This window comes from Methylobacterium isbiliense (assembly GCF_022179325.1).
GTDB classification, from domain to species: Bacteria; Pseudomonadota; Alphaproteobacteria; order Rhizobiales; family Beijerinckiaceae; genus Methylobacterium; species Methylobacterium isbiliense.
This window is the reverse complement of sequence record NZ_BPQQ01000001.1, coordinates 1-55944: the sequence shown is the minus strand read 5'-3', so window position 1 is coordinate 55944 and position 55944 is coordinate 1. Positions and strand designations below refer to the sequence as shown.

At 70.3% G+C, this 55944-nt stretch carries 51 protein-coding genes and 2 tRNA genes (1 of these 53 only partly in view); 19 read left to right on the top strand and 34 right to left on the bottom strand.

Annotated elements, in window-relative coordinates:
- Both MFF61_RS00265 and MFF61_RS00260 read right to left on the bottom strand, forming a co-directional pair.
- Nucleotides 1-344, bottom strand: partial view of a YciE/YciF ferroxidase family protein gene (locus tag MFF61_RS00265; protein ID WP_238233097.1) — the 5' portion only. It extends 160 nt beyond the left edge of the window; only the first 344 of its 504 coding nucleotides appear in the window; it begins with the start codon at nucleotides 342-344; the stop codon falls past the left edge of the window.
- Between the two features lie 105 nt (nucleotides 345-449).
- The gene (locus MFF61_RS00260) at nucleotides 450-887 is read right to left on the bottom strand and encodes a YcgN family cysteine cluster protein (protein WP_238233129.1); all 438 of its coding nucleotides are present in this window, start codon (nucleotides 885-887) and stop codon (nucleotides 450-452) included.
- Nucleotides 888-1334: 447 nt separating this feature from the next.
- Between MFF61_RS00260 and MFF61_RS00255 the strand changes: the two genes are divergently transcribed.
- Complete coding sequence (locus tag MFF61_RS00255) at nucleotides 1335-3572, top strand: transglycosylase domain-containing protein (protein WP_238233096.1); 2238 nt, start codon at nucleotides 1335-1337, stop codon at nucleotides 3570-3572.
- 63 nt (nucleotides 3573-3635) lie between these two features.
- On the opposite strand, the gene MFF61_RS00250 is transcribed toward MFF61_RS00255, so the two are convergent.
- Genes MFF61_RS00250 through kaiC form a run of 4 tightly spaced genes read right to left on the bottom strand, consistent with a single transcriptional unit; the run spans nucleotide 3636 to nucleotide 7774 of the window.
- Nucleotides 3636-5438, bottom strand: coding sequence for an ATP-binding protein (locus MFF61_RS00250; protein WP_238233095.1), 1803 nt, complete (start codon nucleotides 5436-5438; stop codon nucleotides 3636-3638).
- Entirely contained in the window at nucleotides 5428-5754 is a 327-nt protein-coding gene (locus MFF61_RS00245) for a circadian clock KaiB family protein (protein WP_238233094.1), read from the bottom strand. Before MFF61_RS00245 ends, MFF61_RS00250 begins: the two co-directional genes overlap by 11 nt.
- Nucleotides 5751-6092, bottom strand: coding sequence for a circadian clock KaiB family protein (locus tag MFF61_RS00240; protein WP_238233093.1), 342 nt, complete (start codon nucleotides 6090-6092; stop codon nucleotides 5751-5753). The genes MFF61_RS00245 and MFF61_RS00240 overlap by 4 nt, the downstream gene beginning before the upstream one ends.
- A complete protein-coding gene (kaiC, locus tag MFF61_RS00235; protein WP_238233092.1) occupies nucleotides 6089-7774 on the bottom strand; it encodes a circadian clock protein KaiC in 1686 nt (561 codons plus the stop codon). Before kaiC ends, MFF61_RS00240 begins: the two co-directional genes overlap by 4 nt.
- A 563-nt stretch (nucleotides 7775-8337) precedes the next feature.
- Here kaiC and MFF61_RS00230 point away from each other — a divergent pair.
- From MFF61_RS00230 to mnhG, 6 genes are read left to right on the top strand one after another with little or no spacing between them, the layout of a single operon-like run.
- The gene (locus MFF61_RS00230) at nucleotides 8338-11262 is read left to right on the top strand and encodes a monovalent cation/H+ antiporter subunit A (protein ID WP_238233091.1); all 2925 of its coding nucleotides are present in this window, start codon (nucleotides 8338-8340) and stop codon (nucleotides 11260-11262) included.
- Nucleotides 11262-11606 (top strand): Na+/H+ antiporter subunit C, encoded by a 345-nt coding sequence (locus MFF61_RS00225; RefSeq protein ID WP_238233090.1) that lies wholly within the window; start codon nucleotides 11262-11264, stop codon nucleotides 11604-11606. Before MFF61_RS00230 ends, MFF61_RS00225 begins: the two co-directional genes overlap by 1 nt.
- Entirely contained in the window at nucleotides 11603-13195 is a 1593-nt protein-coding gene (locus MFF61_RS00220; protein ID WP_238233089.1) for a monovalent cation/H+ antiporter subunit D, read from the top strand. The genes MFF61_RS00225 and MFF61_RS00220 overlap by 4 nt, the downstream gene beginning before the upstream one ends.
- 53 nt (nucleotides 13196-13248) lie before the next feature.
- A complete protein-coding gene (locus tag MFF61_RS00215) occupies nucleotides 13249-13686 on the top strand; it encodes a Na+/H+ antiporter subunit E (RefSeq protein WP_238233128.1) in 438 nt (145 codons plus the stop codon).
- A gap of 11 nt (nucleotides 13687-13697) precedes the next feature.
- Nucleotides 13698-13979: a K+/H+ antiporter subunit F gene (locus MFF61_RS00210; protein WP_283205949.1), complete on the top strand. Its 282-nt coding sequence runs from the start codon at nucleotides 13698-13700 to the stop codon at nucleotides 13977-13979.
- Nucleotides 13976-14314, top strand: a complete 339-nt coding sequence (gene mnhG, locus MFF61_RS00205) for a monovalent cation/H(+) antiporter subunit G (RefSeq protein ID WP_238233088.1) — start codon at nucleotides 13976-13978, stop codon at nucleotides 14312-14314. Before MFF61_RS00210 ends, mnhG begins: the two co-directional genes overlap by 4 nt.
- Here mnhG and MFF61_RS00200 read toward each other — a convergent pair.
- The 3 genes from MFF61_RS00200 to hemE are packed head-to-tail and all read right to left on the bottom strand — an operon-like array spanning nucleotide 14311 to nucleotide 16714.
- The gene (locus MFF61_RS00200; protein ID WP_238233126.1) at nucleotides 14311-15186 is read right to left on the bottom strand and encodes an alpha/beta fold hydrolase; all 876 of its coding nucleotides are present in this window, start codon (nucleotides 15184-15186) and stop codon (nucleotides 14311-14313) included. The two genes, mnhG and MFF61_RS00200, sit on opposite strands and share 4 nt — an antisense overlap.
- Before the next feature lie 20 nt (nucleotides 15187-15206).
- Nucleotides 15207-15632 (bottom strand): protoporphyrinogen oxidase HemJ, encoded by a 426-nt coding sequence (hemJ, locus tag MFF61_RS00195; protein ID WP_238233087.1) that lies wholly within the window; start codon nucleotides 15630-15632, stop codon nucleotides 15207-15209.
- Nucleotides 15632-16714, bottom strand: a complete 1083-nt coding sequence (gene hemE / locus MFF61_RS00190; protein ID WP_238233125.1) for a uroporphyrinogen decarboxylase — start codon at nucleotides 16712-16714, stop codon at nucleotides 15632-15634. The genes hemJ and hemE overlap by 1 nt, the downstream gene beginning before the upstream one ends.
- A gap of 178 nt (nucleotides 16715-16892) precedes the next feature.
- Between hemE and MFF61_RS00185 the strand changes: the two genes are divergently transcribed.
- Nucleotides 16893-17702 (top strand): S1 family peptidase, encoded by an 810-nt coding sequence (locus MFF61_RS00185; protein ID WP_238233086.1) that lies wholly within the window; start codon nucleotides 16893-16895, stop codon nucleotides 17700-17702.
- Here MFF61_RS00185 and MFF61_RS00180 read toward each other — a convergent pair.
- On the bottom strand, nucleotides 17683-19116 hold the full coding sequence (locus MFF61_RS00180; RefSeq protein WP_238233085.1) for an NAD-dependent succinate-semialdehyde dehydrogenase: 1434 nt from the start codon (nucleotides 19114-19116) through the stop codon (nucleotides 17683-17685). The two genes, MFF61_RS00185 and MFF61_RS00180, sit on opposite strands and share 20 nt — an antisense overlap.
- A gap of 161 nt (nucleotides 19117-19277) precedes the next feature.
- Here MFF61_RS00180 and MFF61_RS00175 point away from each other — a divergent pair, with 161 nt between their 5' ends.
- A complete protein-coding gene (locus MFF61_RS00175) occupies nucleotides 19278-19763 on the top strand; it encodes a hypothetical protein (RefSeq protein ID WP_238233084.1) in 486 nt (161 codons plus the stop codon).
- Between the two features lie 33 nt (nucleotides 19764-19796).
- Here the strand turns inward: MFF61_RS00175 and MFF61_RS00170 are convergent, their stop codons facing one another.
- Nucleotides 19797-20720: a 50S ribosomal protein L11 methyltransferase gene (locus tag MFF61_RS00170; protein ID WP_238233083.1), complete on the bottom strand. Its 924-nt coding sequence runs from the start codon at nucleotides 20718-20720 to the stop codon at nucleotides 19797-19799.
- Nucleotides 20721-20915: 195 nt separating this feature from the next.
- Here MFF61_RS00170 and MFF61_RS00165 point away from each other — a divergent pair, with 195 nt between their 5' ends.
- The 4 genes from MFF61_RS00165 to MFF61_RS00150 all read left to right on the top strand — a co-directional run bounded on the left by MFF61_RS00165 (nucleotide 20916) and on the right by MFF61_RS00150 (nucleotide 22805).
- On the top strand, nucleotides 20916-21107 hold the full coding sequence (locus MFF61_RS00165; protein WP_238233082.1) for a hypothetical protein: 192 nt from the start codon (nucleotides 20916-20918) through the stop codon (nucleotides 21105-21107).
- Between the two features lie 70 nt (nucleotides 21108-21177).
- Nucleotides 21178-22017: a universal stress protein gene (locus tag MFF61_RS00160; RefSeq protein WP_238233081.1), complete on the top strand. Its 840-nt coding sequence runs from the start codon at nucleotides 21178-21180 to the stop codon at nucleotides 22015-22017.
- A 129-nt stretch (nucleotides 22018-22146) separates the two neighbouring features.
- Nucleotides 22147-22449 (top strand): hypothetical protein, encoded by a 303-nt coding sequence (locus MFF61_RS00155; protein WP_238233080.1) that lies wholly within the window; start codon nucleotides 22147-22149, stop codon nucleotides 22447-22449.
- A 110-nt stretch (nucleotides 22450-22559) separates the two neighbouring features.
- Complete coding sequence (locus tag MFF61_RS00150) at nucleotides 22560-22805, top strand: PsiF family protein (RefSeq protein WP_238233079.1); 246 nt, start codon at nucleotides 22560-22562, stop codon at nucleotides 22803-22805.
- Between the two features lie 9 nt (nucleotides 22806-22814).
- Here MFF61_RS00150 and MFF61_RS00145 read toward each other — a convergent pair whose 3' ends face one another.
- The 4 genes from MFF61_RS00145 to MFF61_RS00130 form a co-directional block, all read right to left on the bottom strand.
- Nucleotides 22815-24056, bottom strand: coding sequence for a cytochrome P450 (locus MFF61_RS00145; protein WP_238233078.1), 1242 nt, complete (start codon nucleotides 24054-24056; stop codon nucleotides 22815-22817).
- 5 nt (nucleotides 24057-24061) lie between these two features.
- Nucleotides 24062-25351, bottom strand: coding sequence for an NAD(P)/FAD-dependent oxidoreductase (locus MFF61_RS00140; RefSeq protein ID WP_238233077.1), 1290 nt, complete (start codon nucleotides 25349-25351; stop codon nucleotides 24062-24064).
- Nucleotides 25344-25574, bottom strand: coding sequence for a ferredoxin (locus tag MFF61_RS00135; protein ID WP_238233076.1), 231 nt, complete (start codon nucleotides 25572-25574; stop codon nucleotides 25344-25346). Before MFF61_RS00135 ends, MFF61_RS00140 begins: the two co-directional genes overlap by 8 nt.
- A 123-nt stretch (nucleotides 25575-25697) precedes the next feature.
- Complete coding sequence (locus MFF61_RS00130; RefSeq protein WP_238233075.1) at nucleotides 25698-25919, bottom strand: hypothetical protein; 222 nt, start codon at nucleotides 25917-25919, stop codon at nucleotides 25698-25700.
- 140 nt (nucleotides 25920-26059) lie between these two features.
- Here MFF61_RS00130 and MFF61_RS00125 point away from each other — a divergent pair, with 140 nt between their 5' ends.
- Both MFF61_RS00125 and MFF61_RS00120 read left to right on the top strand, forming a co-directional pair.
- Nucleotides 26060-27163 (top strand): CgeB family protein, encoded by a 1104-nt coding sequence (locus tag MFF61_RS00125; RefSeq protein ID WP_238233124.1) that lies wholly within the window; start codon nucleotides 26060-26062, stop codon nucleotides 27161-27163.
- A complete protein-coding gene (locus MFF61_RS00120; protein WP_238233074.1) occupies nucleotides 27164-27967 on the top strand; it encodes a sugar phosphate nucleotidyltransferase in 804 nt (267 codons plus the stop codon).
- Between the two features lie 258 nt (nucleotides 27968-28225).
- Here MFF61_RS00120 and MFF61_RS00115 read toward each other — a convergent pair whose 3' ends face one another.
- From MFF61_RS00115 to MFF61_RS00095, 5 genes are all read right to left on the bottom strand, one after another.
- Complete coding sequence (locus MFF61_RS00115) at nucleotides 28226-29836, bottom strand: M15 family metallopeptidase (protein ID WP_238233073.1); 1611 nt, start codon at nucleotides 29834-29836, stop codon at nucleotides 28226-28228.
- Between the two features lie 308 nt (nucleotides 29837-30144).
- A complete protein-coding gene (locus MFF61_RS00110; protein ID WP_238233072.1) occupies nucleotides 30145-31116 on the bottom strand; it encodes a D-2-hydroxyacid dehydrogenase in 972 nt (323 codons plus the stop codon).
- Between the two features lie 76 nt (nucleotides 31117-31192).
- Complete coding sequence (locus MFF61_RS00105) at nucleotides 31193-31909, bottom strand: ribonuclease activity regulator RraA (protein ID WP_238233071.1); 717 nt, start codon at nucleotides 31907-31909, stop codon at nucleotides 31193-31195.
- Between the two features lie 9 nt (nucleotides 31910-31918).
- Complete coding sequence (araD, locus tag MFF61_RS00100) at nucleotides 31919-33652, bottom strand: L-arabinonate dehydratase (RefSeq protein WP_238233070.1); 1734 nt, start codon at nucleotides 33650-33652, stop codon at nucleotides 31919-31921.
- An 88-nt stretch (nucleotides 33653-33740) separates the two neighbouring features.
- Nucleotides 33741-34751, bottom strand: coding sequence for an ABC transporter substrate-binding protein (locus MFF61_RS00095; protein WP_238233069.1), 1011 nt, complete (start codon nucleotides 34749-34751; stop codon nucleotides 33741-33743).
- A 271-nt stretch (nucleotides 34752-35022) separates the two neighbouring features.
- Here MFF61_RS00095 and MFF61_RS00090 point away from each other — a divergent pair, with 271 nt between their 5' ends.
- From MFF61_RS00090 to MFF61_RS00080, 3 genes are all read left to right on the top strand, one after another.
- Nucleotides 35023-35709, top strand: coding sequence for a GntR family transcriptional regulator (locus tag MFF61_RS00090; RefSeq protein ID WP_238233068.1), 687 nt, complete (start codon nucleotides 35023-35025; stop codon nucleotides 35707-35709).
- 95 nt (nucleotides 35710-35804) lie between these two features.
- Nucleotides 35805-35881, top strand: a tRNA-Arg gene (locus MFF61_RS00085).
- A gap of 721 nt (nucleotides 35882-36602) precedes the next feature.
- On the top strand, nucleotides 36603-37166 hold the full coding sequence (locus MFF61_RS00080; protein WP_238233067.1) for a hypothetical protein: 564 nt from the start codon (nucleotides 36603-36605) through the stop codon (nucleotides 37164-37166).
- Nucleotides 37167-37588: 422 nt separating this feature from the next.
- Here the strand turns inward: MFF61_RS00080 and MFF61_RS00075 are convergent, their stop codons facing one another.
- From MFF61_RS00075 to MFF61_RS00040, 8 genes are all read right to left on the bottom strand, one after another.
- Complete coding sequence (locus MFF61_RS00075) at nucleotides 37589-38350, bottom strand: hypothetical protein (RefSeq protein ID WP_238233066.1); 762 nt, start codon at nucleotides 38348-38350, stop codon at nucleotides 37589-37591.
- A 5-nt stretch (nucleotides 38351-38355) separates the two neighbouring features.
- Nucleotides 38356-38643, bottom strand: coding sequence for a hypothetical protein (locus tag MFF61_RS00070; RefSeq protein ID WP_238233065.1), 288 nt, complete (start codon nucleotides 38641-38643; stop codon nucleotides 38356-38358).
- Nucleotides 38644-38830: 187 nt separating this feature from the next.
- A complete protein-coding gene (locus MFF61_RS00065) occupies nucleotides 38831-39925 on the bottom strand; it encodes a S49 family peptidase (protein WP_238233064.1) in 1095 nt (364 codons plus the stop codon).
- A complete protein-coding gene (locus MFF61_RS00060) occupies nucleotides 39922-40323 on the bottom strand; it encodes a hypothetical protein (protein WP_238233063.1) in 402 nt (133 codons plus the stop codon). The genes MFF61_RS00065 and MFF61_RS00060 overlap by 4 nt, the downstream gene beginning before the upstream one ends.
- A gap of 424 nt (nucleotides 40324-40747) precedes the next feature.
- Nucleotides 40748-43894 (bottom strand): bifunctional DNA primase/polymerase, encoded by a 3147-nt coding sequence (locus MFF61_RS00055; protein ID WP_238233062.1) that lies wholly within the window; start codon nucleotides 43892-43894, stop codon nucleotides 40748-40750.
- A 95-nt stretch (nucleotides 43895-43989) separates the two neighbouring features.
- A complete protein-coding gene (locus MFF61_RS00050; protein ID WP_238233061.1) occupies nucleotides 43990-44379 on the bottom strand; it encodes a hypothetical protein in 390 nt (129 codons plus the stop codon).
- Nucleotides 44333-44524, bottom strand: a complete 192-nt coding sequence (locus MFF61_RS00045; protein WP_238233060.1) for a hypothetical protein — start codon at nucleotides 44522-44524, stop codon at nucleotides 44333-44335. The genes MFF61_RS00050 and MFF61_RS00045 overlap by 47 nt, the downstream gene beginning before the upstream one ends.
- 1341 nt (nucleotides 44525-45865) lie before the next feature.
- A complete protein-coding gene (locus MFF61_RS00040) occupies nucleotides 45866-47182 on the bottom strand; it encodes a tyrosine-type recombinase/integrase (protein ID WP_238233059.1) in 1317 nt (438 codons plus the stop codon).
- 934 nt (nucleotides 47183-48116) lie between these two features.
- Between MFF61_RS00040 and MFF61_RS00035 the strand changes: the two genes are divergently transcribed.
- A complete protein-coding gene (locus MFF61_RS00035; protein WP_238233058.1) occupies nucleotides 48117-50816 on the top strand; it encodes an AMP-binding protein in 2700 nt (899 codons plus the stop codon).
- Here MFF61_RS00035 and MFF61_RS00030 read toward each other — a convergent pair.
- The 6 genes from MFF61_RS00030 to MFF61_RS00005 all read right to left on the bottom strand — a co-directional run bounded on the left by MFF61_RS00030 (nucleotide 50724) and on the right by MFF61_RS00005 (nucleotide 55883).
- Entirely contained in the window at nucleotides 50724-51206 is a 483-nt protein-coding gene (locus tag MFF61_RS00030; protein ID WP_238233057.1) for a VOC family protein, read from the bottom strand. The two genes, MFF61_RS00035 and MFF61_RS00030, sit on opposite strands and share 93 nt — an antisense overlap.
- Nucleotides 51207-51445: 239 nt before the next feature.
- Entirely contained in the window at nucleotides 51446-51736 is a 291-nt protein-coding gene (locus MFF61_RS00025) for a DUF1330 domain-containing protein (protein WP_238233056.1), read from the bottom strand.
- 102 nt (nucleotides 51737-51838) lie between these two features.
- Complete coding sequence (locus tag MFF61_RS00020; RefSeq protein WP_238233055.1) at nucleotides 51839-53179, bottom strand: glycosyltransferase family 61 protein; 1341 nt, start codon at nucleotides 53177-53179, stop codon at nucleotides 51839-51841.
- Nucleotides 53169-54359 (bottom strand): dTDP-4-amino-4,6-dideoxygalactose transaminase, encoded by a 1191-nt coding sequence (rffA, locus tag MFF61_RS00015; protein WP_238233123.1) that lies wholly within the window; start codon nucleotides 54357-54359, stop codon nucleotides 53169-53171. The genes MFF61_RS00020 and rffA overlap by 11 nt, the downstream gene beginning before the upstream one ends.
- 23 nt (nucleotides 54360-54382) lie before the next feature.
- Nucleotides 54383-55186 carry a methyltransferase domain-containing protein gene (locus tag MFF61_RS00010; protein WP_238233054.1) on the bottom strand — a complete coding sequence of 268 codons (804 nt, stop codon included), beginning with the start codon at nucleotides 55184-55186 and terminating at the stop codon, nucleotides 54383-54385.
- 620 nt (nucleotides 55187-55806) lie between these two features.
- Nucleotides 55807-55883: transfer RNA gene (locus MFF61_RS00005), tRNA-Met, on the bottom strand.
- Nucleotides 55884-55944: the final 61 nt, after the last annotated feature.

Here is a 55944-nt window from a genome sequence, read left to right as displayed (position 1 = left end):
TGCTCCACGGCCTGCGCGGCGGCCAGCATGGCGGCGTCGCGCACATCGGCATCGTCGGTATCGCCGATGATCTCCTCGGCCTCCTCGATGATCCCGTCCATCGCGGCGCAGCGCACGCCCTTGGCCGGCTGGCCGAGATCCTGGAACACCTGCTCGAGCCGCTTGATCTGCCCCTCCGTCTCGCGGAGGTGGGTCTCGAAGCCCTGCTTGAGCTGGGGATCGCTCGCCTTGGCGATCATCTTCGGCAGGGCCTTGGTGATCTGCTGCTCTGCGTAATAGATGTCCTGCAGCGTGTGATGGAACAGATCGTCCATCGTCTTGATCGGCTTGGAGAACAAGCCCATGACGGTCTCCTCCTGAGGCATCCGGGCCGTGCCGCCGCCCGGATCGGTCTGCCGGGGCAACGCCACCCCGCTCGCGCGGGTTCCTGCGGAACCCTCCCGGGAGTATCACTTCCGGGAGGATCGGTCCCCGGCCGGGTCCTGTCCGGGCCAGTCGACGATGCGGTCGAGGAGTTCCTCGGTCTCGAACTCCTCCTCGGTGCCGCTCACCCGCCCGCGCACCGAGATGCCGGCCTCGTGGACGGTGCGACGGCTGCCGGAGACCAGGGGGTGCCACCAGGGCAGGTCCTTCCCCTCGGCCAGGAGACGGTAGGCGCAGGTGGGCGGCAGCCAGGGCAGCGTGCGCACGGCCGCCGGCGTCAGGCGGACGCAGTCGGGCACCCGCGTCTGGCGCCTGGCGTAGTCGCGGCAGCGGCAGGCGCCGGCATCGAACAGCGTGCAGGCGACATCCGTATGGTGGATCTCGCCGGTGTCCTCGTCCTCCAGCTTCAGGAGGCAGCAGCGTCCGCAGCCGTCGCAGAGGCTCTCCCACTCCGCCGGGCTCATCGTGTCGAGCGTCTTCTCGCGCCAGAACGGCGTGCCGGGCGCCGCGGGGGCAGGCTCTGACCTGGTGGTCTCGGACTGGGTGACCTCGGATTCGGCGGCCTTGAGCGTGGCGGCCGAGGAACCGGCCAATGGAACGGCCAAGGAAACATCCTCAGGAAGGCGGGGGGTCGTCCCCTCCCCTCTGCCGCAGGCGCCGGCGCGGCACAAGCGCGGCGGGACCGCGACGAAGGCGCCCGCCGCGGGGCCTCGGTACTCCTGCGACCTCGCGCCCCGGTGATCGGCGCGTCATATCGGGCAAGGGACGAACCACGCGGTCCCGCGCGCGTTACCGTCAGGCCAAGCGCGGCCGTTCCGGGGCCGCCCCGGTCTCGCGGTCCGCCGCGAGACTTGGTAGGATCATCGCTCGTCGCCCCTCGTCCGGTCGCGGGCCGCCAAGGAACCTCCGTCGTGCCGCTGAACCGGCCCTCCTCGCTCTGGACACGCCTCGGCCAAGCCGCGCTCGGATTCGACGCGTGGGTCAACGCGAGCCTCTATGGCGGCGGCCGTTCGTTCGGCGATGCCTACGAGCGCTTCTCGGAGGTGATGCGCCGCCGGTTCACCGTGCGGGGCGTCAAGCGCGCCGTGCTCGACCTCGCGAGCGAGGGCGTGACGCTCGGGTTCGCGGGCGGCCTGGTGGTGCTCACCCTGGCGCAGCCGGCCTTCAACCAGACAAGCGAGAACTGGCTCAAGACCCAGGATCTCGCCGTGACCTTCCTCGACCGCTACGGCGTCGAGGTCGGGCGGCGCGGCATCAAGCACGACGATTCCCTGCGCATCGACGAATTTCCCGACGTTCTGGTCAAGGCCCTGATCTCGACCGAGGACCGGCGCTTCTACGAGCATTGGGGCATCGACCCGATCGGCACCGCGCGCGCGCTCACGGTCAACGCCCGCGGCGGCGGCCACGTGCAGGGCGGCTCCTCGCTGACCCAGCAGCTCGCCAAGAACCTGTTCCTGACCAACGAGCGCTCGCTCCAGCGCAAGATCAACGAGGCCTTCCTCGCCCTCTGGCTGGAATTCCACCTCTCGAAGAACGAGATCCTCAAGCTCTACCTCGACCGCGCCTACATGGGCGGCGGCACATTCGGGGCGGTGGCGGCGGCGGACTACTATTTCGGCAAGAACCTCAAGGACATCACCCTGGCGGAAGCCGCCATGCTGGCGGGCCTGTTCAAGGCGCCGACCAAGTACGCGCCGCACGTGAACCTGCCGGCCGCGCGGGCGCGGGCCGCGGACGTGCTGCACAACATGGTGGAGGCCGGCTTCCTCACCGAAGGCCAGATCCAGTCGGCCCTGCGCAACCCGGCGACCCCGGTCACGCGCTCGCGCGACGTCAGCGCCGACTACTACCTCGACTGGGCCTTCAACGAGGTGAAAAGGCTGGCCGACGACGGCAAGCTCAAGAAGGAGCGGGTGCTCGTCGTCAAGACGCCGCTCGATCTCTCGATCCAGAAGCGGGCCGACCAGACGGTCGAATCGGTCCTGCGCAAGTACGGCGACGCGTTCGAGGTCGAGCAGGGCGCGATGGTGGTGATGGACCCGGACGGGGCGGTGCGCGCGATGGTGGGCGGGGCCGATTACGGCCAGAGCCAGTTCAACCGCGCCACCGACGCCCTGCGCCAGCCCGGCTCCTCGTTCAAGCCCTTCGTGTACGCCGCCGCCCTCTCCACCGGCCAGTGGCGACCCGACAGCAAGGTGGTGGATTCCCCCGTCTGCATCGGCAATTGGTGCCCGGCGAATTACGGCCGCTCCTTTGCCGGCTCGATGCCGCTGTGGATCGCGGTGGCGAAGTCGATCAACACCATCCCGGTCAAGTTCTCGATCCAGATGGGCAAGGCCCTGGGCGAGACGCACGACGCCCGCGCCGCCAAGCTCGGCCGGGCCAAGATCATCGACACCAGCCGCCGGATGGGCCTGACCACCACCCTCACCGACTCGGTCTCGCTGCCGATCGGCTCGGCCGAGGTGACGGTGATCGACCAGGCGGCCGGCTACGCGGTCTTCGCCAATGGCGGGCGGCGCGCCAAGCCCTACGCGGCGGTGGAGATCCGCACCTCGGCCGGCGAGGTCATCTACCGCCACGACACCAGCGAGCCGGCGCCCGAGCAGGTGCTCTCCACCCGCGTCGTCGCCGACATGAACTACATGCTCAACAAGGTGGTGGACGAGGGCACCGGCCGGAAGGCGGCGATCGAGGGCTCGCGCACCGCGGGCAAGACCGGCACCACGAACGCCTACAAGGATGCGTGGTTCGTCGGCTACACCGGCAACTACGTGGCGGCGGTCTGGTACGGCAACGACGACCATTCCTCGACCAAGAACATGACCGGCGGCTCGCTTCCGGCGCTGACCTTCCACGAGGTGCTCCAGCCCGCCCACCAGGGCATCGAGCTGAAGCCGCTGCCGGGCTTCGAGGGCGACAAGCCGGGGGCCCAGGCCGCCAACAAGGCGCCCAGCGCCCCCGCCCCCGCCCCCGCCGCCCTGCCCGGCACCCTGTCGCGGCGCTCCTTCGAGGTGCTCGGCGGCATCGGCACGCTGTTCCGCACCGTCGAGCCGGCGCCGGGCCGGGCGGCGATGCGCGAGGTCGGCACTACCGGCACCTTCGCGGAGGGGACCGCCCCGACGAAGCGGATCGCGACGCCCTGAGACACCTGCCCCGGCCGGGGTTCGACGGCGCTGCGGGACGAGGACCGGCCGCGGCCGGCCGGCTCAGCCGGCGATCCCGGCCGATTCGCCGGAGGCCCGCCGCCCGGTCACCGCCTTGCGCAGCACGCGCGAGAGCTGCTCGACCGAGTAGGGCTTTTGGACGAGATCGAATCCGTGCGCGCCTTCCTGGGCCAGCACGTGGCTGTAGCCCGAGGTCAGCACCACCGGCAGCTCGGGATGGAGCGTGCCGACCTGATGGGCGAGCGCGATCCCGCCCATGCCCGGCATCACCACATCCGAGAAGACGATGTCGAAGCGGCGCGGATCCTTCCCGAGTTCCGCCAGCGCATCCTCGGCATTCGTCGCCCAGACGGTGGTGTGACCGAGATCCTCGAGGATCTGGGTGGCGAAGCGCCCGACCTCGACGTTGTCCTCCACCACCAGCACGCACAGGCCGCACTCGTCGGGGCCGCGCTCCTCGGGCAAGAGGCCGTGCCCCGCGTGGGGACCGGCCTCCACCTGCGGCAGGTAGAGGGTGAAGGTGGTGCCCTGGCCGACCACGCTTGCCACGTCGACGTCGCCGCCCGACTGCTTGGCGAAGCCGAACACCTGGGAGAGGCCGAGGCCCGTGCCCTTGCCCACCTCCTTGGTGGTGAAGAACGGCTCGAAGATGCGCAGCAGCACGTCGGGCGGGATGCCGGCCCCCGTGTCGGTCAGCGACACCGCCGCGAAGCCGCTGCTGCGCGAGCCGGCATGGCCGCGGATCGGCGGCATCGGCCGGCGGCCGTCGAGCCGCAGGGTGAGCGTGCCCTCGCCCGCCATCGCGTCGCGGGCGTTCACCGCCATGTTGATCAGCGCCGTCTCGAACTGGCTCAGATCCGCCCGGATGTAGCAGGGCTCGTCCGGGACCTTGGCGATGACGGCGATGCGGGCGCCCGTCACCGTGTCGAGCATGTCCGCCACCGCGTGCAGGGCGGCCCCGACCTCGAACACCTCGGGCTTGAGGGCTTGACGGCGGGCGAAGGCGAGGAGCTGCCCGGTGAGCTTGGCGGCCCGGTCCACCGTGTCGGAGATCGCCTCGACGTAGCGGGTGCGCCGCGCCTCGGCGAGGTCGGGCCGCTTCAGGAGGTCGGTGGAGGACTTGATGACGGTGAGCAGGTTGTTGAAGTCGTGGGCGACGCCGCCCGTGAGCTGGCCCACCGCCTCGAGCTTCTGCGACTGGCGCAGCGCCTCCTCGATGCGCTCGCGCTCGCGGCTCTCCGCGAGCAGGCGGGCATTGGCCTCGGCGAGCGCCTGGATGTGCTGCTTCTGCTCGGTGAGGTCGGTGAGGATGCCGCACAGGAGCGGCCGGTCGTCCCGCCGCTCCAGCCGGCTCAAGGAGAGGTAGACCGGCCGGTCCGCCCCGTCCGCGGACGCGAACGCCACCTCCTCGCGCACCGGGCTGTCCTTCGCCTCCTCGAGGAGGCGGGCGAGCGTCTCCGCGTGCACCGGGAGCACGAACCGGCCGAGCGGCTGGCCGGCCAGCCGCTCCTGGGGAAGCGCCAGCATCTCGGCGAGCCGCCGGTTGCAGTAGAGCACCACGCCGTCGGGGCCGAGGGTGACGGCGCCCTCCTGGATCTGCTCGATCAGCACCCGATAGGGGCGGTCCGCGTTCTCCAGCGTGTAGACGAGCCGCTCCTGGTTCGGCCCCTCGACCACCACCGCGTCGAAATCCCCCTGGCGGATCGCCGCGAGGGTGTCCTCGCTCTCCTCCAGGCGCGCCTCGGCGTCGCGCAGGCGCGCTTCGAGATCCTGGGCGCGGGCGCGCCAGACCTGTGCGGAGGTGTCCTGTGCGGAGGTGTCCGGCCCGGCCTCGTCAGCGCCCATCGGCGCCTCCCGGGGAGGCGGTCAGGCCGAGGCCGCGCAGGACGCGTTCCTCGTCCGAGAGGTCGCCGGTGATCCGGCGCGCGGGCGGGGGGGCGATCCGCAGCAGCGTCGGCGCCGCCAGGACGCCATCCCGCTGCGCGAGATCGGGCTGCTGGTAGATGTCGACGACTTCGAGCGCGTAGCGGTCCCGCAGATGGGTCCCGCACAGCCCGTGCAGGGTCTCCACCGTGCGCAGGGAGCGCGCCGATGTGCCGGCGACGAACAGGCGCAGCAGGTAGGGCCCGGACGCGTCCGGCTGCGGCTCGTCGGCGCTCACGGGCGATCGTCCTTCGCGCGGATGTCGAGGCCGACCAGCACCTTCTCGGTGTTCGAGAGGTCGCCGATGATGCGCTTGAGCGGCGACGGCAGCCGGCGCACGAGGGTCGGGATCGCCAGGATCTGGTCGCCGGCGGCGAGCTGCGGGTTCTTCATCAGGTCGATCACCTCGATGTCGTAGCGGCCCGCGAGGTGCTCCTCGCAGAACCGCCGCAGGTTCGCCATCGCGGCCACCGACTTCGCGGTCTGGCCGGCCACGTAGAGACGCAGGTGGTAATGCCCCGGATCCGCGTCGGGATCGGGGAGCGCGCCCCCCGCCGGCTTGGTCTGGTCGCTCATTCCGCCGCACTCCGCCGTGCCGCCAAGTCCCGGCGCCCCTCTGCCAGCGCCGCCTCGCGCAGCTCGTCCTCCTGGCGCAGGACGGCCTCCTCGTCGTCGGCGGCCTCCAGGCTGGCGCGCAGCTCGGCCACCTGGCGCTCGATCGCCTCGCGCCGCCGCGCCACCTCGCGCAGCCGCCGCTGGCGCTCCTGCCGCTCCCGCAGAAGGGCGGCCTTCTCCTGCGCCTCCTGCACGAGGCGCGCGGTTCCGGTGAGGACCCCGGCCGGCCCGATATAGGCATCCACCAGAGCGATGCCGGCATGCGACATCAGGAACTCGCGGACCTGATGGGAATGGCTCATGCCGCGGGCCTTGATGACGTAGAGCGTTCGCGTGCGCTCTCCGTTCGCCTCGACGTTGAGGAGCTTGACCCAGGCATCCATCAGCGAGGAGACGCCGAGATCGTCCCCCAGCTCGCTGCCCTCGACGCGCAGGCTGGTGAACACCGCGGTGACGCCGCGGCTCTTGAGCAGGTCGATCATGCGCAGGAGCGTCGCCTGCAATTCGGTCATGGGACCGCGCAGGGCCGAGACCGGATCGACCACCACGACGCTCGGCGCGAACCGGTCGATGTCGCGGTGCATGCGCGCGAGATGCATCTCCAGCCCGAACAGGCTCGGCCGCGCCGCCTCGAAGCGCAGGAGACCGCTCTCGACGTGCCGGCCGAGGTCGAGGCCGATCGACCCGGCGTTGCGGCAGATCTGCGCGCCGCTCTCCTCGAACACGAAGGCCATGCAGCGCTCGCCCCGCGCGCAGGCCGCATCCATCAGGGAGGCGCTGATCATGGTCTTGCCGGTGCCGGCCTCGCCCGAGATCAGGATGCTGGAGCCTCGATGGAAGCCGCCCGGCCCCAGCATGGCGTCGAGGCCCGCGATCCCGCTCGAGATCACCCCGCTCGACACGCCGTATTCGAGGTCGGTCGAGGTCACCGGCAGGACGCTGATGCCCTCGTCGTCGATGAGGAACGGGTACTCGTTGGTGCCGTGGGCCGAGCCGCGGTACTTCACCACCCGCAGGCGGCGGGTGGTGATCTGGTCCTCCACGCGGTTGTCGAGCAGGACCACGCAGTCGGAGACGTACTCCTCCAGCCCCTGGCGGGTGAGCTGCCCGTCGCCGCGCTCGCCCGTGATGACCGCGGTGAGCCCGCGCTCCTTGATCCAGCCGAACAGGCGGCGGAGTTCCGCGCGCAGGATCGACTGGTCGGGGAAGCCGGAGAACAGGGTCTCGATCGTGTCGAGCACCACCCGCTTGGCGCCGATGCTGTCCACCGCGAAGCCGAGCCGGATGAACAGGGCTTCGAGGTCGTACTCGCCCGTCTCCTCGATCTCGCTGCGCTCGACGCGCACGTGGTCGATGGCGAGCTTGCCCGCCGCGATGAGCCCGTCGAGGTCGTAGCCGAGCGAGGCCACGTTCGCCGTGAGATCCTCGGCGCGCTCCTCGAAGCTCATGAACACGCCCGGCTCGTCGAACAGCCGGATTCCGTTCACCAGGAAGGTGGTGGCGAACAGCGTCTTGCCGCAGCCGGCCGCGCCGCAGACGAGCGAGGGCCGGCCCGTCGGCAGCCCGCCCTGCGTGATCTCGTCGAAGCCCGTGATGCCGGTGGGCGCCTTGAGCAGCTTTGGGGCTGCGATGAGCTCAGACACGTCGGCGCGATCCCCTCAGCCCCGATCCGGAGCCCTCTGCTGCGGATCCCCGCCTTCTCCGCGGCGATCTGCCATCGGGCCGGCTCGCCGGGCCTTGCATCGTTCGGCCCCGCACCCGCGATGCAAGGCGTCCGTGCGGCCAAGTCCAGCTAATGCAGCCCCCGGCCGATAGCAATACGAGGGACGGGGCGAGGGCGCACGCGGCCAACGGAAAGCGGCGCGCGGCACCAAGCCGGAGCATGACGGACCGGGCGGCGACGCCGGAACGATGATCGCGCGGCCCTCGCACGTCATCGCCCGGGCCCGGCGTTCCGCGTCCCGGGGGTTGCTTGGCCCCGACCTAGCGCTACCTGAGACCACGAACCCTCAATCCCTCGCGAGCGGCCCCGATTGCGTGAGCATCGTCCCGAACACACCGTCGCGCGCCCGCATCCTCGACGACAGGGCACGCGGCGCCATCTTCGGCACAGGCTCGGCGCAGGCTCGCGAACCGGCCGGCGCACCGGTCCGGGCGCGCTGCGTGGCCCGGTCTGAGGCCCGGCGGCCAGGGATGGTCCGGCCTCATGACGGATGAGCTTCTCGTCGCGGCCGCCGTGCTGCCCTTCGCGGGCGCGCTGGGGGCCGCCCTCCTGCCGCGCCGCGCGCGGGATGCCGCCGCCGGGCTCGCCGGGCTCTCGGCGCTGGTCGGCCTCGGCTGCGTCCTCGCCCTGATCCCGGCGGTGGCCTCGGGCCGCTCGGCCGCCGTGTCCTTCTCCTGGCTGCCCTCCCTCGGCCTCGCCGTCACCCTGCGCATCGACGGGCTGGCGTGGCTGTTCTCGCTCCTCGTCCTCGGCATCGGCGCGCTCGTGGCGCTCTACGCGCGCTACTACATGGCTCCGGGGGACTCGGCCTCGCGCTTCTTCTCGCTCCTGCTCGCCTTCATGGGGGCGATGCAGGGCGTAGTCCTGGCGGGCGACCTGATCCAGCTGGTGGTCTTCTGGGAGCTGACCAGCCTCCTGTCGTTCCTGCTGGTCGGCTACTGGTCCGGCAAGCCGCAGGCCCGCGAGGGGGCGCGCATGGCGCTCACCGTCACGGCGGCAGGCGGCCTGTGCCTGCTCGCCGGCATGATCCTGATCGGGCGCATCGTCGGCAGCACCGATCTCGCCACCGTGCTGGCCTCGGGCGACCGCATCCGGGAGAGCCCGCTCTACCTGCCCGCCCTGGTGCTGGTGCTCGCCGGTGCGCTGACCAAGAGCGCACAGGTGCCGTTCCACTTCTGGCTGCCGCGCGCCATGGCGGCCCCGACCCCGGTGAGCGCCTACCTGCATTCCGCGACCCTGGTGAAGGCCGGCATCTTCCTGATGATCCGGCTCTATCCGGTGCTGGCCGAGACGGATGCGTGGTACATCCTCGTCGGCACGGCGGGCGTCGCCACCATGCTGTTCGGGGCGTGGTGCGCGGTGTTCCAGCACGACCTCAAGGGGCTGCTCGCCTACTCGACCATCAGCCATCTCGGGCTGATCACGCTGCTGCTCGGGCTCGATTCCACCCTCTCGGTGGTGGCGGCGATCTTCCACACGGTCAACCACGCCACCTTCAAGGCGTCGCTGTTCATGGCGGCGGGGATCATCGACCACGAGACCGGCACCCGGGACCTGCGCCGCCTGAGCGGCCTGCGCCGCGCGATGCCGGTCACCGCCACGCTCGCGATGGTGGCGGCGGCCGCGATGGCCGGGGTGCCGCTCCTGAACGGCTTCCTGTCCAAGGAGATGTTCCTGGCCGAGGCGGTGGCGGGCACGCACGACCGGGCGCTCAACGCCGGCCTGCCGCTCGTCGCGGCCGTCGCGAGCGCCCTGTCGGTGCTCTACTCGCTGCGCTTCATCCGCCAGACCTTCTTCGGACCGCCCGCCCTCGACCTGCCGCGGGCGCCGCACGAGCCGCCGCGCTGGATGCGCTTCCCGGTCGAGGCGCTGGTGGTGGCCTGCGTCGCGGTCGGGCTCGCGCCGGGCCTCATCATCGGCACCGCCCTGGAGATCGCCGTGGTGGCGGTGTTCGGCGAGCGCGCACCCGCCTACAGCCTGAGCCTGTGGCACGGGTTCAACCTCCCGCTCGCCCTCAGCCTCGCCGCCCTCGTCGTCGGCGTGGGGCTCTACCGCCTGCTCGGGCCGCGCATCGACACCAATCCGCGCGGCGGTCCCTGGCTGCTCGACCGGCTCGACGCGGCGCGCCTGTTCGACCGGGCGATGGTCGGCCTGGAGCGGGGGGCGCGCTGGCTGGAGGACCGGCTCGGCGCGGCGCGGCTGCAGGACCAGTTGCGGATCCTGCTCCTCGTCGCCCTGGTTCTCGCCCTCACGGCCCTGCTGCACGGCGCCGGGATCGCGCCCGCGACCCTCCGGCTGCCGGAGGCGGGCCTCGATCCTGCCTTCGCGCTGCTGTGGCTGGTGGGCGGGGCCTCAGCGGTCGCGGCGGCGGCGGCGGCGAAGTACCAGCGCCTCGCGGCGATCATCTTCGCGGGCGGGGCCGGTCTCGTCTCCTGCATCACCTTCGCGTGGCTCTCGGCACCGGACCTCGCCGCGACGCAGATCCTGATCGAGGTCGTCACCACCGTGCTGCTGCTGCTCGGCCTGCGCTGGCTGCCGAAGCGCGACCGCTCCATCCCGATCCCGGCCTCCGAGAAGCCGCGGGCGCGCCGCCGCCGGGCGGCGGACCTCGCCCTCGCGGTGGCCTTCGGGGCGTGCCTCGCCGGGCTGTCCTACGCGGTCATGGCGCGGCCGGCCGGCGAGGGCATCGCGCGCTTCTTCGTCGAGAACGTCTATTCCGGCGGCGGCGGGCGCAACGTCGTCAACGTGCTGCTGGTCGATTTCCGGGCCTTCGACACGCTGGGCGAGATCACGGTGCTCGGCATCGTGGGGCTCACCGTGCTGGCCCTGCTGCGGCGCTTCCGCCCGGCCGCCGACAGCCTGGACCGCCCGGCCCCGCAGCGCCGGCTCGCCGCCTGGGAGAGGGCCCAGCCCGACCGCAACCCCGGCGACAGTATGGCCGACGCGATGCGGGTGCCCGCCACCGTGATGACGTGGCTGTTTCCCGTCCTGGTCGTGCTCGCCCTGCACCTCTTCCTGCGCGGCCACGACCTGCCGGGCGGCGGCTTCGCGGCGGGCATCGCGCTCTCGATCGCCTTCGTGCTGCAATACATGGCCCACGGCGCCCGCTGGGTGGACGAGCGGCTGGCGATCCGGCCGGTGACCTGGATCGGCTGCGGCCTCCTTGTGGCGGCGGGCGTCGGGGCGGGCTCCTGGCTGTTCGGGCGGCCCTTCCTCACCACGGCCTTCGCCTACGCGGAGATTCCGGGCCTCGGCAAGATTCCGCTCGCGAGCGCGCTCCTGTTCGATCTCGGCGTCGTCGTGCTGGTGGTGGGCGCCACGGTGCTGATGCTCGTCGCCCTCGCCCGCCAGTCCCTGCGCCGCGCCCGCGCCGAGGCCGCCGGGCTGCCCCAGCGGGAGGAGGCGTGATGGAGGCCGTGCTCGCCGCCGGCATCGGCGGCCTTGCCGCCGCGGGCGTCTGGCTGATCCTGCGCCCGCGCAGCTTCCAGGTGGCGATCGGGCTGACCCTGCTCGGCTACGCGGTCAACCTGTTCGTGTTCGCGATGGGGCGGCTGCGGGTCGGCGCCCCGCCGGTGCTGGCGAGCCCGGAGGCCAACGATCCGACCCTCTACGCCGACCCGCTGCCGCAGGCGCTGGTGCTGACGGCCCTCGTCATCAGCTTCGCGCTGACCGCCCTGTTCCTCGTCGTGCTGCTGGCTGCCCGCGGCATCGCGGGGAGCGACCACGTCGACGGCCGGGAGCCCGACCGATGAGCCTGCCCGCCGACCATCTGATCGTGGCGCCGGTCGTGCTGCCGCTCGCGGTCTCGGGCGCGCTGCTCCTCCTCGACGAGCGGCGCCACGCCCTGAAGGCGGGCGTCAGCGTCGCCACCGCGCTGGCGCTGCTCGCCATCGCGGTCTGGCTCCTGCTCGCCGCCGCGGCGGCCCCCGGCGCCCTCGCCTACCGGCTCGGGGACTGGCCGGCGCCCTACGGCATCGTGCTGGTCGTCGACAGGCTCTCGGCGGGGATGCTGGTGCTCGCGAGTGTGCTCGGCCTCTGCGCCCTCGTCTACGCGCTGTCGCGCTGGAACCGGGCCGGGCCGCGCTTCCACGCCCTATTCCTGCTGCTGCTGATGGGCGTCAACGGCGCCTTCCTCACCGGGGACCTGTTCAACCTGTTCGTGTTCTTCGAGGTGATGCTGGCCGCCTCCTACGGGCTGGTGCTGCACGGCTCGGGCGCCGCGCGCATCCGCGCGGGGCTCGCCTACATCGCCGTGAACCTCGTGGCGTCGCTGTTCTTCCTGATCGGCGTCAGCCTCGTCTACGCCAATACCGGCACCCTCTCGATGGCCGACCTCGCCCGGCGCCTGCCGCTCCTCGGCCCGGCCGAGCGCTCGCTGTTCGAGGTCGGGGCCGCCTTCCTGGGCGTGACCTTCCTGATCAAGTCGAGCCTGTGGCCGCTCGGGTTCTGGCTGCCCCCGGCCTACGCGGCGGCGAGCGCGCCTGCGGCGGCCATCCTGTCGATCCTGAGCAAGGTCGGGGTCTACGTCGTGGTGCGGCTGAGCCTGCTGCTGTTCGGGGCGGAGAGCGGCGCCTCGGCCGGGTTCGGGGCGCAGTGGCTGCTCGCCGGCGGCATCGCCACCCTGGCCTTCGGCACCTTCGGCCTCCTCGCCGCGCGGGACCTCGCAAGGGCTGCGGGCTTCGCCGTGATGATCTCCTCGGGCACGGTGCTGGCGGCGCTCGGGTCCGGCAGCGCCGCGGCGGTGTCGGGCGCGCTGTTCTATCTCGCCGGCTCGACGCTGGCGGCCGCCACCCTCTTCCTCCTCGCCGAGATCCTCCAGCGCGGGCGCGATCCGGCGGCCTCCGCCACCGAGGCGGTGTTCGACGACGAGGACCTCGATCCGTTCGAGGACGACGACACCGTGGTCGCCCTCGACATCCCGGCGATCGTCGCGCTCCTGGGAGCGGCCTACCTCGTCTGCGCGCTGATGCTGGCGGGTCTGCCGCCGCTCGCGGGCTTCATCGGCAAGCTCGCGATCCTCTCCGGGCTGGCCGGGGCCGCGGCCCCCGCAGGCCCGGTCGCGGCCTCGTCCTGGCTCCTCGTCGGCGCGCTGCTGCTGTCGGGGCTCGGCACGCTGATCCCGCTCCTGCGCTTCGGCATCTTCAACTTCTGGGTCCCGTTGGAGGGGCCCTCGCCCGCCCTGCGGACCGCCGAGGCCGCGGCGCTGGCGGGCCTCGTCGCGGGCTGCCTCGCGCTCAGCCTGTGGGGCGGGCCGGCCCTGGCCTATGCCGAGGCGACGGCGCGCTGGCTCGCGAGCCCGGCGGGCTACGTCGATGCGGTGCTGCGGGAGACGGCCCGGTGAGGCGGCTCGCGCGGCTCCTGCCCCATCCCCTGCTGTCCTTCGGCCTCGCGCTGATGTGGCTCCTCCTCAACGCGCCGGTCACCCCGGGGACCGGGCTCCTCGCGCTCGCGGTCGGGCTTCTCGTGCCGCTCAGCCTGCGGGCGCTGCGGCCGGAGCCCCTGCGGGTGCGCGCGCCCCGCGCGCTCCTCGTCCTCGCCGGCCGCGTGGCGGCGGACGTGGTGCAGTCCAACATCGCGGTCGGCCGGGTCATCCTGGGCCTTCGCCCGGGCGAGCGGCGCAGCGGCTTCGTGCACGTGCCGCTCGCCATCACCAGTCGCGCCGGGCTGACGGCGCTTGCCATCATCCTCACCAGTGCCCCCGGGACGCTCTGGGTCCAGCACGATCCGCGGACCGGACGGCTGCTCCTGCACGTGCTCGACCTCGACGAGGCCGACTGGCCGGCCCGGATCAAGGCACGCTACGAGGGCCTGCTGCTGGAGATCTTCCCGTGAGCCCCCTGCCCCTGACCAGCCTGATTCTCTCCTGGGGGCTGGCCCTCGCGGCCGTGCTCCTCGTGCTGGCCATGACCCTCTGCGCGTGGCGGATGCTGCGCGGCCCCCGCGCCCAGGACCGGGTGCTCGCGCTCGATGCCCTCTACGTCAACGGCCTGCTGCTGATCCTGGTGCTGGGCATGCGCCAGGGCAGCGGCCTCGCCTTCGAGGCCGCCCTGATCATCGGTCTCGTCGGCTTCACCGCCACGGTGGCGCTCGCCAAGTTCCTGATGCAGGGCGAGGTGATCCGGTGAGCGCCGACCTGCCGGTCTGGGCGGCCTGCCTCGTGGTCGGCCTCGCGCTCGCGGGAGCGGCGGTCTCCTTCGTCGGGGCGCTCGGCCTCGTGCGCCTGTCGCATTTCTACGAGCGGGTCCACGCGCCGTCCCTGTGCGCGACGCTGGGCCTGTTCCTGGTGGTGGCGGCCTCGTCGCTGTTCTTCTCGGTCGCGGAGGGGCGGGTGGTGCTGCGCGACGGGCTCATCGCCCTGTTCGTGATCGTGACGACGCCCGTGACCCTGCTGCTCCTCGGCCGCGCGGCCGCCTACCGCGACCGGGCCGAAGGCCACCCGGGCGCACCGCCCGAGCCCTAGGACCCTGCCTCGGGGTGCCCCCCCGTCAGGATCGCAGCCGCCACGGCCTCGGCGTGCTCCTCGTGGGCCGCCAGCGCGCCCGGGACCCGGGCGGTCGCGACGCCCGGGGCGGCGGCGAGCGCATCCATCTCGGCGCCGGAGCGGCGGGGGGCCTTGTCCGGGCGCAGCACCAGCACCGGCGGCAGGCCCGGTCCGAACAGGGTGAGGAACTCCGCGCGGGTCTCGACCGGATCGAGGCCGCCGGTGACGAAGGCCGCGGTGCCGAAGCGGGCGCCCGGCTGGCGCGCCACCCGGGCCTTGTCGGCGAGCAGATCGGGCGTGACCCGGGCCGGATCCGCGTAGACGTGGGCGCGCATCATCCGGGCGATGACCGGCGTGCTGAGATTGATCCTGTAGAGGAGGTGGCCGAGGACCGGCGCCTCCACGGCCCGGCGCAGGCGCCCGAAGAGCGGGCGGCGCGCCTCGCCCATCGCGGTCGGCAGCGGCCCGCGCCAGGTCGGCGCGACGAGGACGAGGCGCCCGAATGTCCCCGGATGCCGGCGCGCCGCCGCCAGCAGGTAGCCCGCCGCGTGCCCGGCCCCGATCCCCAGCGCGTAGGGTCCCGGCAGGGCGGCGAGCAGCGCGTCGAGAAAGCTGTGCAGCGCGGCCGGCGAGAGCGGCAGCCGCGCCCGCGGCTCCGCCCCGAAGCCCGGCCAGTCCGGCACATGGCAGCGGAAGCCGGGGAGGGCCTCGGCCAGCGGGCGCATCTCCTCGCGGGTGGCGATGGAGGACAGCGCCGGCAGGAGCAGCGCGTCGGGACCCTCCCCGAACACGTCGCAGCCGATGGTCACCGGGCCGGAGGGCAGTGCGAGGGTCAGGCGGCGGGTCTCGATGGCGGTCATGGCTCGGCGTCTCAGAACGGCTTCACGATCACCAGGATCACGATGGCGATCATCAGGAGCGTCGGCACCTCGTTGACGATGCGGAAGAAACGCGGCGCGCGCGCGTTGCGGTCGGCCGCGAAGTCCTTGACCATGCGCGCGAACCAGCCGTGCAGGCCGCTCATGGCGAGGACCAGCGCGAACTTGGCGTGCATCCAGCCCTGCGTGTAGGCGCCGCTCATCACCACGAGCGCGATCCCGAGCACCCAGGTGGCGATCATCGCGGGGGTCATGATCGCCTTCAGCAGGCGACGCTCCATCACCTTGAAGGTCTCGCCCTGCGGCGACCCGGCCGGCAGGGCGCTGTGATAGACGAACAGGCGCGGCAGGTAGAGCATGGCGGCCATCCAGGCGATGATCGCCACCACGTGGCCGGCCTTGATCCAGAGATAGAGCATCAGGACCTCAGCCGCGCGAGCATGCGCTCGACATGGGGGATGGGCGTCTGCGGGGTGATGCCGTGGCCGAGGTTGAACACGTGCGGGTGCCCGGCGGTGGCGGCCAGGATCGCGTCGACCGCGGCGTCCAGGGCCGCGCCGCCCTCGATCAGGGTCTCGGGCGAGAGGTTGCCCTGCGTCACCGCCGCGGCCGGCAGGCGGGCGCGCACGGATGCGAGGTCGACGTCCCAGTCGACCCCGACCGCGTCGGCGCCCGTCTCGGCGAGCGCGCGGACATGCCCGTCGAGCCCCGAGCCGCGGGGAAACACGATCACCCGGGCGCCCGGGACCCGGGCGCGCAGGCCCGCGACCATCCGGGCGATCGGCCGGAAGCTGAAGCGCGCGAGCGCATCGCCCGTCTCCCCGGCCGGCAGCGCCGGCAGCGCACCCGCGTGGCTCTCGAAGATCTGCACCGCGTCGGCCCCGGCCTCGAGCTGGCGGGCGAGGTACTCGACCGAGACCGTGACCAGCCGGTTGAGCAGCGCGTCGAGGAGGGCGGGGTCGCGCGCCGCGAGGCCACGGGCGGGGGCGAGGTCCGGCGTGCCGCGCCCGCCGATCATGTAGCTCGCCACCGTCCAGGGCGCGCCGCAGAAGCCGAGCAGCGTGGTCTCGCGCGGCAGCGCCGCCCGCACGCGCGACACCGTCTCGAAGACCGGCCCGAGATGGGCCATGATCCGGGCGTCGCCGGGCTCGCGCAGGGCCTCGATCTCCGCCCGGTCCGCGACGGGATCGAGGCGCGGCCCCTCCCCTTCCACGAAGCGCACGCCCTGGCCGAGGGCGTGGGGCACCACGAGGATGTCCGAGAACAGGATCGCCGCCTCGAAGCCGAAGCGGCGGATCGGCTGGAGCGTCACCTCGGCGGCGAAGTCGGGCGTGTAGCACAGGTCGAGGAACGAGCCCGCCTTGGCCCGCAGCTCCCGGTACTCGGGCAGGTAGCGGCCGGCTTGCCGCATCATCCAGGCCGGGGGCGGCGTCAGCGCCTCGCCCCCGAGCACGCGCAGCACGGGCCGCATCGCCCGCGCGCCGGTCTCGGTCTCGCCCATCACGCGCCCTGCGCCTCCTTCACCCGCTTCCCCTGAGCTACCCTATGACCGCAGAGCCGCCGCGACGCCAGCCTGACGGTTCGTCGCCGTGCGGCAGCGCGACCGGTTGAACGGGGCGGCATCCCCGTCGACACAGAGAGCGCGAGATCGACGGTCGGGCAGGCGGGAGCGGCGGCGGATGAAGGGCTGGACGCGAGGATTGCTGGGCGCGGTGCTGCTGGCGGCGGCGGGCCTCCCGGCGCAGGCGATCGAGGGCGGCGCGATGGCGGGCGGGCGCGATGCGCTGACGCGGGCCACGGTGGCGGTGGGCACGCTCGGCCGCTCCGACGAGGACGACGACAAGGTCAACCTCACCCGCTGCTCGGGCGTGCTGATCGCCCCCAGCCTGGTGCTCACGGCCGCGCATTGCGTCGGCGACAACCCGCTCGGGGCGGCGGTGATGTTCTACCGCGGCAGCCGCCCGGTGCGGCCGGCCTATCGGGCAGCCTCGGTCGCCCGCTACGTGGTGGAGCGCGACGACGACATCGGGGTCAACCTGTCGAGCCTCGCCCTCGACATCGCGGTGGTGCGCCTCGCCGCGCCGGTGCGCGACCGCGCCCCCGTGCCGCTGGCGCGCGCCAGCGGCCTGCCGGGGCCGCTGCGGATCGCGGGCGTCGGCCTCTCGGGGGGCGAGCCCGGCACGCTCAAGACCGCGCGCCTCGTGCCGCTCGCGGTCACCGGCAGCGGCCTCACGCTCGCCCGCGCGGTCGGCGCGCGGGTCTGCGTCGGGGATTCGGGCGGGCCGGTGGTCACGGGCGGCGGGCGGCTGTGGGGCGTGGCGAGCGCGGTCATCACCCGCTCGCCCCCCTGCGGCGACCTCGTGGTGATCGCCCCGGCCGGCCAGCGGCTGACCGGGGCGGCCCGGCGCGGGGCGACGGCGGTCGCGGCCCGCGACAGACGCGGGGGGCCTGTCGCCCCCCGCGCCCGGATCAGAACGAGGCCTGCGTGACGAAGCGGGTGTTGAGGTAGCCCTCGATCGCTTCCGAGCCGCCCTCGCTGCCGTAGCCGGAATCCTTCACGCCGCCGAAGGGTGTCTCGGGCAGGGCGATGCCGTGGTGGTTGATCGACATCATGCCGCTCTCGACGCGGGTGGCGAGCTTCGTCGCGGTCTCGGCCGAGCGGGTATAGGCGTAGGCCGCGAGCCCGTAGGGCAGGCGGTTGGCCTCCGCGAAGGCCTCCTCGTCGTCCGAGAAGCGCTGGATCGCGGCGATCGGCCCGAAGGGCTCCTCGTTCATGATGCGCGCGTCGAGCGGCACGTCGGTGAACACGGTCGGCTCGAAGAAGTGGCCGCGGTTGCCGATGCGCTTGCCGCCCGTGCGCAGGGTCGCGCCCTTGTCCTGCGCATCGGCCACGAAGGCCTCCATCGCCTCGATGCGCCGGCCGTGGGCGAGCGGCCCCATCTTCACGCCCTCCTGCAGGCCGTCGCCGACCTTGAGGTCCTGCGCGAAGCCCACGAAGCGGTCGACGAAGCTGTCGAAGACCGAATCGTGCACGAGGAAGCGCGTCGGCGCGACGCAGACCTGGCCGGCGTTGCGGAACTTGTTGGCGCCCAGAACCGAGACCGCCTTGGCGACGTCCGCGTCGCGGAAGACGATCGCCGGGGCGTGGCCGCCGAGTTCCATCGTCGCGCGCTTCATGTGCTGGCCGGCGAGCGCCGCGAGTTGCTTGCCCACCGCCGTCGAGCCCGTGAAGGACATCTTCCGGATCACCGGATGCGGGATCAGGTAGGAGGAGATGGTCGCCGGGTCGCCGTAGACGAGGCCGACGACGTCGCCCGGCACGCCCGCGTCGAGCAGCGCCCGGATCAGTTCCGCGCAGCTCGCCGGCGTGTCCTCCGGCCCCTTCAGGATCACCGAGCAGCCGGTGCAGAGCGCGGCCGCGACCTTGCGCACCGCCTGGTTGATCGGGAAGTTCCAGGGCGTGAAGGCCGCCACCGGCCCCACCGGCTCGCGCAGCACGAACTGCATCACGCCCTCGGCCCGGGGCGGGATCACCCGGCCGTAGGCCCGCCGGCCCTCCTCGGCGAACCAGTCCATCGTGTCGGCGCCGGCCATGACCTCGACGCGGGCCTCGGCCAGCGGCTTGCCCTGTTCCAGGGTCATGATGCGGGCGATCTCGTCGGCGCGCGCACGCAGGAGGTCGGCGGCCTTGCGCAGCACCTTGCTGCGCTCGAAGGCCGAGACCTTGCGCCACGCGGCAAAGCCCCGGTCGGCGGCGGCGAGCGCGGCGTCGAGGTCGGCGCGGCTGGCCACCGCGAGCTGGGCCAGGGTGTCGCCGGTGGCCGGGTTCTGGATCGGCATGGTCTGGCCGGCGGAGCCGCCGCGCCATTGGCCGGCGATGTGGAGCTGAACGTCGGGGAACATCGTTGGGCCGTTTCCTCAATCGGTCGGGGACGATGGCGCCCGATGTAGCGCATCGCCGGACAAAACGCACAGGCCGTCCCGCGGCTGGCCGCGGCCCCGGTCCGGCCTACCTTGCGGACGGGCGCGGGATCGTGCGCCCGGCATCCGGAGGCCTTCCACCCGTGGCATCCTCGCGTTTCCCGGCGCTCGTCCTGCTCGCGGCGGCGGGCGCGCCGGCGCTGGCCCAGCCGGCCGCCCCGCCCGCCCCGGCGGTGCCCGTCCCCCCGCCCTCCGCACCCCGGCCCACCCCCCCGACCGAGTTCCCCGAACTCACGACGACGCCCCTCAACCGCGTGGTGCCCGTCAACGAGGCGCGCACGATCGCCTTCTTCACGGCGCTCTACCCGGATTGCTCGACGCAGGGACCCCTGGTGGCGCGGCTCGTCGCGAAGCCCGAGCACGGCAGCGTGACCTTCGCGCAGGATCAGTCCTTCCCGCGCTACTCGGCTTCCTCGCCGTTCGCACCCTGCAACGCAAAGAAGGCCCCGGGCCTCAAGGTCACCTACGAGGCGGCGGAGGGCTACGAGGGCCTCGACCGCTTCCTGATGCTGCTGATCTATCCGGACGGCACCGCCGGCCAGTACGACGTCAGGGTCTCGATCCGGTAGCCTCCGCCGCAGGACGACGCCGGTGCGGCCGGATCAGGGACGCGTAGGCCGGGGCGCCGCGCCGCCGCGGCGCAGCTCCAGCGTCGCCCAGCCCTCGATCGTGCGGCGGCGGCACAGGCGGAACCCCTGCGCGGCGTAGGCCGAGAGCACGCCCGGCACGTCGCGGGGAATGAGGCCCGAGAGCACCAGCGTGCCGTCCTGCGCCACCACCCGGGCCAGCGAGGGGGCGAGGCGCCGCAGCGGCCGGGCCAGGATGTTGGCGAAGACGAGGTCGAAGCCCCGCGCCCGGTCCGCCAGCGCGTGGCGCACCCCCGGGGCCTCGTAGAGGCTGACGAAGGGCTTGAGTCCGTTCAGCGCCGCGTTGCTGCGCGCGGTGGCCACCGCCTCCGGGTCGAGGTCGCCCGCCACCACCCGCGCGCGCAGCAGGCGCGCGGCCGCGAGCCCGAGGATGCCGGTACCGGTGCCGACATCGAGCACGCGCCGGGGCCGGCGGCGCTTGAGGTCGTCCACCAGGGCCGTGAGGCAGCCGAGCGTGGTGCCGTGGTGGCCGGTGCCGAAGGCGAGCGCGGCCTCGATCTCGATCGGGCGGTCGTTGGGCCGCACCCGGTCGCGATCATGGGCGCCGTGCACGAGGACCCGGCCGGCCCGCACCGGCTTCAGGCCGTCGAGCGAGGCGCGCACCCAGTCCTGCTGGTCGATGGCCGTGAAGCTCGCCCGGTCGGCGGCCTCGCCCACGATCGGCCGGATCAGCTCGCGCACCGCCTCCTCGTCGGGCGGCTCGGCGAAGTAGGCTTCGAGCCGCCACGTCTTGCCGTCCTCGTCCTCGAAGGCCGCCACCGCGGTCTCGGTCGGGTCGAACACCTCGCCGATCAGGTCGGTCATGGCACGGGCGGCGCGCTCGTCGGTGTCGAGGCGCAGCACGTGGGTCGGGCGGTGGGGCGGGAGGCCTTCGAGCATGGCGCGGGGTCTACCACCCGGACCGGAACCCCGCCAGCCGTCGGGCGCGGCGGGCGCCGGGCCGTCGCGTCACCACGGCGTCATGCGGCGACGGCAGAAGGCGGGAACCGGGGCCGGTGATTCGCGTTCACTGGCGCGCCGGCCGCGAAGAAGCCGGGCCTTGAAGGACGTCGCGCGATGCGTATGCGAGTACGTGTGCCCTTTCGGACGGAAGATCCCCCGCAATCCCCGTCGCGCTCCCGGCGCGACCGCCGCCGCGCCCGGACGAACCCGTTCTCCGCCGAGGAGACCGCGCTGCCCGGACACCTCTTGGTGCTGCTGAGCCGGCTGCACCGGGTCGAGGGCGAGGCCGCCTCCCCGTCGCCGCCGGCGTCCGACCTGCGCTGAGCGCGGGATCGTCTCCGTCGTCCCTGGACGGCGGAGCGGGGCCGTGGTGCAATCGGCCGCGGAGGCCGCCATGAAGACCCTGCTCGTTCCGGTCACGCGCCACGCGCTGCTCGATTCCGTGCTGGAGACCGCCCTGCTCGCGGCGCGGCGCTTCGGCAGTTGCGTCGAAGGGTTCGGCCTGCGCCCGGCGCTCGCCGAATACGTGCCCGTCGACATGGTCGGCGGCATGACCTGGGTCCGGGACGAGGAGGCCGACCTCGCCGAGGCCCGCGATTGCGGCGGCCGGTTCCAGGCCTTCATGGAGCAGCACGGCGTGCAGCGCGAGCGCGCCGGGGCCCCCCACGACGAGCCCCGCTACCGCTGGCTGCCCGATGCCCCGCCCGGCGACGGCTTCCTCGCCCAGTACGCCCGGCTTTTCGCCGGGACGGTGGTGGGCCGGCCCGGCGGCGAGGCCGGCCCGCGCATGACCACGCTGGAGGCGGCCCTGTTCGAGAGCGGGCGCCCCCTGCTGATCGCGCCCCCCACCCCGCCGGCGAGCCTCGGCGAGACCGTGATGCTCGCCTGGAACGGGTCGACCGAGACCGCCCGCACGGTGGCCTTCGCGGAGGGCTTCCTGCGCAAGGCCGCCCGCATCGAGGTCGTGGCCGTCGACACCGGCATGGTTCCGGGGCCGAGCGCCGAGCAGATGGCCGCGGCCCTGGTCCGCGAGGGGCTGTCGGCGCGCGGCCGCACCCTCACGGCCGGCCGGCGCAGCGCGGGCGAGATCTACCTCGACGAGGCCGAGGCGCTGGGCTGCGACCTCCTGATCAAGGGCGCCTACACCCAGAGCCGCCTGCGCCAGATGATCTTCGGCGGTCCGACGAGCCACATCCTCGCCCACGCGACCATGCCGGTGCTGATGGCCCACTGAGCCGGGCGGCCGAGGCTCGCGCGCTGCGGCGGGCACCGCCGGCTTAGGCCGCTTGGCCGTCTTGCCGGACGGCATCGAACTGCTACGCGGCGGCAGCAGCGGGCCTACGCCCCGTCACGGCAATCCTCCATGCTTCCGATCCGCCCCGCCGCCCTCGCGCTCGCGAGCCTCCTCCTCGGCTTCGGTCCGGCCGCGGCCGACGACCAGCTGGCGCGCTGGCAGCGCGCCGACGCGCTCTGCGCCCTCCCGCCCTCCCCGCTGTCCGAGCAGGCCTGCCAGGACCGCGAGCGCGCCGCGCGGGCGCTCGTGCGGGCGGGCTGGTGCGAGACCGCGCCCGCGACGCCGTACGAGCATTGGGGCTGGCGGAGTTGCGGCCGGCACACGGCCGGCCGGCCGCATCACCGGACGCGCAAGGCGCACGGGAAGGCCTAGTTCTGGGGCCGTACGGACGGTGCATCCGGCCGTGCCCCCTGGCCGCGCCGGGCGGCTTGTGTTCCACTCGGGCGGTCGTGCGAAGACGACGGATAGTCAGGGAGAGGGCGATGCGTGGTGTCGTGGCGGCCGTGATCCTCGGCCTCGCGGGCGCGACGGGCGCGGCCGCACAGGAGAGCTGCAAGGCGCAGGCCACGGAGAAGAAGCTCGCGGGCGCCGCCCTGACGAGCTTCATGACCAAGTGCGAGAAGGATGCGGGCGCCCGCTGCGACGCGCAGGCCACCGACAAGAAGCTCTCCGGCGCGGCCCGCACCAGCTTCAGCAAGAAATGCGTCAAGGACGCCACCGGCGCCTGAGCTTGCGCCTCAGGCGATCCCCTCGATGGCGAGCCGCAGGTGCTGCGGCCCGCGCAAGGATGCGCCCGGACGGTAGGGCGGCGGGTTGTCGATCAGGCGCGGGTTTTTCAGGCGGCGCGCCAGCGCGACCAGCGCCGCCTCCGCCTCCAGCCGCGCCAGCGGCGCGCCGACGCAGAAGTGCAGGCTGCCGCCGAACCCGAAATGCTGGATGTCTTCCCGGTCGGGATCGAACCGGTCGGGCTCGCGGAACCGGGCCGGGTCGCGATTGCCGGAGGCGAAGAGCAGCACCACCGGCGCTCCTTCCGGGATCGTCGTGTCGTCCATCCGGATGGAGGCGAGCGCCTTGCGGGTGCGGAAATGCACGGGCGGCTCGTAGCGCAGCAATTCCTCGATCAGCCGCGGCGCCATCTCGGGGTCGGCGCGCAGCCGCTCCAGGTGCTCGGGAAAGCGCAGCAGCGTCAGCATCCCGTTGGTGATCAGGTTCACGGTGGTCTCGTGGCCCGCGATCAGCAGCAGGATCGCGGTGGCGATCAGGTCGTAATCGCCCATCCGGCCCGCCTGCGGGTCATGCCCGGTCGCGAGCCCGGAGAGGATGTCGTCCACGGGGTGGCGCCGCTTCTCCTTGATCAGGTCCTGCATGTAGGCCGCGATCTCGTCGAAGGTGGCGATGTTCTTGTCCCGGTTCTCCTTGTCCTCGCGGGCGTCGGGTTCGAGGGCGGTGGCGAGCTGCGTCGCCCAGCCGTGGAAACGCGCCTCGTCCTCCGGCGGCACGCCCAGCATCTCGCAGATCACCGTGACGGGCAGCGGGTAGGAGAAGTCGTCCACGAGATCGATCTGGCGCGCCTCGCGCTTCCGGTCGAGCAGGTCCGCCACCAGCGCGTCGACGCGGGCATGCATGGCGTTCACCCGCACGGCCGTGAACTCGCGCATGACGTGGCGGCGCAGCACGTCGTGGTCGGGCGGGTCGCGGAAGATGAGGGGGCGGTGCCGGGACCGGATCCGATCCTTGATCGGATTGACGATCCAGTCCTTGAACGGGTTGCCGGTGGGCGGATGCGTGGCGTCCGGCAGGTCCTCGGAGGAGAGGCGCGGGTCGAACACCAGCGCGCGCAGGGCCGCGTGCGTCGTCACCACGTAGGTGCCGTCGTCCTGGAGCGCCACCGGGCTCTCGCGCAGGCGGGCGTAGAGCGGGTAGGGATCGGGGCGGTGCGCCGGATCCTTGACCGCGGCGAACAGGGTGGGATCGGGCATCTTGGTCAGCCTCGCGCCGGGCGCTGCGGAAAGCCGGGATCCATGGGCGCGACCCGGCCCTGGTCGGTGGCCCCGAGGATCGGCGGGAAGGCGTCGCCCGCCGCGATGCGCGCCGCATAGGCCGGCAGCCAGCGGGCGGAATCGAACGACACCGCCGCCACCGTGCGGCCGGCCCGGCCGTAGACCGCCACGAAGCGCCGTTCGGCGAGGCTGCCCTGGGTCACCGCCACCGCATCGGCGCCGTTGGTGAGTCCCACCGACTTGATGTTGAGGTCGAACTGGCTCGACCAGAAGGCCGGCATCGCCGCGTAGGCGCCGTGGTCCTCCGGCGGGCCGACGAGGGTGCGCGCGGCATGCTGGGCCTGCTCGACCGCGTGGCCCCAATGCTCGAACGCGACCGGCCCGTCCGGAAAGAGCGGGTGGGGAAAGCGCGCGACGTCGCCCGCCGCCGCCACGCCGTCCACGGGCCGGCCCGCACGGTCGAGGACCCGGCAGAGCCCGTCGCAGGCGACCCCGCCCGCATCCGCCGCGACGCCGGAGCCCGCCAGCCACTCGGTGTTGCGCAGGGCGCCGAGCGCCACCACGACGACCGGCGCGTCGAGCCGACCGCCGCCGGCGAGGCGGGCCGCGCGCACCCGGCCCGCGGCATCCCCCTCCAGGGCCTCGACCCGGGTCTCGGGCCGGTAATCGACGCCCTCGCGGCGCAGCATCTCGGCGACGACGCGCCCGATCCGGGTGCCGAGCACGGAGGCGAGCGGCGTCGGGGTCGGGTCGACCAGCGTGACGGAGAGGCCGATGCTGCGGCAGGCGGCCGCCGCCTCGCAGCCGATGAATCCCGCCCCGATGATGAGGACGCGCGCGGGCTTCGCCGCGAGCGCCGCACGCAGGGCCGCCGCATCGTCCCGGTTGCGCAGGGTGAACACGCCGGAGAGCGCCGCCTCGGCCGGGTTCGGCCAGGGCCGCGCCCGCGTGCCGGTGGCGATCAGCAGCCGGTCGAAGGGCAGGCGCTCGCCCGTGGCCAGCGCCACCGCGCGGGCCGGGAGGTCGAGGCCGACCGCCGCCGCGCCCAGCCGCCACGTCAGGTCGAGCCCGGCCTGCCCCGGCAGGTCGATCGCCTCGGGGCGAGCCTCGCCGCTGAGCACGCGCTTGGACAGCGGCGGCCGGTCGTAGGGGCGGTGGGGCTCGTCGCCCACCAGCGTGATCGGGCCGCGATGCCCCTCGCGGCGCAGGGCCTCGGCGCCGCGCAGGCCGGCGAGCGAGGCGCCCACCACCACGGCGCGCAGCGCCTCAGCCATGACGGGCCTCCCCGGGCTGTCCGGGCGCGTCCGGCTCGGCCTCGAACCGGATGGCGCGCACCGGGCAGGCCTGCACCGCCCGCTCGATCTCCCGGCGCCGCTCGGGCGGGGGCGCGGGATCGTAGATCAGCACCTCGGGCCCGTGCAGCGCGAAGCTCGACGGCGCGGCGTAGCAGCACTGCGCGTAGGCTTGGCAGCGGTTCAGATCGACGACGACGCGCATGGGACCTCCCGCCTGTCGGCCCGGCCCCCGCCCGGGCCGCTCCGGCCACCGGGGCCATATGGAGGCCGAACGCCCCTCTCCCAGCCTCCCTGCGGTTTCGCAGGCACCGCGGCGCCGGTTACCTCACGCCTCGGCCGGGTCGAGGATCAGGCCGAGGCGGTCGCCCTTGCGCACCATCCCGCTCTCCGCAGGCTCCACCACGTCGTTGATGCTGCGCGCCACCCCGTTCAAACTCAAGGGCGCGCCGACCAGTTCGTCGAGTCCGTTGGGGAAGTCGCGGGGCGCCCGCACCCAGATCAGCCCCTCGGCCGTCTCCGGCCCGTCGATCACATCGGCTTCCCACACCTGTCCGCTCCTCCATCACCGGACCGATCTCGGCGAAAACGCGCCCCGAGGCAACTGCGGGTGAATCCAGGAACTCACCTGGAGTATGCGGGTTGGGGCTTCGAGCCGGGCAGGACGGCGAGGGACGCAACGGGGAGCGGATGCGGATCGTCGTCTTCGGACTCACCGTCTCGTCGTCCTGGGGCAACGGGCATGCCACCCTGTGGCGCGGCCTGTGCCGGGCGCTCGCGGCAGGCGGCCACTCCGTCACCTTCTTCGAACGCGACGTGCCCTACTACGCCGAGACCCGCGACCTGACGGCGCTGCCCGGCGGCGACCTGATCCTCTACCCCGACTGGAGCCCCGAACTGCGCGCGCGGGCCGCGCGGGCGGTGGCGGCGTGCGACGCGGCCATCGTCACCTCCTATTGTCCGGATGCCGTGGCGGCGGCGGCGCTCGCGCACGAGGCCCCGGTCAGCGTCTTCTACGACCTCGACACGCCCGTGACGCTCGCGCGCCTCGCGGCGGGTGAGGCGGTGCCCTATCTCGGCCCGCGGGCCTTGCGCGACTTCGACCTCGTGCTGAGCTACACGGGCGGGGCGGCGCTCGACGCCCTGCGCACGCGGCTCGGCGCCCGGCTGGTGCTGCCGCTCTACGGCCACGTCGATCCCGATGCCCACCGGCCGACCGCGCCGGCCCCCCATTACGCCAGCGACCTGTCCTATCTCGGCACCTACGCGGCGGACCGGCAGGCGGGCGTCGAGCGCCTCCTCGTCGCGCCCGCCCGGCGGCGCCCGCAGCAGCGCTTCCTCATCGGCGGCGCGCAGTACCCGCCGGACTTCCCCTGGGCGGAGAACATCTCCTTCGTGCGCCACCTGCCGCCCGCCGAGCACCCGGCCTTCTTCTCCTCCTCGCGCTTCACCCTCAACGTCACCCGCGGGGCGATGGCGGCGATGGGCTGGTGCCCCTCGGGCCGCCTGTTCGAGGCGGCGGCCTGCGGCACGCCGCTCGTCACCGATGCGTGGGAGGGGCTCGACGCCTTCTTCCAACCGGGACGCGAGATCGTGGTGGCGCGGACCACCGAGGACGTGGTGGCGGCCCTCGACCTGTCCGAGGCCGAGCGACGCGCGCTCGCCCGTGCGGCGCGCGAGCGGACGCTCGCCGAGCATTCCTCGGCCCGCCGCGCCGCGGAGCTGATCGCCGCCCTCGACGCCCCGGGCTCCGTCCGGCCCCCCGTCCGGGGATCCCTGGCCGTGGAGGCGTGAATGTGGGGCATCGTTCCGGCCGCGGGCCGCGGCAGCCGCATCCAGCCCCTCGCCTTCTCGAAGGAGCTTTTGCCGGTCGGCAGCCGCCTCGATCAGGGCATCGAGCGCCCCTGCGCGGTGAGCGAGTACCTCGTGGAGCGCATGATCCGCGGCGGGGCCGACAAGCTCTGCTTCGTGATCTCGCCGGGCAAGTCGGACATCCTCGACTATTACGGCGCGGCCTATGGCGGCGCCTCGATCGCCTACGTGGTGCAGCCGGGCGCGGCGGGCCTCTGCGATGCGATCTTCCGGGCGCTGCCGCTGGTCGCCGACGACGAGCCGGTGATCGTCGGCCTGCCCGACACGGTGTGGTTCCCGGCCGACGCGCTGGCGCTCCTGCCCGACGACGCGCTCTCCTTCCTGCTCTTCCCGGTGGAGCGGCCCGAATTCTTCGACGCGGTGGTTCTCGACGGCGACACCGTGCGCGAGATCCAGGTCAAGCGGGCGGACGCCACCTCGCCCTGGATCTGGGGCGCATTCAAGATGCCCGGCCGGACCCTGCGCGACCTCCACGGCCTGTGGCAGCGGCGGGACGGCCGCGACGAGTACATCGGCACCCTGGTGAACGCCTACTTGGCGGAGGGCGGCCGGGCGCTCGGCCTGCGGGCGGGGCGGTCCTACGTCGATGTCGGCACCCTGCACGGCTACCGCGCGGCCATCGGCCTCCTGAGCGAGGCCGCCGCCCGGCCGGGCGACAGCGGCGCCCGCGTGGGGCTCGGCTGGCCGGGCGGGCGCCCGGCCCTGCACGCGATGGTGACGGAGTAGCCATACCACCACCCCGTCGACCAGCTGATGCGCAATGCCTTTTGAAGAGCGAGATCCGCTGCTTCTGCCATCGCCCCAGGATGCTGACGCATCGATCTCGATCCCGGGCAAGCCCGGGATGCTGACGCATTGATCTCGATCCCGGGCAAGCCCGGGATCGACGGGGCCGATGACCCATCGCGACGTGTCGATGCCAAGCCAGAGGCTTGGCGACACTTCGAGAACGGAACCAACAGTCGCTCTCAACGACCGTGGGTCTTAGCTCTTCTCGGCCAATGACATGAACCGGTCGATGTACTCACCGTAATAGACGCCGTTCGAATCACGGTATCCCTGCTTAAAGTCCTTTTTGAGATTTGCTCTACCCGTGTTGTAGGCGATCGCCACATAGACGCTTTCGTCGTGCGTTAGGGACGTTTTGTCTTTTCCATAAGTGCGCACGAGCTTGATTTTCAACTCCTCAACGCATTTTTCGAGCGTACCAGAAAAAGTCTTCCATTTTTCCTCGAGAAAATAGTCCGGATCGACCTTGAAGAACTGCAGATCATATTGGAACATGCCAAATCCGTGACAGAATTTGTCAGGCTTCTTGGCGACCTTCTTCAGATCCGGATCGTACTGCGCCACATTGAGCAGGGCCGCCCGCGCCAACGCGAACATGGCCTTCCCATCCGGAACCGCTTCGAGATCGGCCCGTGTCTTGGGGAATGCGCTTCGCCGGGGCGCGTCCAGCGTGTCGCCGGTGCAGGCCGCCAGCACCTCAGCGACGGTGTGTGTCTTGTAGATGCGCCGCCAGATGTAGGAGGTCTCCTGCATCGCGATCGCGGCGATGAGATTGATCGAGAATGGGGTCCCGGCCGTCGCCGCGGCGATGTCTCCACCGAACGTCGTCTTGAACCAGTGGATCGCGGCATCGGCAGGCTGCGCGGCCGGCGCTGCGACGGCAAGGAGGGGCGGAGAGCTCGGCAGCGTCGACCCGCTTGCGGCGGAGGCGACGGTCGCAAGCGCGCCGGTCAGGGCGCTGATCTCGAAATGCATGCCGTCTTCCGTACCGAAATGGCCGCCCCAGTAGATCCCGACCGCGTTGGCAGCCGCCACCAGTTCACGTACGGAGCCGCGATCCCCGCACTCCGCAGGCTCTTCCCCGAGTGGGTTGTCCGCCGCGTTGATGTCGAAGGCCGAGCCGAAGGCGTGGTTGCTCAGCGCCTCGACATCCGCGCTCTTCTTCTCGTTGTGACCCAGCGTTGGCGAGGGCGCCTGCTTGCGCTTGTAGCGCGGCACGAAGCAGCCATCGTAGGAGAGAATGAGGTGGAGGAGGTCCGCCTGTTCCCAGGCTTCGAACAAGGCCTTGATGACCGGAGCGGCCAACCGGTGGCAACGAATCCGGCCGTTGTAGCCGCGCGCGAACCGGAGCTGCGGCACGGGCATTTCGACAATGTTGGCCCCGACCCAATCCGGAACCGTTCGGTCGCAGCTGGCCGTGATGACGATCGCTTCCTTGTCCGGTCGGGGAGGCCTGGGATGCTGAAGGAAGGTGAAGCAGCCGAAGTCCCGATTGCGCGTCGCGTTCGAGGGACTCGACAGGCCCGTGGGCCTTGGAGGGTACGCTCCGCCCCGACGGTCGCTGTAGTAGGTCTGGGGGAGGATCGTGTAACCCCGTGTCGCAGCAACATTCAGGGTCGGCGCATCCACCTCACCATTCGGTACTAGATTGTGCTTGACCTGAAAGAATTTCGTTGTCGTCTCGGTATTTATTCCAAAATCACCGTCGATATTTCCGACTTGGTCGTATCCCTGGCGCCTCAAGAAATATTGCCAGCGCTGAACTTCAGCCGTTATATTCGCTTTTCCTCGCGCGAGCGTGAACATGCGCAGCCCCCTCAAGACCACAACATCACGGCACCACAAAATCGGCGCGTGTCAGACTAGCTTGAGTAGTCGTAAGATTGCAATGCTGAAGTTGAGCTGCGTCCCCGCTGCCCAAGCGGCCTCAGCCGGGGCGGATGTCTGCTCGGCGTGGCAACCACGTCAATCCAATGGCCTGAAGACGCGAACCGACAGCCGCAATCGGGCATGGACCCGAACATCATTCGCCAGAGTCGCCGCCGGCCCAGCCGTGAGGATGCGGCGACAAGAAAGTTCAGTCGGTGTTGTCTCAGCAAATACCGATCAGATCATCACACGAGACCATTGCGCAGCTCCGTCTCCCCGTGCGCGAGACGGCCGAGATTGTCGAGGAGGATGTCGATCACGCTTGTCTCGTAGGCCCGCGTCTCGCCCGCGCTGTGGGGCGTGACGATCACGTTCGGCATCGCCCAGAGAGGGGAGTCGGGCGGCAGCGGCTCCTCGTGCACGCAGTCGAGGCCGGCCCCGGCGAGCCGCCCCTCCCCCAAGGCCGCGATCAGGGCCGGCTCGTCCACCACCCGCCCGCGCGCCACGTTGACGAGCAGGCTCGTGGGCCGCAGCGCCGCCAGCGCCGACGCGTCGATCAGCCCCTCGGTCTCGGGCGTGAGCGGGCAGGTCAGCGCGACGATGTCGGCTTGCGCCAGCGCCTCGTGCAGGCGCTCGGGCGGCAGCAGCGCGTCCACCTCCGGGCAGGGTCCGGGCCGGCGCCGCACGCCGAGGAGCCGGAAGCCGAACGGCCGGGCAAGCGTCGCGAGCCGCAGGCCGATCCGCCCGAGGCCGACGACGACGAGGGTCTTGCCCCCGGATTCCTCCTCCCGCGCGGTGCGGTCGCCGATCATCGGGCGCCAGTGCCGCGCGGTCTGGTGGTCGCGGGCGAGATGGAGCTGGCGCTGCAGGCCGAGGATCAGCGCCATCGCGTGCTCGGCCACCGCGCGCTCGTTGGCGCCCTGCGCGCTGGCGAGCCGGATGCCGGCCCGGGCGAGGCGCGGCTTGTCGAACTGGTCGGTGCCGGCGCTCACCGACTGGATGAAGCGCAGCCTGGGGGCGGCCTCGATCATGTCGTTGCGCCACAGCCCGGAGGCGACGATCACGTCCGCCTCCGCGATCCGCGCCCGCAGGTCGTCGACGCTGCGCGCCTCGATCGCGCGGGCCGGGTGGCCGCGCCCGGCGAACTCCGCCGCGAGCCCGTAGGCCTGGTGCGCGAAGGCGATGGTGAGGGCGTCGGGCGGAGGCAGCAGGGGCATGGATCGATCCCGGGATGGCGGACGGCCGGAGGGGCGGTCGCTCAGCGTGAGGCACGCGGCGCGCGACCGAAACCCCTCACCGCCCCGTCGCGGCCCGCCACGCCGCGAAATCGAGGCGGGATTGCTCGTCGGTGGGCGGGTAGAGGCCCAGGATGGAACGGCCCTCCCGCACCTTCTCGGTCACGAAATCCTCGAAGGCCGTCATCTCCACCGCCTCGTCGGCGATCGCGTCGGCGAGATGGGCCGGGATGACGACCACGCCCTCCCCGTCGCCCACCACCACGTCGCCGGGCCAGACCGGCACGTCGCCGCAGCCGATCGGCACGTTGATGTCGAGGGGCTGGTGCACGGTCAGGTTCGTGGGCGCGGCCGGGCGGTGGTGGTAGGCGGGGATCGCGAGGTCGGCGATCTCCGGGCTGTCGCGGAAGCCGCCATCCGTGACGATGCCCGCCACGCCCCGCACCATCAGGCGGGTGACGAGGATCGAGCCCGCGGAGGCCGCGCGGGCATCCTTGCGGCTGTCGATCACCAGCACGGCGCCGGGCGGGCATTCCTCCACGGCCCTGCGCTGCGGGTGGGCGCGGTCCTGGAACACCGTGATCGGGTTGAGGTCCTCCCGCGCCGGAATGGTGCGCAGCGTGTAGGCCTCCCCGACCATCGTCTCGCCCTTGTGGCGCAGGGGGTGCACGTCCTGGATGAACTGGTTGCGCAGGCCGCGCTTGAACAGGGCGGTGCAGAGGGTCGCGGTGCTGACGGTCTTCAGCCTGTCGCGGGTGGCGGGGGCGAGCGGCATGGCCGTCCTTCAGAAGATGGCGGGTTCGCGGACCGGCGCGCCGAAATCGGTGCGCAGGAAATCGAAGTCGCAGCCCTGGTCGGCCTGGCCGATGTGGCGGGAGAACATCCAGCCGTAGCCGCGCTCGTAGCGGGGCTCCGGCGGCGGCAGGGCGGCGCGGCGGTGCGCCAGCTCCGCCTCGGGCACGTCGAGCCGGATCGTGCGCGCCGGCACGTCGACCGCGATCACGTCCCCGGTGCGCACCAGGGCGAGAGGACCGCCGACGTAGGATTCGGGCGAGACGTGCAGGATGCAGGCGCCGTAGGAGGTGCCGCTCATGCGCGCGTCCGAGATCCGCACCATGTCGCGCACGCCCTGGCGCACGAGCTTCCTGGGGATCGGGATCATGCCCCATTCCGGCATGCCCGGGCCGCCGAGCGGGCCGGCGTTGCGCAGGACCAGCACGGTGTCGGGCGTGACGTCGAGGTCGTCGCGGTCGATCATCCCCTTGAGCATCGGGTAGTCGTCGAAGACGAGGGCCGGCCCCGCATGCCGCAGCAGGTGGGGCGCCGCCGCCGAGGGCTTCATCACGCAGCCGTTCGGCGCGAGGTTGCCGCGCAGCACCGCGAGCGCTCCCTCGGCGTAGATCGGCCGGTCGAGGGGCCGGATCACGTCGTCGTCGTAGACCGCTGCCCCTTCCAGGCACTCCGCCCAGGACCGGCCCGACGCTGTGAGTTGCGAGAGGTCGAGGAAGGGCGCGAGACGGCTCATCAGCGCCGGCAAGCCGCCCGCGTAGTAGAAATCCTCCATCAGGTAGCGGTCGCCGCTCGGGCGGATGTTGGCGATCACCGGCACCCGGCGGCTCGCCGCGTCGAAATCATCGAGGCCGAGCGCGTGGCCGGCGCGGCGGGCCATCGCCACGAGGTGGATGACCGCGTTGGTCGAGCAGCCCATCGCCATCGCCACCACGATGGCATTGCGGAAGGCGGCCTCGGTCAGGATCCGGGCCGGGACGAGGTCCTCCCACACCATCCCGACCGCCCGCCGGCCCGCCGCCGCGCACATGCGGATGTGGTTGGAATCCGCCGCCGGGATCGAGGAGGCGCCGGGCAGCGTCAGGCCCAGCGCCTCGGCGAGCGCCGTCATGGTGGCGGCCGTGCCCATCGTCATGCAGACCCCGTAGGACCGGGCGATGCCGACCTCCATCTCGCTCCAGTCCTTGTCCGAGATCGCGCCCGCGCGCCGCTCGTCCCAGTACTTGAAGGCGTCGGAGCCCGAACCCAGCACCCTGCCGTGCCAGTTGCCGCGCAGCATCGGGCCGGCCGGCACGAAGACCGCCGGGAGCTCGGCGCTGATGGCGCCGAGGACGAGGCCCGGGGTGGTCTTGTCGCAGCCCCCCATCAGCACCGCGCCGTCGACCGGGTGGGAGCGCAGCAGCTCCTCGGTCTCCATGGCGAGGAAGTTGCGGTAGAGCATCGTGGTCGGCTTGACCTTGCTCTCCGACAGCGAGATCGCCGGCAGCTCCACCGGAAAGCCGCCGGCCTGCAGGACGCCGCGCTTCACGTCCTCCACCCGCTGCTTGAAATGGGCGTGGCACTGGTTGAAGTCGGACCACGTGTTGATGATCGCGATGACCGGCCGGCCGACGTAATCCTCGGCCGCATAGCCCATCTGGTTCATGCGCGAGCGGTGCCCGAAGGAGCGGAAATCGTCCGGCATGAACCAGCGCGCGCTGCGCAGCTGGTCGGGGCTCTTGCGGGTCATGGGCAGCCTCGGGAGGAGAAGACGCGCGGCACGGGCCGGGCACGAAGTCAGGCGGGGTGGCGGCGCCCGCGCGCCGGCGGCCGCCCGCTTAGCTGCCCGGCAGGTCGTGGGCCACCGGCAGGTAATAGTCTTTCCAGGACCCCGGCAGGGTCTTCAGCGCGCCGGTCCTGTGCAGGTGGGCGGCGAACTTCATGGTGCCCTGCGGGTAGAGGTTCCACTCCATCATGCCGGGCTGAGCCAGGAGGTCGAGCAGATCCTCGGCCGGGGTCTTGTCGGTGGTGACCTCCCGGTAGATCTCCACCGCCTCGCGGGTGTTCGTCTCGATGAAGGCCTTGGCTTCCTCGGCGGCGGCGCGCACCGCCCGGATGACGACCGGGTTGGCGGCGGCGAAGCGCGTGGTGGTGAAGAACTGGCCCTGCGACAGCGGCCCGCCGATGATGTCGGCGGAATTGGCCACCACGTGCGCGCCCGGCACGGTCTTCAGCTCGTAGTGGTGGAAGGGCGGGGCCGCGAAGTGGTTGCGCACCTCGTGGTTCGGGTTCTTCATCGCCACGAAGGCGTCGGGATGGCCGAGCTGCACCGTGAGCGGATCGAGCCGGCCCCACTGGTCCGGCCCGAAGGCCTCGGCCGCCCCCATCTGCAGCAGGATCGCCTGCGTGGAGACGCGCACGGTCGGGACCGCGATCCTGTCGCCCTGCGCGAAATCCTTGAGGCTCTTCACCCGCGGGTCGCGACTGACGAGGACGAGGGGCTGGGCGGTGGTCGCCACGATGCCCCGGACCCCGCCGCGGGTGCGGTCCCACAGCAGGAGCAGCTGCCCGGTGCCGGTGTTGATGATGTCGACGCCGCCCGAGAGAAGCGCGTCCTGCTGCGCCCCGCCGTTGCTGAAGGACAGCCACTTGGTGGCGACGCCCGGCTGGCCCAGCGCCTCGGCGTGCTTCTCGATCAGCCGGCGCTTCTCGATCACGTGGATCGGCATGTAGAGGATGCCGGGCTGGCGGCTGATCGTGATCTCGGACTTCGCCTGCGCGCCGGCGCGGCGCGGCGCGAGGGCGGCACAGGCGGCCGCACCCGCCAGCCACGTTCTGCGGTTCAGCATGGGGACACCCTCCTCGCGCGTCGCACCGACGCCACGGCCGGCCGGCGGCCCCTGCGGTCGCGGCGCGACGCCCATCCGGTTCGCACGGGGGCGGGGCGCTCGACGACGCCCACCGGCGGTGGAGCGGGCGCAGGCCTGGACATGCGGGGCGTTTCCTGGCGGCAGGCCGGATCTGTCGCCCGGCGCCGGACGACTGAAGCACTGATGCATTAGTGCGTCAAGCACGGGCCATGCTATGGGAGGGCGCGGTGCGCGAGAGGGCGACGGCGCGATGAACGAGGCGGTGACCATGTCCGGCCGGGGCCGCGGCAGCGCCGAGCCGGTCTTCGTCACGCTGCGCCAGGAGATCATCGCGCTGTCGCTCGCGCCCGGCACCGTGCTGTCGCGGGCCGCCCTGCAGGCGCGTTTCGGCGTCAGTTCCACCCCGATCCGCGACGTGCTGCTGCGGCTCGAAGCGGAAGCCTTGGTGGAGATCTTCCCGCAGCACGCCACGATCGTGAGCCCGATCGACCTCGGGCTGGCGCAGCAGGGGCAGTTCCTGCGCCGCTCGGTGGAGATGGAGATCGCGCGCGTGCTGGCGCAGGCGCCGGACGCCGTCCTGCTGGAGGGCTTGCGCCGGCTGGTGCGGCGGCAGGCGGCCTTCGCGGATCTCGACGAGCACGCCGCCTTCGCGGAGGCGGATCAGGCCTTCCACCGCACGATGTACGAGGCGGCCGGCGTGGCCGGCCTGTGGCCCCTGGTGCGCCGCCAGGGCGGCCACATGGATCGCCTGCGCCGGCTGCACCTGCCAGTGACCGGCAAGATGCGCGAGATCCTGCGCGACCACGAGGCGATCGTCGCGGCGATCGCGGCGGGCCGGCCCGCCTGCGCCCAGGAGCGCGTGCGCGCCCATCTCTCCCACTCCCTCGACGCCGTCGACGCGTTGCGGGCGCGGCACCCCACCTATTTCCGCTCCTGACCGGCCGCGCCGCGCCGCGAATTTCAGGGTTGCCAAGCCGCACCGGACCCTCTAGATCACGGCTCCACCGACGGAGGCACCGCCCTCCGCGTCAGGCGCCCGTAGCTCAGCTGGATAGAGCACCAGACTACGAATCTGGGGGTCAGAGGTTCGAATCCTTTCGGGCGCGCCATTATCTTCAAGCACTTAGCTGAAAATGCAGGCGGCCTGGAATGGGCCGGCTCGGAACGGGGTACGGCTCCGGGTACGGCGAACGATCGGATGCGGGTAGCAACCAGTCGAGCCTTCCCAAACGCCGCCCCGGGCCCCGTTTGTCGATACCGCACTCAGGCTAAGGCCGCCTGGGCGGGGCAGATGACCGGCTTCGCCTGGGGCGCTCGCCCTCTTCCTTGGTCTTGCCTTTCCCGCCCAGTCTGGCGAAGCTGATGCTGTTGCGGGACGATGCTTCACCCGGAAGTGGAGGCAGCGCCGATGCTCTGCAAGCGGCCGACTTCTGCGGATATGATACATGGGCGCCGTGGTGGCTACCCTTGCCGCCCGCGCCCTCGCCTCGCCCGTGCGCCTCGAATTCGAGCCGGCATACACGCCGGCCAAGAAGGTTGCCCGTCAGTTCTACCCCATTCGGAAAAGCTTGAGGCCTGCGCCCAGTCGTAGATGGTCGGTTGAACGAGCTAAGCGCGCCGATGGAGCATCACCGCCTCTCGCCGGAGCGCCTAACCTTCGACGCCCTTCCACTCTATCCTTCGCGGCGCACACCTAAATTGCCACGATCCCAATCATCTCATGGCAGGCGCTCGCCCACATCAAGGCGAAGTGTACCATTTCATCACATACGCACCCAAAACACTCACGAGGCGCCCAGTCCCCACGCTCAAATATTTAGGAGATATCGCGTGTACACGAATGAACAATTGTTTGTGTGGGACTTAGATAAGCTTAGGCAGATTTCGCAGAATCCTCACCCTCGCAATTTGCTTGATGGATCCGCTATACTTAGAAGATTGTTGACCGATTCGTCAGGTCCCCTGCTGCACAAGGCAGCAAAAGGCCGTGACTTCAAGCCTATATTTAGAGTAATTGGGTCTCCTGAAGGCGATAGATTATTGGAAGACATCTTCGCCAGCGGTGCAGTTACTTTTCGCTATTCGAATCCAGATCCGGATGCTTTGAAGGAAGGAGCAGGCATGCAATTGGGGCTAGATGGTTTCCTGGCTCGGAAAATACATTTTGTTGATGGAAAACCTATCACGATCAAAGAAGTAATAAATTTCTGCGCAAACGTTGCTGGCGGGGTGCATGCCGGCCAACCGTCAAGACGAGATAACGCCGAAGTACTATACAATAACTCATCGAACGTACTCGTGAATGGAAAGCCATTTCCCGTCGAAAGCATAAGATCAATCATAGACATAACAATACAGGCACTAGAGCCACTTTATGAAAGACTTAGAGCCTAATGAATGTTTCTGCCTGCGTGTTTAGCAGTTGGGAACCCTCTCGATCAACCCTCCGCGCTCGGCTGAACTAGCGCCCGCCTATACCCCACTCATAGACTGCCGTGGCGTACCGGAAGGGCATCTGGCGCATGCGTGAAGGAGGACCGCGGGGGGGGGGCCTTATGGCGAGCCTTCCGTCTTCGGGGCCAGCCCGAATCCTAAGGGCTCTCACGAAGAACCTTCCGCGGAGCGACCGCAGGATCGGGCCCTACCCCGCAGATTCCAAACCGCCCGGCCGGCCTGGAACTCCATAGGATCCCACGCAGGCAGCCGCAGAGCCGCCGCAGGCAGAATCCACCGCCAAGCCGGAAGGGGCTTCGCAGGGCGTTTGCGGGGCGCCCCGCCGTGTTGGCGGGGCGGTACGAACCGAGTCCGGACAGGCGTCAGCCAGCCGGCCAGAACGGCTCCTGGCCGAGCCGGGCGGCCGGCAGAACCAAGCTCATCGTCGGCAGCGTCAGACGGCGGCCAGGGCGCCGCTTCTCGGGGATCACTCGCTCTCGCGTCACCTTCCGGGCGGCTACGTTCTGCGGCCGGCCCGAGGCGCTGAAGACCACGGAGGGAGTGTACCGCCCGGTATTGTAGCTGGGCTCTTCCCACACCTCCTCGGTGACCCGCCGCTCGGGTGTGACGTCGTCAGGCTCCGTGAGGAAGCGCTCCGCAATGCTCTCGACGAGCGCGGGGTGCTCTCCGTCGGGGGCCGCCTTCCTCGCCGCGGTAATGGCGGCGTTCACGGCGGCTGCCTCCCGGTTGATCGCATCGAGCTTGGCCGCACTCTCGGCGAGCCGGGCGGCGCGCTCTTCGTACTCGGCCAGGTGCCTCTGAGCCTCACCCACACGCTTCCGAGCAGCCTCGGCCCGAGCCTTCAGGGCGGCGCGCTCGTCGGCCTTCACAGCCTCGGCATGGGCCTTCCGGAGCTCGACGAGGCGGGCATCGGTGCGGACGATCGCACGGGCCGCGGCGGCGGCATCGGCTTCCGCCTGAACGTGCTCGGCATCGTCGAGCTCGGCGAGATCGCTGAGGGCCGCTTGCGCCTTGGCGGCGCGATCTTCCTCGCGACGACGATCAGCCTCGTGCTGCGCGATACGCTCGGCGATCTGGGCGGAGGTTGGCTTCTTCGAGCCGAAGAGGTTGGTGATGATGCTCATGGCCATCACGCCTCCACCGAGCGCATGCCGGAGATGCCGCCACCGCTAACCCGCGCCCCGGAGGCGGGATTGGCAATCTCGGTGTCGATCCGGCTCAGGATTGCGATGACGGACGCGAGGCGGCTCCGCGTCTCGACGATGTCGTCATCGGTGAGAAGGTGCCGGCGCTCCATCCCATTGACCTGGATGCGGCGGATCTCCTCCTGCGCTCGCTTGAGCTCTCCGATGAAAACCTCGATGGCGAGGTTTCGCGGACCTCCCATTTGAGTACGCGATACAACGCGGTAGGCCATTTTCCCTGCTCTCATCCTGCCGTCCGGCGGGGTCGCCGGACTGGAAGCAGGATCGGTCGAACCGCCGCGCTTGAGAGGGCTGATCGAGTCGCTTCCAGCGCGAAAAGGGCGGGCGGTCCGAAGACCGCCCGCCTGAGGCAGGATGACGCCGCCATGAAGCGCCAAGCTGACATGGCGGGCTAGGCGATTACGATCGCTCTGTGTGCCGGTAGGCGGCGAGGATAGCCTTGACGGCGGCTTCGTCTCCGCCGTCTGTGCCGGCTGCATCTGCGATCAGGCTATCGGCCAGCCGGGCGGACTCGATGATGAAGGCGGCAACGTCTGTGGGCGTCGCAGGGCGCGAGGCGGGCGTCGGAACCGGAGGTGGGCTTGGCATCAGCCCTGAGGCCGCCAGGATGAAGGCTGCGGCGTCGGGCGTGGCTGCGCGAGGCGCGGCCTTCCTGACTGCCGGCCGCGCCGCAAGCTGCTCACCCCGGGCGAGGCTCGCCAGGACGGACTCGAAGGTGCCGAAGCCGTCGGCCATGCCGGCGTCGATGGCGGCCTGACCGATCAGCACGTCGCCCTTGCCGAAGGTGCTGAGGACGTGGGCAACGGTCGTGCTGCGGTTCTCCGCAACCGCCACGACGAAGACTTGAGCGAGGGCGTCGACGCGCCGCTGAATGCGAGCCTTGCCTTCCTCCGTCGCCGGATCGCTCACTTTGAAGGGGGATTGGCTCGACACGAACTCGTGTCGCCGCACGCCCGAGCGAGCGTCGCGCTCTCGCGCGTCGGGAAGGCTCGCCCGCACGCCAATCGAGCCGAGGGCAGCGCCTTGGCCGATCACGATGCGGTCCGCCGCCGAGGCGATCCAATAGGCGGCGGAGGCCGCGAGGTCGCCCGCGTAGGCGACGACGGGCTTCTTGCCCCGAACGGCCCGGACTGCAGCAGCAAACTCGCCGACGCCCGACGCTTCGCCCCCGGGGGAGTCCACGTTCAGCAAGATCGACCGCACGTCGCCATCATCGATCGCGGCCTGAAGGTCGCGCATCAGCACGTCGTAAGAGGTCGCGCCGCAAAGCTCGGTCATCAGGTTGGCCCGCTTGAAGAGCGGACCTTCGACGTTGAGGATCGCCACACCATCCCGGAAGGTGGCGCGCTCCGCCCGCTTCAGCGCCTCTGCTCGGTAGGCCGACAGCGCCTCAGGCGTGACCTGATGCTCGCGCGCGGCGACTTCGAGCAGACCAGTGAGGGCACCTTCTTCCATCGCCCACGCGGCGGCCAAGGCGGCGTCGAGAATGTTCACCGCGGCCTCCCGAGGCGATGGTCGCGGAAGGCGATCTCTGCTGCGTAGCGCACCGCGTCGGGCATGCTCAGGCCGAGGCGGTCGGCGGCAGGTTGAAGCGCCTCGACGACGTTGGAGGGGATGACGTGCTCGCGGGGTATTGGGGCGAAATCCCAGCCAAGAAAGCCAAGCGCGGCTTCGATGCTTTCCAGGCCGGGCTTGTTCTTATGGCGCCAAGCCTTGAGCGTGGGGCGGAGCACGCCCGAGCCCTGCTCGATCTCGTCGTACTTGATGTTCTGACGCCGCATTTCAGCGAAAACGAGCTTCACATGCGGACCGACGCTGCCCGGGATAGTGATGGTGCTCGGCCGCTTCTTGCGGGGTGCGGGATTTCGGCGGGTGTAAGGGCGCTGTTCCATGCCGCTATGCTGACGGCATGGGCGATCATGATGGAGCCCGATCGAATAGCCTCGTGGAAGAGACATGCTCTCAGCAGGCCGGGAGGCAAAAATCAGCGTCCTACGCATTATGCGCGGAATTTTGATTTTGCTCACGTACCTGTTTGTCTACGGATGCGGGTCCTTTTGCGTGGCAAAAATCACACAAAATTCCTGACCATCTACGGCAGTCAAGGGGTCGCGCGTTAACCGTGGGGCATGGGGGTCCAGAGGGACCCGTGACCCAGCGGCATGCAGATCGCGCCTGCCCTGCCGGCTCGGTTGCTTGACCTCTCCCGTCCCGCCGCCCCTGCAGTCTGCCAGGATGGCTCAGGACGCCCGCCGCCAAGCTTCGCGCCCTCGTCCACCGGTTGCCCGCGGCGCCCGCTGCTGGCCTTCCTGAGGCTCATGCCGCTAGGTCGAGGTTCGCCCACCGCTGCGCGGCACCGCGGCCAGCTCGCGCGATGGCCGATACGGAGAGCGAACGCCCGACCTGCTCATAGACAAGACGAGCGCGCTCACGCTTCCGCTCGACCGTCATGCTCGCGATCGGCCCAACACGCTCTTCAAGCCATTGCCGAACTCGCGCGTTGCCCGACGGCCCGTTCGGGAGCAGCACCGCCTTAGCGGGTGGAAAGCGACCCGCGCGCTTGTAGTCGACCGATCTGACGATGGTGGAAAGGTCTTTAGAGAGCTTCTTTATAGACCTTTCCACCAGCGTCGCGGTTTCCACCAAGGCGCGGGCCTTCTCACGCGAGACCGCAACCCCGGAGTAGGCGCTGCGGATATCGGCCTCGCTCGTGAGGATCATTCCTCCATCCGCCATCACCATCCAGGCCGGCGGGCGAGCCTCATCCCACGTCTCAACCGCGTCGACAGCCAAGGGAAGCGGCACGTCCGAGATGATGTCGAGGAAGAAGGGCGAGGCCGCATCGCGGCGCAGAGGCCGAAGCCGACCGATTGCCTGGAGCAGGTTGGCCTCACAGACCTGCCATCGGAGAGCATCTACGAGCGCGTCGGGGTGTTGATCGTGCTCCACAGCGACCGCAGAGCCAGTGGCGAGGCGGATGCCAGCTGTCGAGCGGGGATACCAGCCCTTGCGTCCATCATCCGCAAAGATGGCGAGCGCCGGCTCTCCGGTGATGACGCCTGCCGCAGCTTCCATCGACCCCGGGGTTGGCGCCGGGCGCCCTATCACAATCATGCCGGCCGCAGTCCGCCAACGGTCAAGGCCAGCCAGAGCGCCGAAGTGGCGGACCTCAACATTCCGCGGCATCGGCTCCGCCGTCAGCGAGGCAGCGAAGTCCTTGGGCACGACGACGCCCACCACTCGCGGCCACGCCAGTGCCGCCCGCAGCGCAATCAGCCGGCGGAGGTCGGCCGCGATCCGCCTGTTGCCCTCCCGGCCCTCTGTGACCCCGAGCTTCGTGTTCGAGACCGGCCCCCCAATTATCTGCCGGACGCGTCCGTGCGGGCTCCACGTGGCTGCGATCGACGTGCTCGCCACAACGGGAAAGCCGAGCGCCGCTTCGAGCACGGCCGGAGGGGGCGCCGTCGCATCAAGGATGAGCGTGGCTGCGCGCCAGCCTTCATGCATTGACCGCAGGGATCGACGCTCGACCTGGCGAGCACCGGTTTTCTCCTCTCGCGTGAGCGTCAGACGACCGCTCGCCGGGAAGTCGTCGTCGAGGAAGGTCGCGAGCTCGTGCCAGAGACCGGCGAGCGCGCGGACGCTCCTGTTGATCTCGGCCGCCTTGGTTGCCTCGTGCGAGCGGGCACGCGCATCCATGCCGGGGAAGATCGCCGGCTCGTAAGCTCTCCGCCACTCGAGCCGGCCGGCTTCGCGCGCCACGTCGACCGTGAGCCCTGCCGCTGTCAGCGTCTCACGAGTCATTGGGCCGTCGGTCGAGCCGCGGAGGGCCGCGACGAGGCGTGCTCGGTGCTGCGCCAGAACCGCGGCATCATCACCGGCCGGAAGGCTGGCGGCCTCGATAGCATCGAGCACCACCGCCGCCGGCTTGTCTGGGATCGCGCCGCCGAAGAAGCTCTCGTCGATGACCAGTGCGTCGAGCCGCAGGATCATGGATGGGCGCGCGCTGAACAGGAGCGCATGCGGCACGACCCATACATCCGGGGTGGCGGCTCTTTGGCGGATATGGCCACAGCGATCATGAGCGGGGCAAAGAAGCCGCTCACCAGGGCGCCCCTTCTTCGCACAGACCGCCCCGTGGATGCTGCGGACGTGGGCCTTCTCGGCGTCGCGCACCGCCGCCAAGTTCAGACACATCTTCTCGCCGGGTGCATCCGGATCGTCCTGATCCCTACCGCGGTAAACCCGCGCCACGACACCATGGGCGGCGAAGCGGTGGATGACCTCATCCCCCAGATTGACCCGAGGCACCGCGTAGACGACGCGCAGCCCACGTCTGATCGCCGAGGCCGCGGCCCTGATGGCAGCCTCGGTCTTGCCGATGCCGGCCTCAACCTTGAGGCACCACGCACGAGGCATGGGAGGCACGATGATCGGGTTCGCTTCGTGCTCGACCTCGAAGCGCGTCCGCGCGTTCCTGAACTCGGGCGCGTGCCGCGTGAAGAACTCTTTGACCCACGACCTGACTTCAGCCTCTGCATCGGCGAGCGGTCGGCTCTCGTCGGGATAGGTCGGCTCGGTCGCCCTGATCCTCGTTCCAAGGGCAATGACCCTGCGCCGTATACGATCGAGCGTGCTGTGAGCCTTCGCCTCCGCGTCGCTGCGCGTCCACTCCCGACCGCCAACGACGAGGCGGGCGGTCGCGCAGAACCTCGACCACGCCCGATCCGTGACGGCCTCAGCTGTCAGGGGCTCACCGTCGCCCTGTAGATCGTTCGCGGCCTGCCAGATGAGCCGGGTAAGGTGCCCCTCGCGGCCGTCGACGACGAAGCCTTCGTCATCGCGACGGATCTCTGCGGTCTCACCACCAGGACCACGGCCACCGCCTTGAGAGGTCGTCAGCGGCAGGATTGCGCGGGCGCGCTCGATGAACGCCGCAATCTGCGCTGCCGTGATCTCCGGGGCCTCGTCGGGCGAGGCTGTGAGCGGGGTGTGCGCGCCGATCCAGCGGTAAGGCTGCCGCGTGAGAGGATGAATGCCGAAGGCCACGAACTGTGCGCCCTGGGCGATGATGTCGAGGCCGTCGCCCGTCCGGTCGGCTGCCTTGAACGCCAGCTTCGCCATGGGCTCGGCCGCGCGATAAACGAGCAGGACCTTCGGCGCTCGACCCTGGCGAATAAACGGGGTGGCGCCGAAGCACTCGCAGGCAACCTCCGCCAGCAGCGCTGCGAGGGCGGCATCGGTCACGTCGATGTCGATGGCGATGACCGACCCACACGGGACACCCGTCCCCGGCGCCCCGGAGGCGCTTCGCTCCCATTTCCTCAGGGCCTCGGCGGACGGCAAGGGGGCCTCGTGCTGAGCGAAGCTCTGCCAGCCCTTGAACGCCGGCCGCTTACCGGCGCCCTTATCCGTATGGTCGTGGCGGACGATCGGGACAACACTCCACCCGTTCGCTCGCATCCGGTCGCGCACCTGGTGCGAGATGAGGCGCGGGACGCCGGAAGGTGGGCAAGCGGCGTCAGCCTCACACGCCGCCGGAGGTCGGCTCGAAGTACTCACGATCTGACCCCGAAGTGCGGGTTATTGACGAGCACCGCAAACATCAGGTCTTCGATTTCTTCGCGCGTTGCAGGTATTTCGTTCTCAATGCCGCAAAACTCTCTCGGATTATGCCTCCCACGGATCGGCGACATCAAACCATTTGCAAATACAACCGTGAACCATCCACGCTCGTCGGCCCGCTCGGCACGGACGGTTTCCTCTTCAGTGTCGCTCGGCCGCCAGGGGCGGACGCGAAACGGCCGCTTGGTCTGAGTGAACCACTCGTCATCGGTGAGGAGGTCTTGAAAGTGCGCGCGCAGGCGCGACCGGTTACGGGTCATTATCGGCGGCCCCGGCTCAAGCTGATTGGCGACGGTTTGAGGTGATCGGCGTGCCTTCGACATAGCGGCGCCAATCGTCAGCCAGGATCACGGTCGCACCCCCAACCTTGCGGGCGGTGAGCCGGCCCTCGGCGATGGCCTTGTTGATGGTCGAGCGGGCGAAGGGGCCGTTCGGCCGACTGACATCTTTGATCCGGAGCACCTGCATGTAGACCTCCACGAATGGCGCCCGGTGTCCGATGATGGCCGGGCGCGCCCGCAGATGGGCGCACGTGTCCGAGGATGCGGCGAGGCTGTTCCGGTAGCCCCTAACCGTGCGTCTTGGAGAAGAGGGCCGGCGGGAGACCCGCCGGCCGGTACGGATCAGGCTGTGGCGGCAGCCAGAGCCTCGGCTTGGGCGAGCGCTTCAGCGCTCGGGAGCCGGGCGGCCAGATGGCGGAGCGCAACCGCCGCTATTCCCAGAGCGGTCGGCCCAAATCCCGGCCCCTCCTCCCCAAGCGCATGAAGTCGCTCGAAATGAATTGCGAGCTCCAAGACATATTCTGACGTGTTGGTTCGGGTGTCGTTTTGGATTCTCACGGTAGCCCCATCGGCATGATTGGCGCTTTCAGAGCGCGTTTATGTTATATGCCTTGACCAGCCCGCAGTCATCCAGAATATATTATCGGATATCCGACGGACGTCCGACGATATATTGGCACGCGCCTTCACTGAGTCTGTCTGCGCCGGCGGGACATCGTCGATGAGACAATCTTTGCTTTGAAGTCTTCGACCTGACGAGCGTCAAAATATCGACGAGTCTTGATGTAGATCGGCCTCGGAAACCCCAAGCCATCGTCCGCAAGCCACCGATGAAGAGTCATGTTGGAAATGCCACCAAATGCCTCGCATACTTGCTTCGCGGGTATCAACCTGTCTTGCACCACTTCGCTCCGCTGCTCAATGTGATGCTCAAAACGTAACAGCGCCTCCCCTGTCGGTCGAAGTATTTAAATCGTCCATTTCGTGCATAAGCTGTCGGACACGACGGATGGCGCGTCGGACGGAGTCGACGGACATCGGAGGAGTGTCGACGGGTGCGAAGCGGACTTCATTGCCGGTGAATCGAAGTCCAAAAGCGAGGCCGGCCGTTCCTTCGCTTACACTAGCAACAGCCTCCGCCTCAGAGGCTCCCTGGCGCCGAAGGAAGCCAACGGCGAACTCCACGTCGAAGTCCCTCTCCCATGCGAGGAGGGCAGCGGCTGGGTCCGTGGCGCCCCTGCCCGACCCTGTGAAGATGCGAGCCGCCTGATCCCGGCCGAGACCGGGGCTTTCGTTGCTCCGCGCGCTCTTGCGCGATGCGGGCCGAGCTCTCTCGACAGCCTCGGCAACCCCTTCGGCGATCCGGTCGAGTTCGGCCATCACAGAATCGGGCACCGGCATATTCCACGCGCGTGCAAGACGGAAGCAACGCCACGCCGCCGCCTTGTTGCCGTCGTGCTCGAAGACGGCTCGCCAGCGTCGAAGCTCGATAGGTCGCGCGATCTCCGGCCTGAAGAGACGCGCCATGTCACACCCCCACCCTGTCGACACGCGCAGGCGCCGCCGCGACGAGCCCCCCGATGTGCGCGGCCCACGCCGTCAGGGCGTGCCGCTTCTCTGAGGCGAAGTCGTGCCGCTGATACACGCCCACGATCCCGGCGAATGTCCCCGAGACGTGATTTAATACCTTCTCGACCACGGCCACCGGCACCCCGCCCCGCGCCATGCCGCTGGCCGCAGTCCGCCGCAGGTCGTGAAGGCGCCAGGGCGCCAGCGAAACGCGGTCCGGGTCGTCCCCACGAGCTTGCGCCTCGTCGCGGGCGATCCTCAGCATCATGGCGTCCAGTGACGCCTTCGCGCGGGAGAAGCCCGACACGGACGACGTGCCCGTTGTCGTGAGGACATACTCTGAGCCCTCGATCCGCCGCATCTGACGCAAGGCCTCGACTGCCTCATTCACGAGCGGGATGGCGTGCTCCCGACCGTTTTTCGTCCGCTTGGACGGCAGAACCCACACGGGGTCGCGAGCCTCGACGTCGAGTTCATCCCATCGCATGCCCGCGATCTCTTCGCGCCGCTGACCCGTGAGCAGGGCGAGCGTGAAGAACTCCCGCCATGGCCATTCCAGCCGCCGGAGCGCCAAGACGAGAAGCCGAAGCTCGGCGTCGGTGAGCACTCGCTCGCGCGACATCTCGGCTTTCGGCGGCCTGATGCGCTCGCACGGCGAGGCTTCGAGCAGGCCACGGTCGACGCACCAGTTGAAGAAGGCCCGTAGGTTCGCAAGTGTGCGGTTGGCGGTCGTTCCGGCCCCGCGTTCGGCGATGTCGTCAATCAGCTTGAGGACGTCCTTGCGGCCGATCTCAGCGACGAGGCGACCCCGCCACGGCGCCTTGACCTCCTTCTCGAAGAGCCGCTTGACCTCGTGGGCCGACTTCAGGCGTTCGACATGCCGAGCAACGTACCGGTCGACGACATTCTCGATCAGGTCCTCGTCGCGCCGTGCAGCGGCCTCGGCGGCTTTGCGTTCAGCCTCAATGCGGGCCGCCTCCGCGGCGCGTGCGGCTTTGCGCTCGGCGACCGGGTCTCGGCCCGCCACAAGGCATTTGCGGGCCTTCCCGGCCTCCTCCCGTGCCTCGGCGAGGGTCAGTGCCCCCGCGCCCGCCGCAGGGCCGAGCGTGAGCTTTACGGCCCGTCCGCCGTGCTCGTACCGGAAGACCCACGACTTCGAGCCCGAGGGCTGGATGACGAGCCGTAGACCAGGTGTCGCCCCGTCGGTGATCTCGATCCGGCGGCTGGCGTCAGGCTTCGCGTTCGCAACGGCGACTGCGGTCAGGGGACGAGGCATCTGAGCTTCTCGGGGTACGGCGCGGGGTACGGCAAAACCGTGGGAGGGAGGGACACGGAGTGTGACTCACACTCCCTCACGCTAGACGAAACCCCTTGAGAAACCTACAGGAAATCCGCGCTCACCGTGCCGGACTGTTATGCTCTGATATGCGCTGACACCAGACTACGAATCTGGGGGTCAGAGGTTCGAATCCTTTCGGGCGCGCCACCACTTCCCTCTGCGAAATCAGTCCCGTCATCCGTAGCGGTGCCGACCGGCCGCGCACCGTGCGACGCCTCCAGGTTTGGCAGACCCGGCCTTGGCTCCGTGTCAGGAGGCCCTGGTGCGATGCCTGACGAGGATCACGGCCACCGCAGGCGTGGAGGATGAGGCGACCTCAGAGCCGCGGGCGAGCCTGGAGCACCCACTGATCCGCCTGAGCGTTGGCCCGGCCATGCGAGGCCGACCGGCTCCCCTCCGCGCGGATTGCGGCGCGGCATCGGCGTGGGTGGCCGTGGCAGCGCGGTGGAGACCATCCTGCACGGGTTCGTGCAAGCTCCGTCGCACATGCAGCTGACCGAGAACCTGCGTAGCCCGCACCAACGGCAACGACCATCCGTGAAGAGGCCATAATCTGCCGACATACGGTCACGCTCAAGATTCGAATGCGAATTCCACCGCGGCATCTCCATTATGATATTCAACTTTGATTACCAGACAGTCGACCACCTGAGGATGCTCACCGAGCTCGATCAGGTCGCCAAGTGAAAGGCGGCTCTATCCCTTTTCAATCCGTCCTAGCCCTTTTGCCTCTCTGTCCGAGTGAAGAGAACTGGTTCAGTCTTACTGCACAGCTATCACGGTCTTGTTATGGCCGTGCCTTGGGCGAGTGCCTCGGGAGTAGCGCATCGGGGATGGGTCAATGCTCCGGGAGACTGAGAGATCAGCCGACATGGGTCGCGCCGCCGGCGCCTTGTTTCCTGGCGACAGACTGGAGCCGGCGGCCCACCTCACGCTCGGTCAAGCGATCGGTCGGCATGCGGCCCGGTTCCCGCATCAGCCCGCCATCGTCACTCCCGTCTTTGCGACTCTGACCTACCACGACCTGCAATGCCAACTGACCAGGCTTCGCCGGCACTTGCGTCAAGCGGGCTTCGATCGCAGCGCCCGGGTCGGGGTGTTGATGCCGACCGGTCCGGAAGCGGTTCTCGCCCTGGTGGCGGTCGCCTGCAGCTGCGTCGCCGTTCCGCTGGATCCGCGACTGACCCCGGCGGAGATCGATCAGCGCCTCGGCCTGCTGCGCTTGAGCGCTCTTCTCCTGCCGCGCGGCGGCATGGCGGCCGCCCGCCGGATCGCCGCGCGGCGGACAATCGCCGTCATCGACGCCGAGCCGATCGGACAGGGGCGTCTCGGGCTCGACATCGCCGCGCCCGCCTCCGGCCCGCCCGCCATCGAGGCCGAGCCGGACCCGTCCGCGCCGGCCTTCATCCTGCCCACCTCGGGCACAACGGCGCAGCCCAAACTGATTCCCTTCAGTCACGCCAACATGCTGGCGGCGGCGGCACGGCTTCAGGCGTGGTTCGGCCTTGGGCCCGGGGACCGATGCCTGAGCGCATCCCCGCCCTACTACTCTCACGGCCTGAAGGTGACGGTGTTCACGCCCCTGCTCACCGGCGGCAGCATCGCCATTCCGACCAACGCCGCCGCCATCGATCTGAGTGAGTGGTTCGAGGCCCTCCGCCCAACGTGGTATTCCGCAGGACCGACGCTCCACCATGCCGTCCTGGACAAGGCCAGACCGACCGCGGATGTCGCGGCACGGCATGCCCTGCGGTTCATCATCTCGGGAGGCGCGCCGCTCCCCCCGGCATTGCGCGAGGAGTTGCAGGCGATCCTGAGGGTGCCGGTTCTGGAGCATTACGGCTCCAGCGAAGCGGCCCAGATCGCCGCCAACCTCCCCCGACCCGGGCCGAACAAGCCCGGGACGTGCGGCAGACCCTGGCCGGGAACCGTGCGGGTCGTCGATGACGCGGGCTGCCCGCTGCCGCATGGCCGACAGGGTGAGATCCAGGTGCGTGGACCCACGGTGATGGCCGGCTATCTCGGCAATCCTGAACTCAACCAACGCGTGTGGGTCGACGGCTGGCTGCGAACCGGCGACCTCGGAAGCCTCGACAGGGACGGCTTCCTGACCCTGCACGGACGCCTCACGGACGCGATCAATCGCGGTGGCGAGAAGGTCTCCCCCGTCGAGGTCGATGCCGCGCTCCTCCGCCACCCGGCCGTGGCCCAGGCTGCGGCCTTCGCGGTGCCCCATCCCCGCTACGGCGAGGATGTCGCGGCAGCCGTCGTTCTTCGGTCCGGAGCCTCCGTGACGCCCGCAGACCTCCGCCGGTTCCTCCGCGATTGTCTGACGCCGTTCAAGATTCCGCGCCACATCCTCGTTCAGGACCACCTGCCGACAGGCCTCACGGGCAAGGTCCAGCGCCGGCAGCTGACCAGCAGCTTCGTCGCGAGGGCGAACAGAATCGATTGCTTGCGCACATCTCCTTCGGATGAGGCAATCCACACGCTCCACCTTGAGCTTCTTGCGATATGGCGAAGGCTGCTCAAATCCGAGAATGTGACGATCGATGATGACTTCTTCGAGAGCGGCGGCGACTCTTTGTTGGTCACCGAGATGCTGCTCGAGGTTGAGCGGCTTGTCGGGCTTGCGCTCCCGGCCGGTCTCCTGCTTCAGGCCGGAACGATCCGCTGTCTCGCCCAGCGCATCGCCACGCAGGCGGGCGTCCCGCTCGGCGTCTGCGCCGATCTCCACCGCGACGGCAGCCAGCGTCCCCTGTTCTTCTTCCTGGCCGATGATCTCGATGTCAGCAGCCCGTTGCTCAGCAAATTCGTACGCCTTCTCCCACCGGATCAACCCATCGTCCTGATCGAACCTCATGGATCGCGCGGCGAGCCCGTTCCTGCCTCGATCGAGCAGATGGCGATGGACCGATTGCAGGTGGTCCTCGACCGGGACCCCGAAGGACCCTACCGGATCATGGGCTTCTGCAAGGGAGCACTCGTCGCGTTCGAAGTGGCTCATCGTCTCACGCGCGCCGGCAAGAGCGTCGAGTTCATGGGCTTGGTCGATCCACCGACCATCGGTGCGCGCCCGTCGATGTGGCTCGCGCTCTCGCTCGTCAGACGCCTGGGACCGCCTGCCGGATTGGCCTGGACCTATCAGCAGTTGAGCCGGTATGAAAGACTGCGAAAGATGTCCTGGAAGCAAAATCTGTCCAGGACGAAATTCCTTCTCGGCAATAAGATGGGCTATAGAGGCAGAGAACTATCGCCCTTGTACAATTTATACACTCCCATCATGGCAAATTATCGGCCAAGACATCTGGATCTGCCCCTGGTGTTCTATTCCTCGGAGTTCCGAGGAAGCAAGTGGCGGCGTCTTGGCCGCGATCTCACCGTCGTGGAACTGCCGGGCGATCACAATTCCTGCATCGCGATCGGCGCCGAGGTGCTGGCCCGCGATGTGCGCCAGCGGTTCGGCCATGCCGATGTCTCAGGAGCTCCCGTCCGCCGCACGCTGCAGGGCTGCGACGTCGAGCTTGATCATGGACTGCATGGCGGCGAACACCCGCGCCGCGACCGCTGAATCGGCATCCGCGAGCAGGCGCGGCAAGGCTTCCGGAACGATCTGCCACGGCACGCCCCAGCGGTCGCGCAGCCAGCCGCACATGATCTCCGATCCTCCGTCCCGGATCAGCGCGTCCCACACGCGGTCGACCTCGGCCTGATCCGTGCAGGAGACGGAGATCGAGGCCGCCATGCCGTAATCGGCCGGCACGCCGCCGTTCAGAGCCTGGAAGCTCTGCCCACCGAGCGTGAAGGTCAGCAGGATCACGTCTCCCGGCTCCCCGCCGGGCCAGGGCCCCGGTGCGCGCAGGATCTGGCCGAGGCTGGAGTTGGGCACGAGCGAGACGTAGAAGTGCACCGCCTCCTCGGCGTCCCGGGCAAACCAGAGACAGGTGCTGGCCTTCGGCATGGGGTCGCTCCTCGTGGTGTGGGCGGCCGCGACGGCTCGCTCCCGGAGATCGTCCGCGGTGTGAGACTGGCCGGGCACGCCGGCCCTCCCACGGACATCCATCGCCTCGCTGCGCGGCCCGACCCGCACCGTCCGGGGCAACGCGCAGGCGGTGCGGCGGGCGGAACCGGCCGTCGCGCCAACGCCCCCGTCCGGCGGCGTCATGCGGGCGGCGGACCGTCCGCACGGGACCACCCGTTCTACACCGATTCGACGATGCGGATGTCGCGCTCGGCTCCGCCGGCCAGCACGGCCAGGGCGTCCTGATAGGCCGGGCTGTCATGCGCCGCCCGGGCCTGCTCCACGCTGTCGAATTCGATCAGCACGGTGCGCTGCGGAAGCCCGGCCTCGTAGACATGCGCCGGCAGCCCGCGCGCCAGGATGCGGCCGCCCGCAGCCGCGATGGCCGGGCCGCTGAGCTTGGCGTAGGCGGCGAGCGCATCGGGGTTGCTGATCGTCCGGTATGTCGCGACCCAGTAGGCTTTTGCCATCGAGACCGTCTCCTCCGTCGCGCCGGGCAAGCCCTCGCTGCAGCGGCCCGCGCGCCGCACGAGCCTCGCGCGTCCCGGATAGCGAGCGCAAGGGGCTCCTCATCATGGCTCCGCGCCGTCCTCGAGCCCGCGCACCACGGCGCCGCGCGCGACGCCGTCCGGCGTGCGCAGCAGCTCGGCGATGACGTCCCGCTTGGAGGCGCCTTCGCCGTAAAGGCGATGCAGGTAGTGCGCCATGCCGGCCGCATCCGCCTGCTTGCCGAGCAGCCGCCGGTAGCAGGTCTCGACGAAGGCCTCACCCTCGCCGCGGGACAGGGCCGCATAGGTGAGGCCGTCGCGGGCCGTCGCGTGCCGCAGCGCGTCCGCGAGGAAGCCGGGATCCACCCGGTAGTCCCGGTCGATCCAGCGGCTCGCCGGCGCCTCCGGCCCCGGCTGGCCGATCACCGGGGTGATCAGGAACTCGTAGGTCAGGCCCAGAGCCTCGCAGAGGTACTTCAGCCCGACATGGAGCGACATGTCGATGCTGTACTGGCTTTCGATCACCACGACGGGCGTGCCCGGCCGGCAGAACAGCAGGTTGGAGAGATCGGATCCGTGCGCTCCAACGACCAGCTCGGCCCCGCGGAACAACCGCGCCTGCTCGACCGCCGGCATGTCGCCGAGAGAGGCCACGGTGAGCGAGGCCTGCGCCAGGACCGGCTCGATCTCGGAAAAATTCGCGATGCGCCGCTTGGGCGCGGCCAGCGCTTGGCGGCTGGCAAAGACGCCGCCGTGGCGGGGAACCTCCTCGAGGCCCCAGGCGCGCACCAGATGGGTGCGGAAAGAGCGGATGAGATCGGGAAACAGCTTCTCCTCGTCCAGGAACGAGACCAGATGAGCGGTTTCGAGCCGGTAATCCTTCGCCGGGTCGACCGCGAAGAGGCGGTCCGCGGCGATGCCGAACGTATCGAGGACGGACCGGAACGGCTCGCGCAACGCGAGGGGATGCACGACGAAGCGCAGGTCGGGCCGATCGAACAGTTCAGGGTGCAGCACCCGCAGCAGCAGCAGGCGGGGGCACCAGTTGAACAGCCAGTGGTACCACGCGCCGTCCACCGGCCCGCCGACGACGACGTAGCGCCCGGAGCAGGCCACGGGCTGCGACTCGAGGGCGTAGCGGCCGTCTCCGAACCGGAACCGCATCGGAAAATCCCGCGCCGCCTGCGCGTAGGTCTGGTTGAAGAACATCCGCCGACGGGCGAGGTCGACCGGAATGAACCAGTTCGTCAGCAGCACGTCGTCGACCGCGAAGCTGACGAGGGTATCGATGGACCATTCCCGCGCCGGCCACAGGCGCAGCGCGCGCATCGGCAGGCTGCGCATCTCGGCGTAATCGCGGAACACCGCGTCGTCGCGGACGATCTCGCCCTCGGACCTCAGAAGCGCGCCCGGCTCATGGCGCATCGGCGGGACTCACCTGCCGGAGCGGCGCGGTGTCGGCCTGACGCAGGCCGTCGAGCAGCGTCGCGACCACGCGCTCCTGCTCGGCGGGGGTGATGTGACTGTCGAGCGGGAGCCGGATGAGCCCGTCGCCCGCCTCCTCGGACACGGTCAGAGAGCCGACCGCGCGGCCATGCCGCGCGGCCGCCGGCGAGGCATGCAGCGGCCGGTAATGCGTGCGGGTCTCGATGCCGCGCTCCGCGAGGAACGCCATGACGCGATCGCGTCGCGCGCGCCCGCCGACCCGGACGGCGAAGATGTGCCCGTTGTGGCGCGCCGGAGCCGGCACGTCGAGCATCCGCACCGATGCCCCCTCCGCGTCGGGCGCCAGGAGCCGGGCGTAGGTCTCCCACGCGGCGCAGCGCCGCGCGGTGAGCGCATCGGCGATCTCGAACTGCTTCTCGAGAATGGCGGCCGTCACCTCCGACGGCAGGAACGAGGAGCCGATATCGACCCAATCGTAGTGGGGGCGGCCATTCCGGGCGTAATCGAGCCGGTTGGTCCCCTTCTCCCACAGGATCTCGGCCCTCGTCACCAGATCGGGGCGGTTGACGAGCAGCGCCCCGCCCTCGCCGCAGCCGACGTTCTTGGTGCCATGAAAGCTGAAGGCGCCGAGATCGCCCCAGCCGCCGAGCGGCCTGCCGCGCCACGTCGATCCGAAGGCTTGCGCGGCATCCTCGATCAGGGCGAGGCCGCGGGCCGTGCAGAGGTCCCGGAGGTCGTCCATCCGGCAGGCGATGCCCGCGTAGTGCACGCACAGCACCGCGCGGGTGCGGGGCGTGAGGGCCTCCGGGATCCGGGCCGGATCGATGTTCAGGGTGCCGGGTTCGACATCGACGAAGACCGGCACGCCGCCGCGGAGCAGAACCGCATTGGCGCAGGACGAGAAGGTCCACGACGGCATCACCACCTCGTCCCCCGGCCGGATCTCCAGGAGGAGGACGGCCATCTCCAGGGCGTCGGTGCAGGAGGTCGTCAGGAAGGGGACGGTGTCCGGGAGCCTGCCGCGGAGGAGAGCGTGGCATGCCGCCGTCCGCGCCCCTCCCCCGGTCAAAGCACCGAGCGACAGAACCTCCCTGACGGCCTCGAAGGCCGCTGCCGCGAGCGTAGGCCGGTGAAATGGCACTCTGTCGTGGGGCTGCATGGTGAAGACCCGCCGGGATGTGCTCACCGCCCGACCGCGTCGGAAGCGCGGCGGTTGGTGGAATCGCCGACGGGCAACAGGCATCGGCGGGCGCGGGCGGCGGCCTCGGGGTCCACCAGCTCGGCCTGGAGGTACAGGCGGGCGATGTCGAGGCCGCCCTCCGGCCCGTGCTCGATCACGAGGTTGCCGAAACCGAGCCGGGGCAGGATTGCGCTCAGGATGGGTGCGTCGATCCAGTGGAACCGGGTGCAGGGCGCGGCGTCGAAGGCGGAATGCCGCCCGACGTCCCGCAGCATGCGGTCGAGACCGCTCACCGTGCCGCCATCCGCGAAGGTCGCGACAAACCGGCCGCCTCGGCGCAGCATCGCGGCGGCCGAGATCAGGTAGACCAGCGCCGACTGAAAATCCATCATCATCAGAACGTCGATGGCAAAGCAGACATCTGCCGATCCGATCCTGCAATCGTAATCGCGCAACAATCCTTCGTTGTCGGCCCAGTCGATCTTGCGGATTCCGAGCCTTCCCTGACTGACCTCGGCGGCGAAGCGCTGCTCCAGGATCTCGATGAAGGCGGAACTGATCTCGTAAGCGGTGACCTGCGCCGGCGTCCGGGCGAGGGCCATCGCGGTGTATTTCCCGGCCCCCGGGCCGAACTCGACGATCTCGGTCCAGCGGGAAGGCTCGCCCGTCCCGGCAATGCGAAGCCACGTTGCCTCGCGCAGTCGCTCGTCGGCCCATTCGTCGCCCGGCCACGGCCACTCGGCCCGAGCCTGCGCCCGTCTCTCGGGGAAGACGTGCCGGACATACTCATCGAAGAACGCGGCCATGGTCGTCGGTTCGGATCCGTCGATTCTTCCCATAGTTCCAGTCTCGACGATCCAGTCGGCAATGCGTGCGTAACGTCCCTACAGCATACCACCGCGCCGCACCAGTGGAGAGCGATTCAACCGTGAATGAGGCTTATACACCGAAGAGGTGCATGAGTTCTTCCTGCAACAATCGAGCGCAGGACCAGCAAGAGCAACACGCTCCCGGCTTGGTTCCAACTCAGGATCGCGAATGCCATGACGCAGGCTGCGCACGCGAACCGGCATGCTTCGACAGGTCTTCTCAACCGGCGATATGCCGCAGGTATGGGTGAGGACAGGGCGCAGAGTGTCATTGACGCGACGTGGAATATCCTGGACGGCCAGATGGAAACCGGATGCCGAGGCGCACCTGGCTGCAGGCCTCTCCGAAGCCAAGCATCGTGGCTGCGCGGTGCGGATCGGCCGTATGCGGAGTCCAGGCCGTCAGCCTGCGCAGTCCTCTTCGTCGATCGCTCGGCCTGAGGCGGCGTCCGCCGTCCGGGCGCCCGCCCTCCCCTCTCCGCTGCGTATCCTGAACGCAGAAAACCCCCGGCCGCGTGTGCGCCGGGGGTCTTCTGGACTGATGGGTTGGTCTGATCTGGTTGCGGGGACAGGATTTGAACCTGTGACCTTCAGGTTATGAGCCTGACGAGCTACCGGGCTGCTCCACCCCGCGCCGGGCCGTGCCGTGGCACGGCGGGTGCCGGGATCCGGGTTGGATCCGGCCGTTGCCTGAT

Bases quoted from the DNA above. Each gene is read 5' to 3' on its own strand.
- MFF61_RS00260 (WP_238233129.1), bottom strand. From the start codon at position 887: ATGAGCCCGGCGGAGTGGGAGAGCCTCTGCGACGGCTGCGGACGCTGC.
- MFF61_RS00250 (WP_238233095.1), bottom strand. From the start codon at position 5,438: ATGGGCGCTGACGAGGCCGGGCCGGACACCTCCGCACAGGACACCTCC.
- MFF61_RS00240 (WP_238233093.1), bottom strand. From the start codon at position 6,092: ATGAGCGACCAGACCAAGCCGGCGGGGGGCGCGCTCCCCGATCCCGAC.
- MFF61_RS00230 (WP_238233091.1), top strand. From the start codon at position 8,338: ATGACGGATGAGCTTCTCGTCGCGGCCGCCGTGCTGCCCTTCGCGGGC.
- MFF61_RS00225 (WP_238233090.1), top strand. From the start codon at position 11,262: ATGGAGGCCGTGCTCGCCGCCGGCATCGGCGGCCTTGCCGCCGCGGGC.
- MFF61_RS00220 (WP_238233089.1), top strand. From the start codon at position 11,603: ATGAGCCTGCCCGCCGACCATCTGATCGTGGCGCCGGTCGTGCTGCCG.
- MFF61_RS00215 (WP_238233128.1), top strand. From the start codon at position 13,249: ATGTGGCTCCTCCTCAACGCGCCGGTCACCCCGGGGACCGGGCTCCTC.
- hemJ (WP_238233087.1), bottom strand. From the start codon at position 15,632: ATGCTCTATCTCTGGATCAAGGCCGGCCACGTGGTGGCGATCATCGCC.
- hemE (WP_238233125.1), bottom strand. From the start codon at position 16,714: ATGGGCGAGACCGAGACCGGCGCGCGGGCGATGCGGCCCGTGCTGCGC.
- MFF61_RS00185 (WP_238233086.1), top strand. From the start codon at position 16,893: ATGAAGGGCTGGACGCGAGGATTGCTGGGCGCGGTGCTGCTGGCGGCG.
- MFF61_RS00180 (WP_238233085.1), bottom strand. From the start codon at position 19,116: ATGTTCCCCGACGTTCAGCTCCACATCGCCGGCCAATGGCGCGGCGGC.
- MFF61_RS00170 (WP_238233083.1), bottom strand. From the start codon at position 20,720: ATGCTCGAAGGCCTCCCGCCCCACCGCCCGACCCACGTGCTGCGCCTC.
- MFF61_RS00160 (WP_238233081.1), top strand. From the start codon at position 21,178: ATGAAGACCCTGCTCGTTCCGGTCACGCGCCACGCGCTGCTCGATTCC.
- MFF61_RS00155 (WP_238233080.1), top strand. From the start codon at position 22,147: ATGCTTCCGATCCGCCCCGCCGCCCTCGCGCTCGCGAGCCTCCTCCTC.
- MFF61_RS00150 (WP_238233079.1), top strand. From the start codon at position 22,560: ATGCGTGGTGTCGTGGCGGCCGTGATCCTCGGCCTCGCGGGCGCGACG.
- MFF61_RS00145 (WP_238233078.1), bottom strand. From the start codon at position 24,056: ATGCCCGATCCCACCCTGTTCGCCGCGGTCAAGGATCCGGCGCACCGC.
- MFF61_RS00140 (WP_238233077.1), bottom strand. From the start codon at position 25,351: ATGGCTGAGGCGCTGCGCGCCGTGGTGGTGGGCGCCTCGCTCGCCGGC.
- MFF61_RS00135 (WP_238233076.1), bottom strand. From the start codon at position 25,574: ATGCGCGTCGTCGTCGATCTGAACCGCTGCCAAGCCTACGCGCAGTGC.
- MFF61_RS00125 (WP_238233124.1), top strand. From the start codon at position 26,060: ATGCGGATCGTCGTCTTCGGACTCACCGTCTCGTCGTCCTGGGGCAAC.
- MFF61_RS00120 (WP_238233074.1), top strand. From the start codon at position 27,164: ATGTGGGGCATCGTTCCGGCCGCGGGCCGCGGCAGCCGCATCCAGCCC.
- MFF61_RS00115 (WP_238233073.1), bottom strand. From the start codon at position 29,836: ATGTTCACGCTCGCGCGAGGAAAAGCGAATATAACGGCTGAAGTTCAG.
- MFF61_RS00110 (WP_238233072.1), bottom strand. From the start codon at position 31,116: ATGCCCCTGCTGCCTCCGCCCGACGCCCTCACCATCGCCTTCGCGCAC.
- MFF61_RS00105 (WP_238233071.1), bottom strand. From the start codon at position 31,909: ATGCCGCTCGCCCCCGCCACCCGCGACAGGCTGAAGACCGTCAGCACC.
- araD (WP_238233070.1), bottom strand. From the start codon at position 33,652: ATGACCCGCAAGAGCCCCGACCAGCTGCGCAGCGCGCGCTGGTTCATG.
- MFF61_RS00095 (WP_238233069.1), bottom strand. From the start codon at position 34,751: ATGCTGAACCGCAGAACGTGGCTGGCGGGTGCGGCCGCCTGTGCCGCC.
- MFF61_RS00090 (WP_238233068.1), top strand. From the start codon at position 35,023: ATGAACGAGGCGGTGACCATGTCCGGCCGGGGCCGCGGCAGCGCCGAG.
- MFF61_RS00075 (WP_238233066.1), bottom strand. From the start codon at position 38,350: ATGAGCATCATCACCAACCTCTTCGGCTCGAAGAAGCCAACCTCCGCC.
- MFF61_RS00070 (WP_238233065.1), bottom strand. From the start codon at position 38,643: ATGGCCTACCGCGTTGTATCGCGTACTCAAATGGGAGGTCCGCGAAAC.
- MFF61_RS00060 (WP_238233063.1), bottom strand. From the start codon at position 40,323: ATGGAACAGCGCCCTTACACCCGCCGAAATCCCGCACCCCGCAAGAAG.
- MFF61_RS00055 (WP_238233062.1), bottom strand. From the start codon at position 43,894: ATGCGAGCGAACGGGTGGAGTGTTGTCCCGATCGTCCGCCACGACCAT.
- MFF61_RS00050 (WP_238233061.1), bottom strand. From the start codon at position 44,379: ATGTCGAAGGCACGCCGATCACCTCAAACCGTCGCCAATCAGCTTGAG.
- MFF61_RS00045 (WP_238233060.1), bottom strand. From the start codon at position 44,524: ATGCAGGTGCTCCGGATCAAAGATGTCAGTCGGCCGAACGGCCCCTTC.
- MFF61_RS00040 (WP_238233059.1), bottom strand. From the start codon at position 47,182: ATGCCTCGTCCCCTGACCGCAGTCGCCGTTGCGAACGCGAAGCCTGAC.
- MFF61_RS00035 (WP_238233058.1), top strand. From the start codon at position 48,117: ATGGGTCGCGCCGCCGGCGCCTTGTTTCCTGGCGACAGACTGGAGCCG.
- MFF61_RS00030 (WP_238233057.1), bottom strand. From the start codon at position 51,206: ATGCCGAAGGCCAGCACCTGTCTCTGGTTTGCCCGGGACGCCGAGGAG.
- MFF61_RS00025 (WP_238233056.1), bottom strand. From the start codon at position 51,736: ATGGCAAAAGCCTACTGGGTCGCGACATACCGGACGATCAGCAACCCC.
- MFF61_RS00020 (WP_238233055.1), bottom strand. From the start codon at position 53,179: ATGCGCCATGAGCCGGGCGCGCTTCTGAGGTCCGAGGGCGAGATCGTC.
- rffA (WP_238233123.1), bottom strand. From the start codon at position 54,359: ATGCAGCCCCACGACAGAGTGCCATTTCACCGGCCTACGCTCGCGGCA.
- MFF61_RS00010 (WP_238233054.1), bottom strand. From the start codon at position 55,186: ATGGCCGCGTTCTTCGATGAGTATGTCCGGCACGTCTTCCCCGAGAGA.